Here is a 57,671-nt window from a genome sequence, read left to right as displayed (position 1 = left end):
AGCGGCCAGACGGTAGACTTCATGCTCAGGGCAAAGCGCGATGTGGCTGCAGCGAAGGCCTTTTTCAGCAAGGCAATCAAGCATCAGGGCCGACCACCGGAGACGGACACGCTTGATGGGTATGCCGCGTCGCATCGAGCCGTGCGTGAGATGAAAATTGATGGCCTGCTTCCCGAGGGCACGAAGGAGCGCTCTTCGAAGTACCTCAACAACCTGATCGAGCAGGACCATCGCCACATCAAGTCCAGAACGAACGTGATGCTCGGGTTCAAACGTTTCAGAACTGCCGCGACCACGATATCAGGCATCGAGTTGATGCATCGCATTCGCAAGGGGCAGTTCGACCTATCCGCTCTCGCGCTTGAGGACATCACTGCTTCCTCTGTCTGGAGCGCTGTCCTTTTCAATCGATAAGGTATCCATATTTGTAAGAGACATCGCGGACTCGCCATCTATTTGCACCAGATCCATCGATGCCAATGAGCGCGACTTGTGCGATCCCGCGCTGCAACAGGACGCTGCGGCGATCGTGGCCCTTTGCAATAGCCAGCGCGAGGCGCTGACGCAGTTGCGCCGGCATCTCGATCAGCGTGTGCGCCAGGGACGCGTCGTGGAGGGCCACGGAGACTTGCGCCCCGAGCACGTTTGTCTCATGAAGCCGGTGCAGATCATCGACTGCCTGACGCTCTCGAAGGTGCTGCGCACCGTCGATTGCGCAGACGAAATCGCATTTCTTGCGCTGGAATGCGAGCGACTCGGCGCGAAGCAGATCGGTCGAGTCCTTTTGCGCGAGTGGCGACCGGCCGGAAGCGGCGCTGCTGCACTTCTACCAAAACCTGCGCGCGGCCGTACGCGCTCGTCTCGCGGCGCTGCATCTGCGCGCGGCGGCGTATCGCGGCTCGCCGCGCTGGATCGAGCGTACACGGTGCGATCTGGGACTTGCCAGCGCGCATCTGCAACGCTGCAGGCGACTGCTGCACGCGCGTGCTGGACTGCTCGGCTGAGCCCGACTGGCTCTCGTGGATGGGCCAGATACATTGATGTGCGTCAACCCCGGCAGGCTCGCCGAACCTAACCTCATCGCACGAGGGGCGTAACGCTTTCCCGGCGCGCCACCCCGATCATCGGAACAGGAGCCGAATCATGCATATCGGAAGAATCAGCACCCAGCCCGTCGAATCCTGCACGACCGAATGTAGCGCGCTACAGTTGGCCGAACGTATGCGTCATTCGCACGTGGGCGATATCGTCGTGGTCGAATATCGCAATGGCGACGCCGTGCCGGTTGGACTGGTGACGGATCGGGATCTCGTGGTCGAAGTGATGGCGAGAGGCGAGGATCCGGGCGGGGTCACGGCCGCTCAGATCATGTCGCGCGGTCTGATTGTCGTGGCCGAGACCGACGAGATCGCCGGCGCGCTCGACGAGATGCGTCGCTCGGGCATTCGCCGGCTACCGGTGGTGGACGACGCGGGACGACTTACCGGTATCGTTACGCTCGACGACATTGTGGAATATCTCGCCTCGCTGCTCGGCGGAGTGTCCGAAGTCCCCAAACTTCAAGAAATTGAGGAACAACGCTTTCGCGCGTAGCCGATGCTGCGGCAGCGCCGGAACTGGCAAGGCGAAGGCAACCGGCAATGAAATTGATGGATGAAAGCGCAGGAGAGGACGCAGCGGCTCGCACAAGTGCCTTGAGCCTCTTCCTGTGCGGCGATGTCATGACGGGGCGCGGCATCGACCAGGTCCTGCCGCATCCGGCCAGGCCTCAGCTGTTCGAGCCTTTTGTCCGGTCTGCGAAGCAGTATGTGAAGCTCGCGGAGCGGGCCACGGGCAAGCTGCCATTACCGGTCGGCTACGCGTATCCGTGGGGTGACGCCCTCGCCGTGCTTGCGAGGCGCCAGCCGCACGCGCGCATCGTGAACCTCGAGACGTCGGTGACCGCAAGCGCTGAACACTGGCACGGCAAATCCATTCACTACCGCATGCACCCGGCCAATCTCGCGTGTCTGAGCGCGGCGGGCATCGACTGCTGTGTGCTCGCGAACAATCACGTGCTGGACTGGGGTGCGGCGGGTCTGAACGAAACGCTCAGTTCGCTGCACGACGCCGGAATTCTCACGGCCGGCGCCGGGCGCAATGCGGAAGAAGCCGCCGCGCCCGCCATCATCGATATTGCCGGACATGGCCGGGTGCTCGTCTATGCATACGGGAGCGAGTCAGCCGGCGTGCCCGGGGACTGGGCAGCCGCCGCACGGCGGGCCGGTGTCAACGTGCTTCCCGATCTTTCCGCAAAAAGCGCTGGAGAGATTGCATGCCGTGTTGCCAAGGCCCGCCGGCCGGGCGACGTCGTCGTGATATCGCTGCATTGGGGCAGCAATTGGGGCTTCGATGTCTCGCACGCCGAGCGTGCATTTGCGGAGCGCCTTATCGATGCTCGCGCGGCGGATGTGATCCACGGCCATTCGTCGCACCATATCAGGGGCATCGAAGTCTATCGTGGCAAGCCTGTGCTCTATGGCTGCGGCGACTTCCTGAACGACTACGAAGGCATTGTGGGCAACGAAAACTATCGGCCCGATCTCACGCTCATGTATTTTCCGGTCATGGATCCGGCAAAAGGAACCCTCGTGGAATTCACGGCAGAACCAATGCAGATACGGCATTTGCGCGTGGGGCACGCGCCGGACGAGGGGGCTGCATGGCTGCATGCAACGCTGCTGAGGGAGTGCGCGCGCTACGGCGTGGCGGTGGAGCGTGGCGCACCCACGAACACCTTCACGCTGCATTGGTGAAGGGGACGGAACCCGCAAGCAACGCGTCGACTTCGGGCTACGGCGTGCGCATGGCGCGCAGGCCGGTCTACTATTCGCACGCGCAAACTGCCTGGCCGAAATCGAATCTCGCGAACCCGGTTAGTCGGACGCCCGCACAGTGCTCGATCGAGCTGAATCAACGCTCTCCGAAGCGCTGCGTGCCCCTGCAGGCTTCCCCGGGCTCTGGTGCAAATAGGGGCGGCGAATGGGTTAGAGTTGTCGGAACAAAACGAACTGATGACCCGCAATGAGTAAGCTGAAGAATTTGGAGAATTTGTTCGGCGGACGCCATTTTGATCGGGAGATCATCATCCTGTGCGTTCGCTGGTACCTGCGCTACAAGCTCAGCCTGCGCGATCTGGTCGAGATGATGGCCGAGTGGGGATTGTCGCTGGCTCACACGACGATTCTGCGCTGGGTGAGGCGCTATACGCCTGAGTTCGTCAAACGCTGGAACTGCTTTGCTACACCTGCGGGTCGCTCATGGCGTGTCGACGAGACCTACCTGAAGATTCGCGGCAGGTGGGTCACTTGTACCGTGCAGTGGATCGGGCTGGCCAGACGGTGGACTTCATGCTCGGGGCGAGGCGCGACGTGGCCGCGGCCAAAGCCTTTTTCAGCAAGGCCATCAAGCATCAAGGCCAGTCGCCGGAGACCATTACGCTCGATGGCTACGCTGCCTCCCACCGCGCGGTGCGCGAGATGAAGGCCGATGGTCTGTTTCCAGAAGACACGAAGGTTCGGTTATCTAAATATCTGAACAACGTGATCGAGCAGGACCATCGCCACATCAAATCCAGAACGAACGTGATGCTTGGATTCTAGCGATTCAGGAGCGCCGCGGCCACGATTTCAGGCATCGAGTTGACGCATCGCATTCGCAAGGGGTAGTTCGATCTCGCGAAGCTCGGCCTTAATGATGTCGCTGCGCCTGCTATATGGAATGCAGTCCCGTTCAATTGATAAGGTATCCTACCTATATGAAATTTCTCAACCCATTCACATATTTGCACCAGAACCCCTGAAACTACCAAAATTTTCCCGTTAATCGAAGATTCGACTACCCATCCGCCACTGAAGCGATTGTCTTCTTCGAGTGTCTCAGAGGTGTGCTGAGTGGAAAATGTACCTGTTTTTTACGCATAAGTTTCAATCACATGAAATTAGGAATCGGATAAATAGTGGTCAATTCTCGGATACATTCTGGTCGAAATCTTGGTGGCGAATTGCCGCCTCTGTACCCTGTGATGCAACGATCACCCCATCAATCGCTGCCATGTTTGAAGCTTCAGTTTGCGCTCCCTCTAGGTTCTGTTCACATTCTCACGAGCGGTCCAAAGGCACAGGCAAGCGAAGCGAAGGCGAGATAGTTCCCTGCGAGCTTGTCGTAGCGAGTGGCGACACGACGAAAATGTTTGATGCGACTGAAAAAGCGTTCGACGATGTTCCGAGTCCGATACAGCACGCGGCTATAGCGACGCTTGGTCTTCCGGTTCGAACGCGGCGGGATTACGGCCTTCGCACGCGTAGTGCGGATACTTTCCACAAAGGCGTTCGAGTCGTAGCCCTTGTCAGCGATGACCGCACCGGTGCGCAAATGCTCAACCAGTTCATTCGCGCACGTAATATCGGAAACTTGTCCCTCGGTGGCAATCAACCGCAGGGGGCGTCCGGCGTCATCGACAGCCAGGTGCAACTTGGTGGTCAATCCACCTCGCGAGCGACCGAGCGCTTGCGGACCGTTTTTTTTCGAGCTCCGGACGAATGCTGGTGCGCGCGCACGATGGTCGAATCGATCAACACATGCTTGATCTCGGTTTCGTCGGCCACAGCGTGGATCACGGTTTCCCACACACCCTTGCGACGCCACCGGGAGAAACGCATGTACACCGTATGCCATCGGCCGAACGCCTTCGGCAAATCGCGCCACGGGCAGCCGGTCCGGCCGATCCAGAGGACAGCTTCGACAAACCAACGATTGTCGGTCGCCGTTCGCCCTGGATCGCCTTCCTTGCCCGGCAAGACGGATTCGATTCGTGCCCATACTTCATCGCTCAATAACGTTCGAATCATCTTGGCCTGCTCGCGCAAAAGACAAGATGTAAACACATTTCATCGAATGTAAACAGCCCCTAGGGAGGAGGGCTTCCTCATAATTTCGATCGTGGAGCGTCGCTAAATCGTAGCACTTGGAGCTTCGTATGCCTGCGACGCAGTCTGATGACCTGTTGACACATTTAATGTGCTCTACGACCGGCGCTTTCGAAAGCGAAACGCGTATGCCGACCAGCAACGCTGGCATGCAGCATTACTCTCAACAACGCACGCCTGCTAATGACGTGCCTCCGCTCGGTGAAAAGAAGGTCCGTGCAATGCAGCTTAGCAGGTTGCGGAAATACACCCGCGACGGAAGCGGCCTTCCTCGATTTACACGCCTGCCGCCGCTAAATTTTTCGCAATGTGCAATTTCAACGCGAATTCAACATTTTTTCGGTGGGTTGAGGCCCATTTCTGTCCTCGTTTCCACGCTTCGCGCTGCTATGGACGGATTTGTCCCAACGATCGCATGCGCACCAGGTTGTACGCCGCCATGTTCAACACGAACATCTGGTCCACCTTCTTCAAGCCGCGCACCATCACCTGGCGCATGCGCCCCACGGTCTTGGCGCAGCCGAAACCTTGTTCGATCAACTTGCGCTTTTGCTGCGAAATGGCGTAGCCCGCGCTCGAGGCAATCGGATCGGGCACTGCCGAACGCCGCCCCGAAGTGTTTTGCGCAACGTGCGGTATGACCTTCATCTGCTGGCACGCCTCGATGAATTCTTGGGCATCGTATCCCTTGTCTGCACCCAACGTAATCTCTACGTTCGGATCCTCTACCGCTTGCCGTGCGTCGTGGATCATGATCTTGGCCGCTTCACGCTCGGCATGCCCGTCGGCGCGTGTCACGCGCGCGTTGACCACCAGGCCGTGCCGGTTATCGGTCAGCGTATGACCCATGTACCGCAATTCGCTGGCCGTCTTGCCTTTGCGATAGAGCTGCGCATCCGGGTCGGTCCTCGACTGATGTGTCACGTTGCTGCGTTTCTCGCCCTTGAAGTCGCCCGCGCCGCCACCATCGTTGTCCTGATCGTCACCGTTCTTGCGTACAAAGCTCTTATGTCCGGCCCACGCCTGGATCAGCGTGCCGTCCACGCTGAAATGCTCACCCGAGAGCAGGCACTTCTTCTCGGCAATGGCCACCACTTCGTTGAAGAATTCGATGACCGCATCGTGCTTGATCAATCGCTCGCGGTTCTTCGTAAAGACCGTGGGAACCCACACCTCGTCATCCATTGCCAGGCCGATGAACCAGCGAAACAAGAGGTTGTACTGGACTTGCTCCATGGGTTGGCGCTCGGAGCGGATGCTGAAAAGCATCTGAATCAGCATGGCTCGCAGCAACTTCTCTGGCGCGATGCTCGGCCGCCCGCCCTTTATGTCCGCTTCATACATCTGGGCGAACAGTCGATCCATCTTCGCCAGCGCTTCGTTTACCATCACCCGTATCGAACGCAACGGATGCGACTTGGGGACGAAGTCGTCCAGCTTGCGCATGAAAAACAGACTCTCGGTGAATGTGTCGGCGCCGCGCATGATCTCCTGAGGGCAAGTGGTAGTCCATCTATCAACGCTTCACGAACTCTGCGCGATGACGTGTTTCAGGGATCTGGTGCAAATAGATGGCGAGTCCGCGATGTCTCTTACAAATATGGATACCTTATCGATTGAAAAGGACAGCGCTCCAGACAGAGGAAGCAGTGATGTCCTCAAGCGCGAGAGCGGATAGGTCGAACTGCCCCTTGCGAATGCGATGCATCAACTCGATGCCTGATATCGTGGTCGCGGCAGTTCTGAAACGTTTGAACCCGAGCATCACGTTCGTTCTGGACTTGATGTGGCGATGGTCCTGCTCGATCAGGTTGTTGAGGTACTTCGAAGAGCGCTCCTTCGTGCCCTCGGGAAGCAGGCCATCAATTTTCATCTCACGCACGGCTCGATGCGACGCGGCATACCCATCAAGCGTGTCCGTCTCCGGTGGTCGGCCCTGATGCTTGATTGCCTTGCTGAAAAAGGCCTTCGCTGCAGCCACATCGCGCTTTGCCCTGAGCATGAAGTCTACCGTCTGGCCGCTCCGATCCACCGCCCGATATAGATAAACCCATTTGCCCCGGATCTTGAGATACGTCTCGTCAACCCGCCAGGACCGCCCCGCAGACATGGCGAAGTGGTTCCAGCGCTTGACGAACTCAGGCGTATAGCGCCGCACCCAGCGCAGGATCGTCGTGTGGGCAAGCGACAACCCTCGCTCAGCCATCATCTCGACGAGATCGCGCAGGCTGAGTTTGTAGCGCAGATATCATCGCACACAAAGAATGATCACGTCGCGGTCAAAGTGACGGCCAGCGAACAGCCCGTCCAGATTCTTCAGTTTGCTCATACCGAGCCCTAAAATTGCTCAGCCCGCCACTCTAACCGATTCGTAGGTCGCTATTTGCACCACAACCCGCTTGCGCGCATCAAGGCGTATGCGGCGGGCGGCGTGGATCCGAAGGTGATGGGCATGGGCCCGGTGCCGGCATCGAAGCGAGCGCTGGAGCGCGCGGGCTGGTCGGCTAGCGACCTCGATCTCATGGAGATCAATGAGGCGTTCGCGGCGCAGGCGCTGGCCGTGAACAAGCAGATGGGCTGGGACACGTCGAAGATCAACGTGAACGGCGGAGCGCTTGCGATCGGTCACCCGATTGGTGCATCGGGCTGCCGCATTCTGGTGACGCTGCTGCACGAGATGCAGCGCTGCGATGCGAAGCGTGGCCTGGCGTCGCTGTGCACCGGCGGCGGCATGGGTGTGGCGCTCGCGCTTGAGCTCAACTAAGGGTTACCAAGCGCAAACCAGCGCAATCAAGCTGTTCGAAAGTAATACGGTTTGCCCGCAGGGCACGACACACTGTGCACAGGCCGCAAACCGGACAAGTTTCGCGCATCACTAGACGGACACTATAAGCCGCGCGATCTTGCCCGCGTGAACTTCGCCCGGTGTGCGAGGAGCGCGGACCAGACCAGAAGGGGTGCCCCTGACCAGGCACCACCTGATCTTTTTAACTCTTTTCTCGCGGATAGATAGCATGACTAATCGTATTGCATTGGTAACAGGCGGAATGGGCGGTCTCGGTGAGGCCATCAGCGTACGGTTGTACGACGCGGGCTACAAGGTCGTCGTCACGCACTCGCCGGACAACGCAGGCGCAAAGGACTAGCTGGCCAGAAAGCAGGAGACGGGCCGCGAATTCCATGCGTATTCCATCGATGTTGCCGACTACGACTCGTGCCAGCGCGGCGCACAGAAGATCAAGGATGAAGTCGGGCCCGTCGACATTCTGGTCAATAACGCTGGCATCACGCGCGACATGACCTTCAAGAAGATGGACAAGGTCAATTGGGATGCGGTCCTGCGCACGAACCTGGACTCGATCTTCAACATCTCAAAGCGACTGTGCGACGGCATGGTCGAGCGTGCGTGGGGCCGCATCATCAACATCTCGTCGGTGAACGGCTCCAAGGGCGCCGTGGGCCAGACGAACTATTCGGCGGCAAAGGCTGGCATGCACGGCTTCACGAAGGCGCTCGCGCTGGAAGTCGCCCGAAAGGGGGTGACGGTGAATACGATCTCGCCGGGCTACCTCGCGACGAAGATGGTCACCGCCATTCCACAGGAGATTCTCGATACGAAGATCATCCCGCAGATCCCGATGGGCCGCCTCGGCAATCCGGATGAAGTCGCCGCGCTCGTGCTGTTCCTGTGCTCGGACGACGCAAGCTTCGTCACCGGGGCGAATATCCCCATCAACGGTGGCCAGCACATGCAATGACCGGCGCACTTGAGCGACCGCAGAACCTGATCATGGAATCCACCCAGCAGCTGTATCCGTGCAGGCTCACGCAGCGCGTCGTTGTGGTGAACAGGATCTACGGGCCACAGCGTCTCACGGGCAATGGTGGCAAGCCGTACCGGGAGCTGGTCTTCGAGCAGTGCAGCCATACAACGGGCTGCCCGAAGTCGACGCAATGCCCGTTGTAGCAGGTTCGTGAGCACACTACCCGTGCGCATGACACTCGTGCATGTCGCGGGTGGGACTACCGTCCACGGCCCTTGCGGCACGTGTCCACTAAAGGTTGCGGTCAATGCTGCGCGACTTCCGTGCAGGATTGACCGTGGCATCCGTTTAACGGAGCCGCCACATTGATCCCGGTTCACGTGGTTCAAAATAAGCTCGTCGCCGGTTCCAAACCCATTCCGTCAGATGGCCTGCGGTCACCACCATGCGCGACAGCCTGCGTCACGTTCTCAGTGTCGACGACTTCCAGCGATCTGCGCCGTGACGGGGTGAGGCGGTCGCGGCAGATCGTGGGGGCTTTCGCGAAGGCAGAGATGAGATTCCGCTTTTTCGCAGGCGTTCCGCCACTGAACAACACGTCTGGCGGCTCTCCGTATCCACTACGCGAGCCGCGACTCAGTGTCAGCCGGCCTTCGATGGCGCGTCGCAGATGCCTGTCCGTACTGAAACTTGTCCCTTCAACGCGGTTGCTCGCAGACGGATTGCCGGAGCTACTCATGGAGCATGAGACATCCAAAGGATACGCGCTGTGGGGCCACGCCATTGAGCAGCAGCAGGATCTTCTCGCTCCGGACCGTTACGCTGCGAGCGGGACAGATACGCGCGCCCAGAAGCTTGTCGAGGCGTCCGGCATTCTGGAGTTGTTCGATACGAGCCAGATCTCATGCCAACAGCTGAACCGTAGCGCCATCGACCGGCCATTGCCTTTTACGCTTGGCAGAACGGACTGTAGCCGGGCGCGGGCGCGATGAACTTGAGGTCGGCTACCCGCCCGGGTGGCCGCTTTTTGCGCAGTATCGTTCAAGCGCGACCGGCAGGACGTTATCGCAAGTGGCGAGAAAACTAATATTTCTGCCTGTCAGCTGTGGCTGTCCACCCAGGCGCGCGCCCAGTCAAGGCCCATCTGCTGTGCGATCACTTCTTCGTCGACGATGCCGAGCACGTCGGAAGCGACGACCAGTTTGCCCGCCCGGGTTACGGTGCCGCTCGAGGCGAATCGCTCTGGCTCAAGGATGCCCCCCTGCTGCTCAATGGGGTGACCCCATAGGTCGTATCCGCGATATCGCTCGGTCAGCATCAGCGCTCCGTCGCCACAGGTGCACTGCGGCCAGTCACGCGGAGCACGTTGCCCTCAGGCGTTATCTGGCGGGGGATGCGGTCATAGCTGGGGTGCGCGTTCGCCGCCTCGGCGGGCGGCTGCATACTGGCCGGCGCGAGTGCGCGTGACATCAGACGGACCACCACCCGAGCGCTGACGCGCTATACCAATCAATCAACATGCGCTAGCCCCGGGTCTTGCGGCTAGTTCGTGAACCCAGATCGGACGCTCACTTTCGTTGGGCGTGTCTCAGTGGAAAACCTTTCCACCCATCGCCAATTGATCTTCTGATTTGAGTCAATCTGTCGGGGATTTCCGTCACTAGCCTGATGACGTAGTGGCCGCGGAGCGCGTCTGCGAGACCTGCGAACCCTGCGGCGCAATAGTCCTTCTGACCCATATATTCGCAATCCCAATCATCAGGAGATGGATGATGATTCCTCGTTCGGTTAAAGCACCGACAGTCCCAATTCCCTATCAAAAGTTACTTAAGATCGTCGCGATTGTTGGCAACAGCAATGTTCAGGCAAACGAGTTGATCGATCTCTTGCGCGCAGAAGGCTACACCGTCGAGGTGACGGAAACGTTCGAACGCGACGTCGACGAGGATGCGGACGTCGGCACCTACATCGCGATGATTGACGGCGCTCGCCGCGAATCGGCACGGCAAATGGCCCGCAAGGTGCGAGAGCGCGGATTCCAGATGCCGATGTGGGGGCTTGCCGATTCCCATCGCATTGGCGACCTTGCCACCATGCAGGAACTGGGCGAAGTCAGCGGCTACATCTACCTGGGTCAGCAAACGCCCGCCTACTACACGCGCCAGGTGATCGCGGCACTGATTCGTTACGGACAAACGCTGCTTCCGCCGTTCTTCGGCGGTCTGCTGGCTTATGATGCGGAAGCCAACATCGCGTTCGACTGCCCCGGACATCAGGGTGGCCAGTTCTATCGCAAGTCGCCCGCGGGCCAGTTGTTCTTCAGGCACTTCGGCGAAGGCATTTTCCGCAATGACCTGTGCAATGCCGATGTCGATCTCGGCGATCTGCTCATCCACGAAGGACCGGCGGCTGAAGCGGAGGCTCATGCAGCGAAGGTGTTTGGCGCGGACCGTACGTACTTCGTGCTGAACGGGACCAGCACTTCCAACAAGATAGTTGCGGGTGCCGTCCTGAGACGGGACGACCTTGTGTTGTTCGACAGGAACAATCACAAGTCCCTGCATCAGGGGGCGCTCGTTCAGGCCGGCGCGATTCCTGTCTTTCTGCCAACGGCACGAAACGCCTTCGGTATGATCGGCGCGGTCGACTGGGACGCCTGGGATGAGACCTGGCTTCGCGAACAGATCCGCAACCACCCGCTGGTAGAGGACCGCGACCGGTGGCGCGCAGAACGTCCGTTCAGACTCGCGTGCATCCAGCTCGCCACATACGACGGGACGATATACAACGTTCGCAAGGTCATGGAAAAAATCAGCCATCTTTGCGAGTACGTCCTCTGGGATGAGGCGTGGATCGGCTATAACGCCTTCCACCCCCTCTTCAAGGATCACAGTCCAATGCGTCTCGAGACGCTGACGGCTGACATGCCGGGTCTGTTCTCGACGCAGTCCGTCCACAAGCAGGGCGCAGGTTTTTCGCAGGCATCGCAGATTCACAAGCGCGACGAACACCTGCGCGGCCAGAAGCGCTATATCAATCACAAGCGCTTTAACGAGTCATTTCTGATCCATGCGTCGACCTCGCCCTTCTATCCCCTCTTCGCCTCGATCGAGGTGAACGCGAAGGTGCATGAGGGAAAAGCCGGCGAAGTCCTGTGGGATAGTTGCATCGATCTCGCGGTAGAAGCGCGCAAGAAATTCCGGCAGTTCTGCCGGCATTTCGAGTCGACTTCGAGCAACGCCGACGAGCAGTGGTTCTTCGACCCGTTTGTGCCAGATACCGTCACCGTGCGCAATTCGCCACATACCGGTGACCTTATTGATGTCCCGTGGGAAGACATACCTACGGATGTGATCAAACGCGAACAGCAATGCTGGACTTTCCATCCGGAAGCGAAGTGGCATGGCTATCAAGGTTACGCAGACGGATACGCCATGGTGGACCCTAACAAGCTCACACTGCTCACCCCCGGCATCGATCGCGCAACCGGCGAGTATCTCGACTTTGGCGTTCCAGCCACGGTAGTGGCGAATTATCTGCGCGAGGAAGGCATTGTCCCGGAGAAATGCGACCTCAACAGCATTCTCTTCCTGATGACCCCCGCTGAAGACGAAAGCAAGCTCAATACGCTGATCGCGAGGCTGGTGCGCTTCAAGCGCCTGTGGAACGAAGACGCGGCGCTCGAGGACGTGCTTCCCTCACTCTATTCGGCACATCACGAACGGTATGCCGGATACACGCTGCGCAAGATCTGCAACGAAATGCACGGCTTTTACCGCAATGCAAACGTGAAGGAACTCCAGCGGCTGTGCTTCCGTGCATCCAGCTTTCCCGAGCCGGCGATGTCCGCGGAGGATGCCTATGAAGCGCTGGTGGCAAACGACGTCGATTATGTGCCGCTCGAAAGAGTCCATAACCGCATCTCGGCAACCCTGGCGCTCATTTATCCGCCCGGTATCGGCGTCGTCTTGCCGGGAGAGCGTTGGGATGATCGGGCGAAACCCATGCTCGACTACTTTCTCGCATTTGAGGAATCGTTCAACCGGTTTCCAGGTTTCAACTATGAGGTTCAGGGCGTGTTTCAGGAAAAAGTGAATGGGCGCATCCAGTTCTACACGTATGTAGTCCATGAGTAGGTGACTAAACGCAATCTTCAGGTGAGAAGGTGACAGCCATGGCGGAGAAGCAGCAGAAAATTAACGTTGTCCAGCTGACGTTTATCGTCGCTGTGAACATGATGGGGTCCGGCATCATCATGCTGCCGACCAATATGGCCAAGGTCGGAGCGGTCTCGCTCCTGTCCTGGGTCGTCACGGCGATCGGTTCGATGGCAATCGCTTACGGTTTCGCCCAGGCTGGCATTCTCAACCAGCGCGAAGGGGGACTGGCAGCCTATGCGGAGGACGCGTATGGAAAATCAGGCTATTTTCAGGTGTTCTTTCTCTATTTTCTTTCTCTCAACTGGTTGCGCGTTTTCGTGTTTGAGAACAAGCGGGCGCACAACGGGAGTCTTGCGGCCACGCGGGTTCTCGGGGATATTCGGGGTCATGCCGCGATTGAAGATCGCCTTGCAGTTCGCCCGGCAATCGTAGACGCCATCCAGACTGACGGTTGAACCGTACGGGTCAGCGCCAATGGCGCGAGCCATTTCGGTGAGTCCGGGCAGCGCGTCGCGCAACAGTGGCGATTCATTGCGGTTGCCCGGCGCGCATACGAATGGCGCGATGATGTTGCAGTTGCGATCGCAGAACGCAACGACCTTGTCGCCCTTGAGATGTTTGTGTCCGCTGTAGCCGAGATTGTCGCCGCCTTTTTTTGCCGCAGTCGTGGTGCCGTCGCCGTGGATGACTGAAAGGTCGAGCAAACGGTCCTGATGAAGTTGATGTACCGAACCCGAAAAGATCCGCCCGATGCTGCCATCTGCATGCCAGCGCCGCATCGCACGGTAGATGCGCGTGTAGTGAATTTCGGCACGACCTTCTGCATTCCTCTCGATCGGCAGCATCTTCCATTGGCATCCCATGTACAGCGCTTGGAGGATGTAGTTGAAGAGCTTGTGCAAGGGCAGCGTGGGGGAAGGACCGCGACGGCCACGGCCCAGACGCGGCAAGACAAACTGCTCGAACTGCTCCTCGCTCAATTTCGTTGGAATCCCTTGCCAGCATGGGCTTGCGGTCATTCGCTGCATCCAGAAATCTGGACTCTACCCGATCAGGCGCCGTCGACCCGAAACCCGCTCTAGACCTGACTTGCAGACAAATTCAGCGACCTCGGAAAACTAGCAACCAGTTGCCAACCTCCGGCAGGTATCGGCGACAAACCGCTGTTCACATGCGTCGTCGGTGGGACGTTCCGCCGTCGGCTCCACTCTGTAACCGGTCACCCGATTGTCGAAGACGAACGTTCCTTCATCGGCCTGAGCGGACCTTCGATATCAAAGGCCACGTGGCCGCTGCAGGTCACTTTGCTGACGCTCGCAAGTCGCCGTCGGCCGGTGCTAGCGCTGAGTATCGGGAGTGTGTGTTACCGACCCATTTCAGCCGCTCGGCTTGTGCTGTTTCGACGGCCGCGTACGAGTGCATAACGGTTGTCCGCGCGGGGGAATCAATTCGATGCGCCCGATAGATCCTCCTCCACGTACCGCAAGATAGCCTCAAGCAGAGCCTCACGCGGGTAGGCATTCGCTGTCACAAAGAGCGCCCCGATCGTTGGATGCATCCGGGCAACCGGTACCGCCAACGCCCAGTGATCCGCATCGACGTAAGCAAGAAGCGAGCTTCCCGGTACGATCTCATCGTAGAAGATGACCTGGCTGTCGTTTCGTGCATCGACACGCGAGAGCTTCTTGATGCGTCAGAACCGTGTCCGGTGAATTGAGCCGTGGCTTGAAACAGTCATAGCCGATGCCCTGTACAACCGCGGCGATGAGGTGTCGCTGAGAGGTACCCAGGGCGACGGGCTTGCCAGTGCCGGGGGGCTCGATGCCGACGCGGGTCAGCGCGTCTTCTCAGGGGCGGTAATCGGGCAATCCGGGGCCGCGAGCTTTCAGGACCGGGCAATAGATCTCGCGGAAGCGCCCTCGTTGATCCTGCACTCCCGCCTGAGTTGCGGGCACGAGAGCCAGCGGCGGTGTATCGGTCGAATATGGGACAAGCGGCTACGTCGCGCACGCTCCCAGCAAGGTACGAGTGCAAAGGACTTCAAATCTTCAGTCGGGAAATCTTGGTGCCAGCCAGAGACACGTCTCCCATCAGACCTGCATTTGTGAGCACGATGGCTTCGACGGGGGCGGTGGCCGTTGTCGTATCAATCTCGCCATTCGCTCCAACCTTCAACAGCGCAACGGATCCTTCGCCACCGACTGACCAGCCTTTCGAATTGCGGAACCTGTTAAGCGCATCGTGCGTCATGAACAGGAAAATGACGGCCTTAGATTGAGCGCCTGCCTGCAGGCCGAATGAACCCGCCGCCGTGCTGTAGTAGCCGACCGTTTTTCCGCCTACCCGCAAAGCGCCTTTACCGTATTCCCCACCGGCGACGAACCCGGCCTTAATCACGGACGGAAATACGAGTACGCCGTTCGCCTTGGCGGCAAGCTCCTTTGAGCCTTTGACGGTCTTGAACAGCCGCGACAGTGTCTCGTTGACCTCAGCATCGATTGCGTGGCGTTTCGCTGCATCGGACTCTGCGGCAACGGCTTCAGTCATCATCGTCGGGACTGTGCTCAGCGCCAGTCCCACGACCGTCAGCGTAGCCACACCTGTGCTCAGAAAAGATCTCCTGCGCATGATCACCTCCATGAAGGGTTAAGGTCGAATTCACTACGTCTGGTAACTAGCCGACGTGACAGGCAATCGATGGGTAGGGTATGTTGGGAGCACGACATGGTGGATTCTGGTCGTTAGTTTCGTCGGAAAACCATGCAACGCGAAGCAGACGGATGGAGGAATTCGTGTGGCCGGTTATCGCAGGCGGTTCAACCGCCTGGAAGTAGGCGATTGGATTGCGAGGCGAGGATTGCAGCGCCGGTCACGCTGGTGAAATTCGAACCGGAGGCGGACGACGGCTCTTCGTCTGGCGACGCGGGAATTTCAATTAATCTGATGCAACCGGGCTCCTGGTCCCTCGTCATGCCAACAATATTTGGCATAGTCGAGCGTTGCGCAATAGGACTTAGGTCCAATATGACAATGGCAGTCGCCGGCGGAGATACACCGGATCAACTACTGCACGCTGCTGGGTCGCTACCTGGCTGGTTTCTTAATGATGTGTTTCAGACGTTTGAGTGTCCGTGCGACGGCGCGTTTGAATGATTGCAGTTGGCAGCCCGCGACCCTTCGCCGACGGCCACAGCCTCATCGCGCGAATGGCGGCTAGCGGACTACGACGGACGGGAGATATCGTCGGTGACTCTGACGCCCTCTGCGGTGTCACAGCAGATCGCACAACTGGAAGAGGAGGCCGGCGTCACGCTTACGGAGCGCTCCGGCCGCAGGGTCAGGCTTACTCCCGCCGGCCAGGCGCTGGTGGGGTACGGCGAGCGGATGATGGTTGTGCTGGACGAGGCTCGCCCGGAAATGGCAGAGCTTCGGCGTGAGATAGCCGGCGAGTTGCGCGTCGCCGCATTTCCGTCGATCGCATCGGTTGTACTCCCTGACACGGTAAAGGCGCTGCAGCTCGCGTTTCCGCGGCTGGAGATCGCAATTGAGGAATTGGAGGCGATTGACGGGGTGGCGGCACTGCGGTCATGGAGAACGGATGTCGCCTTGATTGACGATCTCTCAATCGTGGCGGGCGATAATCGGGAAAACGTCGCGGTTGTGCCGCTGGCCGAGGATGTGTGGTACGTGACCGTATCGACTGACCATCCGCTGAGCAAAAAGCCGTCGCTTAGTCTGGCCGATCTCAGGCACGAAACCTGGGCAATCGAATCGAGGGCGGGGCCCTTGGGAAGTTACGTCGCCGATTTATGCCGCCGCGCCGGATACGAGCCTCGGACCAACGCCAAATGCCGGGGATCCGAGATGATCGAAGCGATGGTGGCCTCCGGCTGCTCGGTGTCAATCGTCCCCGGACTCAGGATGTGACGATCGCCGCCGGCGTGGCATGGGTAAAGCTGAGGCCAGAGGGTTCGCCGCAAAATCTACGTCGCTTATCGCCGCGGCGAGCGCAACCACCCAATGGTCAAAGTGTTCGTCGCGGAAATCGTCCGGACGGCATCGAGACTTCTCGGTTAGCTGAATAGCGATGATCGCGTCTTCAAGCGTCCGTTAGTCGAATGGAGCCGACGTTCGAGTGGCGGGCTTAACGCTGGGCTCAATGACCGGCATTGGCCGCGTGCCGAGGAGATTCCGGATCCTCAGTGGCATCTGTTTCCGAATTCCTTAGTAATGCCATCTGGACAGCTTTGATCTGCATCAACTCACCCGGCGGCAATTAGCGGTGTCATAAAAAAAGCTTTGGAGGATGGTCAGGCTGCGAACCTATGCTCAGCGTGTCATGCAAGACGCCCGATTTTCCGATGAATGACTACCCGGGTGGCGCCGTTGGCGGCCCCCGCAGTCAGCGGCACTCGTGAGCCCGTCGGCCAATCCCGTCCGAGACTGCGTCCGCCAACCAGCGAAATCCTGCACGCGCCAAGTTCAATTGACGCCGGCGCTTTGCTGGGATTTTCCTTGATGGCAGCCTGGAGGAGAGATGCAGATCTACCGTGTGGATGAACCTCGTATCGGTGCATTGCGTGTACGCGAATGGCGGCACCGCGCCCGCCATGCGCTCGCCCTGCTTCTTCTACTGCTGCTGATAGTCACCACGGGGCTGACGCTGCTTGATAACTCGAATGTGCCGCTGGCGACGAAAATGTTTCATGCGCTGTGGGACGGCGTGAACCTTGTCACCACGCTCGGCGATTTTTCCGATTTTGACGAGCGCCAAAAGTTCTTCATGCTCGCAGCCATGCTGGCGACCATGCTGGTCGCAGCCCTCGCCATTTCTATGCTGACGGGGCTGCTTTCGGGTGACGACGTGATGATCTATCGGGAGAATAGAGCTATGGAACGGAAACTCGAGCAACTTTCCGATCATGTCGTCGTGGTCGGTTTCCGCTCGCTCGGCGAGACGATCGCAGAGCGCTTGCGGGCGGCGGGTGAACCCGTTCTCGTTCTCGCCGCGGATCAGGCGGTCGCCCACCGGGCGGCGGACCGCGGCCACCTCGTCCTGCTCGGCGCGCGACACGCCCTCGACGACATGCTGCGACACGCGAAGCTCGAACGGGCAAAAGCCATGATCGTGACGTCGCCCGACGCGAACGACAACCTCGCGATCACGCTGATGGCGCGCACGATGAACCGGTCGCTGACGATTATCGTGCCCGGCGAGAACGAATTGAGAAAGACGCTGCTGAAGACCGCCGGCGCCTCCGAGGTTGTGATCGCAAACGACCTGGTGGCAAGCGCCATCGTCGACAAACTCACGCTGCACGCGAAGGTGACGCCATGAAGCCGGCTGTTTCGGCCGATGCGGCCGTTCCCCGCCTGCCCTTCCTGCATGGGCTGCTGCCGTTCAACCGCTCACAGTTGCCGCACGACATCGTCGCGGGCATCACACTCGCAGCCCTGGGCATTCCCGAAGTGATGGGCTACACGAAGATCGCCGGCACGCCGACCGTCACAGGCCTTTACACGATCCTGCTGCCGCTTGTCGCATTTGCGCTGCTCGGCGCGTCGCGGCACCTCGTCGTCGGGGGGGACTCGGCGACCGCCGCGATCCTTGCCGGCACGCTGACAACCGTGGCCGCACTCGGCAGCAAGGACTACGTCGCACTGACCAGCACCGTCGCACTCGTCGTGGCGATCATGCTCGCGCTCGCGCGCGTCTTCCGCCTCGGCTTTCTCGCCGACTTCCTGTCGCGCAGCGCGCTGATCGGCTTCTTGACCGGCGTGGGGGTGCAGGTCGCCATCGGAGAGCTCGCCGGGCTCATCGGACTCGAGAAGCACGGACACGGACCGCTGATGCAACTCGTATCCGTATTCCAGCGTGCAGGCGGGTTGAGCTACGGCACGACGGCGCTTTCGGTGACGGTGCTCGCCGTGATCGTCGGATGCGAGCGTTTTGTGCCGCGCGCCCCGGGGGCGCTGATCGCCGTCGTCGGCACGATAGCGGCCAGCGCGGCGTTCGGCTTCGCTCGGCACGGCATCACCGTGATCGGCGAGGTGCCGGGGGGATTGCCGTCGCTCACCCTGCCGCCGCTGCGGCTCGCGGACATGGATCAGGTGCTGGCTACGGCCGCCTCGTGCTTCATCGTCATCATCGCGCAGAGCGCGGCCACCGCGCGCGCCTACGCGAACCGCTACAACGAACGCGGCGACGACAACCTCGACATCGTCGGCCTCGCGGCGGCGAACGCCGCGGCGGCGCTGACGAGCACGTTTGTCGTGAACGGCAGTCCGACCAAGACGGAGATGGTCGACGAAGCAGGCGGACGCACCCAGGTCGCCCACCTGACCACCGCCGTGATCGTGCTGCTCGTGCTGCTTTTTCTGACTCGGCCGCTCAGCTTCCTGCCGGCCGCTGTGCTTTCGGCGATTGTCTTCCTGATCGGCATGAAGCTGATCGACGTGAAGGGCATGACCGAACTGTTCCACATGCAGCGCGACGAATTCCTGGTCGCGTTGCTCACGGCGGGCATCGTCGTATTCGTCGACGTCATGCACGGCATCATCGCTGCGGTCATCCTGTCGATGATTGCACACACGCGGTACAGCTACCGGCTGCGTACGCGTGTGCTGACGCGAGCAAAGAGCGGACATTGGGTGCCCCATGACGTCGTGCCCAACGTCCTTGCGGCGCCGGGGATCGTGGTCTATCGATTCGAGGCCGACCTCTTTTACGCGAATGCGGGGCGGTTCATGGAAGAGGTCCTGAGAATCGTCGAGCAGACCGATCCGCCCATGAGCTGGTTGGTGATCGACGCGACTCAGATCAACAACGTCGACTACACGGCCGTCAAGATGCTGTTGCAGCTGCGCGAGGAGCTCGAACGGCGCGGAGTGGGGTTCGCGTCGATCGCGATTCCCGAAGGCGTCCGCGCCGAATTTAGCCGCTATCGTGCACTTGGCGCCACCCCGTCGCGCCACCGGAGCTTTTCCACGGTGGACGAGGCGGTCGAGGCATTGCGCGTCGCGCAGCCGCCGGCTGCGATTGAGCACGATACGAAGGCATGAAGCTGAGATGACATCACCACGATCGCAAAAGGTGGCCTTTATGCCGAAGACAGCTGATGAAGCCGCTGTGTGAGGTATATGGTCGCGCAAGGCGTGACGGCGTCGGGAGACATGTCGAAGCTGTTTGAAGGACGAGGGGCGCGCGAGTCGCGTGTTGAGGTTAGGAAAGCCGCTCGTCAAAGGGTGCCGCGCGAGCAACTCGCGAGATGCACATTGGTCGAGCGCGATCCGATTGCGCTGCTCGAGAAGTCGAACGAAGGCCGGCTGCCGAACCTGATACCGATCCGGTACGGGCGGATGCTGGCGAGTCCGTTTGCGTTCTATCGCGGTGCAGCTTCGCTGATGGCCTTCGACCTCGCGAAGCTGCCGCGTACCGAGATCACGGTGCAACTGAGCGGCGATGCGCACCTTGCCAACTTCGGGCTCTTCGCGAGCCCCGAGCGGCACGTTCTGTTCGGACCAAATGATTTCGACGAGACGCTGCCCGGACCGTTCGACTGGGACGTCCGCCGACTTGCGACGTCATTCGTGATTTCGGCACGCGAACGCGGATTCAAGCAAAGCGACCAGCGCGACATTGCGCGCACGCTCTGTGCGACGTTCCGCGAGCAGATCGCCGAGTTCAGCACGATGGATACGCTCGACATCTGGTACTACCAGTTCGCGGCCGCGAACATGCTTGCGATCGCGGACACGGCGCTTGAGAGAAAGAAGGAAAAGGCGGTAATCAGCAAGGCCCGCACGCAGTCGTCGCGTCGGTGCTGGCAAACGCATGGGGAGCCCGTAAGTTAACGAGCTTATAGGCATACGTCCAGATCATGCCAATCAGGACGGAACACCGAACACGGAAATAACGAGGAGCACCAAAAGCACGGCGATTCTGGCTTTGCGGAGCCGTGTGAGACAGTCTGCCAGTTGTTGCACTGCACGTGCGACATTGCTTCTCCCGTCAGACGTGATCGCGTTTCCTTCTTCTGATCCGTATTTGCCACGTCGCGCCGCTGGACCCTTATGCAACGATACAACGGGGACAATCTGATGCGGGTTTCAACGTCGAATCGGACCGTCGTAGCGCGGCGTCTGGAGTGGCTGTCGCTCGTTGAAGAAAACATTCATTGTGCGGGAATGGTAATCAGCGGCAGGGGCTCCTTGCTCGCGGTGTTGGCCAATGAAAAAAGGAGCATCAAAGCACCCAATGCACGCTTGGTTCGCAAGTCGCCCTGATCCACCCGGAACCAATACCCGCGGTAGTGCACGAACGCGTATGCGTCTATCGGCCTATCCCTGCCGCTGTGAACGAACATTGCCACGCCCTGGCATCTGCTGCTTCCATGAATCGGCAATCGCCGTACTATAGTCAAACCGGTCGGCAACAATCGTTGTCGGCCCAAGCGACGTGCAGCCCCCGAGGAACACGATGGCCATGATCCACGCGTACAAGTTCCGTGCTACGCAGCAAATGGCGTCTCTGGTCCTTCGCAAACAGTCGTGGCTGAATCTGTCTCCCATATCGTACCTTGCTCAACGTCCCCGTCATCATCGCGCGCCTTATTCCGCCTCTTCGACGGTAGCTTCGAGCCTGCCGCCGCGAATCGCGCGTACGAGCGCGGCATGATCAGCTTCGTTCTGGTCGGCGTAAGCGGCCGAAAACGCGGCGATGGTCTTGTCGAACGCATCGCTCTTGCCCAGGTAGCCGCTGATCACGGCCGGATCTCCCGAGCGAGCGTGAGAGAGCGCAAGCGACTGGCCACACCAGCCCGCGAAGATCGCCATTTCGACCTTGCCGAAGTTCTCGACCGCAGGCTTGACCTTCACGTCCCGTAACTGGCGCACGTAGAAGTGATGTCCGCCGGGGCCCGCGGTCCAGCCGAGGAAGATGTCGCTCGCGGGCTGCATGAGCCAATGCCCGTTCACGACGCGCTGCCCATGATTGCCGTAGACGCTACGGCCCGCGTATGCCTCCAGGACCGAAGCGCGTGCCTCCTTGACCTGAAGGAATAGCGGCGTGCCTGTGCCTTCCATCAGCAGCACTACCCAACAGATGGTGCCGACACTGCCGACACCAACCACCTTGATCGCAGCGTCAAGGATGTCGAAGCGACCAAGCAGCATGCGGTGAGCCGGCGTCAGGCTTTCCCGGTACGTTGCCATTGCCTCGTTGGCAAGAGCGTCGATTTTCCCCGGGGGCAGCTCCGGCGGATGAAACAGCGTCGGCGGCTGCTCACGGATGGCCGCTTCCTGACCGGTGCCGGCTGCGAGCTTCGGAAAGAGATCTTCCGCCAGGCTGCTTTCGCGTGCCTTTTCGATAGCCCGGACTGTACGCCGGCGCATCGCCGGGTCTGGCAGCGAGGCAATCAGCGCTTCGGTCTCGATCGCGTGATACCAGAGGTCGAGCGAGTTCATCTCGCTGTACTCGTTCATGTGCTCGCGGTATGAGCGGACACAGGCGAGTGCAGCGTCCTCTGCGGCGCCGTTGGAGAGACCGTTGTCGCGCGAGGCAATGATGACGCTCGCGGCAAGGCGCTTCAGGTCCCACTCCCAGGGCCCGGGCAATGTTTCGTCCAGGTCGTTAATGGAGAAGATGATATTGCGTTCCGCCGTCGCAAAGCCGCCAAAGTTGACAAGGTGGGCGTCGCCGGAGCATTGGACGCGTACACCGGTAGCGGGGAGCGCTGCCAGGTCGTGCGCCATGTTCAGCGCAGCGCCCCGATAGTACGTGAACGGCGACAGAGCCATGCGCCCATGGCGCAACGCTAATAACTGCGGTAGACGTCTCTTGTCCGACACCTCCACAAGATGAACCGGGTCGGGACGATCAGCGGCCGGCTTCCACACACCATGCAAATCACGCGGGCACTGCTCGCGCAGCTTCTTGCCCAGCGCACGGCGCTCGGCTCGTGGTCTCTGATGAGTGGCGGGTAGCGACCTGGATTCTGTGCGGTCATCTTTACTGGCTTCCTTCAGCGTTTGGCCTGGCATATCCGCCTCCACGATCTGCTCAACTCGTTGCCTACCGTACGGCGGCTTGAATTTCACGGCGAACGTCTTTGCCTGTTTATCGTATGTTCTTGTTGTTATCGTGGAGGGCGTTGACACAAATCAAGTAAAAAACCATGAAAGACACGACGACGCGACACCGGCGCTGCGACTAAGCCCGATTTGTGCGTGCAGCGCGTCCGCCAGGTACCGGAGTAATGCAGTCGTTCCAAAGGCACAATTGCCTGCTCGCCGAACGGCAGGTTGTGGCCCAGACTGTGTCAAAACGCGTGGCTGCTGGAAAGACGAGACCTTCTCCTGGAACAGGTTTCGACGGTGAACTGCGGGAAAACAAACATCAAGCTACTTGAAACAGATACGTGAAACTACTGCCGCGATTCGACCACCCCCGCCAGGTTCACGCTCGCATTACCTTTACCACCATTTCTGCGCCGAGCAGCTTGATCACCCGCTTCATGTTGTACGCGAGCACGTGCAAGCTCATTTCGGTACTTACCCGCTCAATCGTTCTTGTCAGGAAGTGGGTTGCACCCATCCACGCCTTGAGCGTGCCGAAGGGGTGTTCGACAGTCTCTCTTCGGATCCGCATCATGTCTGGGTTATGGTCAAGTCGATTCTGCATCTCTTCGAGCACCCCTTCGTGCTCCCAGCGTGCCACGCGGCGTTGAGGGCCGGCGTGCAGTGCTCCTTTAGCGGGCATTGCTGGCAATTCGAACTCCAATACTTACTGATCTTCAGGCCGCGCTCAACGGTCGAGAATCGCCAGATGAGCCGCTCGCCTGCCGGGCACCGATATTCGTTCATCTTTGCGTTGTAGATGAAATCGTCCTTGCCGAAGCGACCATCTGCCGTTGCGCTCGACGTCACTGTCTTCGGAACGAACACGGTTATTCCAGCCTCATGGCATGCGAGTATCTCCTCGCTCTTGTAGTAGCCGCGATCCGCAACCGCGGTGAGCTTGTCGATGCCCATCTCTGTACGGGCGAGTTTCGCCATCGACGTCAACTGATCACGATCAATGCCGTTATTGGTAACGACGTGCGCGACGATCAGATGGTGCTTCGTGTCAACCGCCGTCTGGACGTTGTAGCCAACGACTCCGGTTCCTCGGGTCTTCATCGAACGGGCATCCGGATCTGTGAGCGATATCTGTCCGTCCGGTGCTTCCTTCAGCCTGACCTCGATCTCCTTGAGGCTTCGCATCTGTTCCTTCAAGGCTGCAATCTTGTCTTGCAATCGCTCTGTTCTGGCCTTCGCGATGGCAGGCTCCTGACGATCCGCCGTGTCCATCGCCTCGAGATAGCGGGCGATACTTGACTCGATGTCGCGCATGCGTCGTTCGAGTTTGGCGCTCGTGAAGTTGCGGTCGCGATGGTTCACCGCCTTGAACTTGCTCCCGTCGATTGCCACGAACGCTTCGGTGAAGAGGTCCAGACGTTGGCATAGCACGACGAACTGGCGACAGACGCTGCGGATCGCTTTGCCGTTGTCTTTACGGAACCGCGCAATGGTCTTGAAGTCCGGCGCCAGGCGACTCGTGAGCCACATCAGTTCGACGTTGCGCTGAGCCTCGCGTTCAAGGCGACGGCTGGATTGAATACGGTTCAGATAACCGTAGATGTAGATTTTGAGCATCACCCCCGGATGATACGAAGGCCGACCCGTTAGCGCTGGCTCAACGCCTTCAAACCCGAGCTTGTGAAGATCCAGCTCATCCACAAAAACATCCACCACGCGTACCGGATTGGTGTCTGTCACGTAGTCATCAAGCGCTTCGGGAAGGAGGAAACTTTGCGTACGATCTTCGCCTTGAACGAATCGCTTCATCTCGCCTCTCCCCGTACACGACGAATAATTTTAGCAGTACAAAGTTATGTTTTGACACAGTCTGGGCCGCGAGCCGACGCGCAACTCGCGTTGCGCGAGGCTATGCGGGAGCGGGGGCGGCGACCGGCGCCCTCCTTTCGGATGCAACCGTCTGGGCAGCGACTTCCAATGACAGTTCCCGCTACACCCGCGCCTCGCGTCCTGTCTCGGCTTGGCACGGGGCGACCCTGATATCCGGGATGTAATGTCAAATATCACCGTAAGCAATGGAAGTTGCGGCGCTGGAGCGCACGAGGAAAGGGTGCGCAGGATTACATCACATTCTTGTCCGACGAGCATCACATACTCGCGGTCAAGGACGGCCGTGATATGGAGAGCCTATCGCGCTACCTGACGAAGCCTGGGAAGCTAGAGCTTGGCCCGATCGCAACGTTGACGATTGATATGAACCCCGCCTGGCCGCGGCGATGATTCACGAACGCGTCCATTAACATCACGCTGTGTGAGGCAGCCAGACGCCGGAAATCGGTTGAAACAGTCCGGCCGGCGTCGTGACATAAGCCCGAAGATTTCAGTGCAGGGTGTGGACGCTGCTGATGGACTGATCATCGTCATCATTGGACGAGGCCTGATCAAGGATCGCGCATCGGAAGTCCAATTTCACGCGGAGGATGGCTGATTCGATGCGTGCATCACCGCGGTGGCCGCTCAGGCGCGTATTGATCGCCTCCTCGACGGCGAGGATCGCCTGCTCGATGCTCTCCGGATCGTCGCTATCGAACCCGACCTCAAGCTCAATGCTCTCCAGCAGATCCAACGCTGTTGCAATGTCCTCGGAAGCGACGAATAGCGTCTCGGCGTTTTCGCTCATCTACCCCTCCCCGTTGGGTTGTCTAGAGTCTGCAGACAGGTGCGACTTGCACGGCTATCCTTGCACATTCAGAGCAAACCTGCCCGGCGAGGAAGGCGGCTGTTGGGTTCGAAACAACCGAAGGGTTGCGGTACGTAGTGAAGCGAATAGAATTGAATGTTCAAGCTTGATCAGTGGTCGTTGCGTTAAAGAAAAAATCCCGCGGGCCTGACAATGTCGTGGAGCGCTCAGCGACACACACGTCCCTGCCGACCTTCCGCCTGAGGGACGCCTTTTCGGCCTTTGCGGACGTTCAGGTGTCGCCCCTTTGTGAGGCAGCTTAAGGTTGTACTCCCGTCAATCGAACCTCAACGACCGCGAATGTCGGGTCTGACGATGCGTACTTGCGACCCCAACCAGCCATCCGAGAGTTGCTCAGGCACGTGCATTGGCCGCTTTGTGCATCTCTATTTCGTCTGCAACCGCTTGCCGTAGAAATGGCAATCCAAATGCAAGCGGTATGCAAGCACTGTTGTTATCCGATGAAATGCAGTGTTTGAAATGCGTGAGCCGAGCACGTTGATCTCCGGTTGCAACCCATCCTAGCCACGGGCACACTGAGGGTCAGCCAGCAGTCGTCCGGGCGAGTACGGGGCGTGGCGCATTTCACCCGGCTGTGTCCCAATGGCACCTATAAGCTCTTCGAAAACCATTTCGATCAGAAGCCCATTGGTTTCACACCGCTTGATGGCTTGGGAGGACGGACATGATCAATTCCACCGGAAGTTCTTTGGGCGTCGCTGTCATTACCGGCGCATCCTCCGGGATCGGCAAAGCTTTTGCCGAGCGCCTGGCCAGCGACGGGTATGCCGTCGTGCTCGTCGCCCGGCGACGCGACCGGCTCGAAGCTGTTGCCCGCGAGATCGAGGCCGGCGGTGCCTCTGCGGAAATCATCGTCGCAGATCTGGCGCGGTCGGAAGGCCTTGACACAGTAGAGCGACGGATCCGGGCCGGGGATGTATCGCTGATGGTCAACAATGCCGGTTTCCAGACCTACATGCCGTTCGTCGACCTCTCGATCGACCGTGCCGGGGAGGAGGTCGCCGTGCAGGTGACTGCGGTCATGCGTCTGTCGCATGCAGCACTTCCTGCGATGATTGCGCGCGGAGAAGGCGCCATCATCAATGTCTCTTCCATGCTCAGCTTCAGCGGAAGCCTGAACCACCCGTTTATGCCGAAGCGCTCGGTGTATGCTGCCACGAAAGCCTTCGTCACGACCTTCAGCGAGCTTCTCGCGGCTGAACTCCTGGGCACGGGTGTTCACGTACAGGCACTTTGTCCCGCAGTCGTCAGGACAGAATTCCATGACATCGACGGCAAGCCAATCCTCAGGCCCAATGTGCCGGTGATGGAGCCGGCCGATGTCGTCAAGGCATCCTTGGCCGGCCTCCGGCAAGGCGACACGATCTGCATCCCAGCATTGGAGGAAAGGGACAGGCTCTCCGCGGTTGCGAACGCAAATCGCTGCCTGTTCGATGCCGGTCGCGGGGCCGAACTCGCGTCTCGGTATCGCTGACGGCCGCACACGCGTTGGGCGACGTGCCAGCCCTTTCTCATGCTCATCTGTATGTTGGGCTAAAACCGACTGCCGACAGACGTGGGTGGCAGAACCCGACCCACAACCGTCCTTTGCGCCAATGCAAAGGGCTATGGCCGGTTGCAAGGTGGAACGGCCATTCGCTCGGTTCCCCACTGGCAAGTTGTCGGCCATAGACGACGTTCGTGAGTCGAAGCTGCTGTATCTGCTTGCCGCTGCACAGCCGTCGTACGCCGGGGCAACCGCGACCGGTTTCTACCAACGTCGACGAATGCGGACTACGAAGTACAACGGTCGTTCGTCAATTCGCTCATGAAGACTGATGCTCAAGAGGATCGGGGCGGAAGATGAGCAAGTTGATCATCGAGCACGATCGACGTTGTGCGACCTCATGACTCGAGCGCCATGAGATCGGCGAGCGATTGAAACATGTTCGGTCACGTGCGCTGTGCAGGCTTTGATTCGGGAGGTCGAGTCTCAGACCGGATTCAAGGCGGGTCGCCCATCCAGCACGGCGGCGACGTTATCCAGCGCGGTGAAACCCATCTGATCGCGAGTCTCGATCGTGGCGCTGGCCATGTGGGGTGTCAGAAACACATTGTCGAGTGCCGCGAAACGCTTGTCGACGTTGGGCTCGTTCCGATAGACGTCGAGACCCGCGCTGGACAGATGTCCCGAAGTCAGAGCTTCATATAGCGCATCTTCGTCCACCAGGCCGCCCCGCGCCGCGTTGACAAACACCGCGCCCCTGGGCATCAGTCCGAACTCATGTTTCGTCATTAGCGGGACGCCGCCGCCCGGCACGTGCAGCGTGAGCACCTGGCAGTGCGGAAGCATGTCGTCGAGGCTGTTGTAGTAAGTCGCGCCATTTTCCAACGACTCAGCCGCACGGTTGATGTCCGTATAGATCACACGCATCCCAAATCCCTGCGCACGCTTCGCGAGCGCCCGTCCGATACGCCCAAATCCGACGATGCCGAGCGTCTTGCCGTTGACCCTCGTCCCGAGCATATCGACCATGCCAAACGACTTGCCCCAACCGTTACGCATGATTCGCTCATACTCGGACGCGCGCCGTGAGGCCGCCAGCACGAGCAGCATGGAGAAATCGGCCGTGCATTCGGTCAACGCATCTGGCGCGTTCGTGACTACGATTCCCTTTTCACGGGCCGCAAGAACGTCCATGTGATCGAAGCCCGCGCTCGCATTCGCAATGATCCTGACTGTCGAAGGTAGCGCGGCAATGTGCTCCGCTTGCAACCCGGACTTCTTGCCGATCAGTACAGCGGGCACGTCGTGCTTCTTGCAGAAGTCGACGACCGACCATGAGTCCATATCGGACTCGGTCACGAAGGCATGGAATTCGGCCTCGGCGCGCTTCGCTACGGCAGTGGGGACTTTTCGCGCGATCAACAGCCTGGTACGGTTATCTTTCGACATGGTTTTTCCTTGGTGGACAGACGTCGAGAGACTACGAAACCGCAAGTTGGGCCGTCAATGTTGATTGGATGAATCAACTCCTCGGGAATGATGGGTCCCTTAGTCGTCCGTGTGCACGCCGCACGCGGCCCCCCCCTTTCCTTCCACACTCCTCGTCAGGCCCGCCGCCGCCAACGCGCGCATCAGGAAAACCCTGGTGCGCTCCCTATCGGCAAGGCACTCAGATGTTGATTGAATCAATCAAGCTTGCTTGAGGCAGGGCGCGGATGCAACTCTGATTCCCATCTTCAATTGACTTGTCGAGAGGAAGTGAAATGTCTGCATCGAAGGGATTTGCGGCCGTTACCGGCGCCGGCTCTGGCATCGGTCGCGCCACCGCCATGGCGCTCGCCAAAGCCGGATTCGCCGTCGCGCTGATCGGGCGCAGGGCGGAACCGCTACTCGAGACGAAGGAGGCAATCGGCATCGCTTTCGGAGAAGCGCATGTGTTCCAGGCTGACGTCGCCGACGCAGCGTCAGTCGAGCACGCGTTTTCGCAGATCACCGAGACATTCGGCCGGCTCGACGTGCTCTTTAACAACGCGGGTTGTAACGCAGGGGCTGTCCCGCTGGAAGACTACGAGGTCGATTTCTGGAACGATGTCGTAGCCACCAATCTGACCGGCGTGTTCCTGTGCGCCCGCGCCGCCTATCGCTTGATGAAAGCGCAGTCCCCTCAAGGCGGACGAATCATCAACAACGGATCGATCTCGGCCCACTCGCCGCGGCCGCATACCATCGCCTATTCGGCGACCAAGCACGCAGTCACCGGCATAACCAAATCGATTGCGCTGGATGGCCGCGCATACAACATCGCCTGCGGCCAGATCGATATCGGCAACGCGGCGACATCGCTCACGGAACGCATGAACCGGGGCGTACTGCAAGCGGATGGACGCCTCGCGCCTGAAGCAAGAATGGACGTGACGCATGTTGCGAATGCAGTCGTGCATATGGCCAGTCTTCCGCTCGAAGCCAATGTGCTCAACATGACCATCATGGCGAGCGGCATGCCGTTCGTCGGTCGCGGATAAATCGCCCTTTCCCCAATAAAAAACGACAGGCTATCGTCAAGGAGACACCGATGAAAGTTGTAGAGGAACAAACCGTGCCGCCGCGAAACCCGGCCTACGCGGATACCGCGAAGCGCTCCAGGATCCGGTATGTCGTGCTCTCGATGTTGCTCGTGGCCACCATCCTCAATTACGTGGACCGCTCGGCGCTAGGCATCGTTGCACCGGGTCTCTCGAAAGGGCTGGCGCTCGACAGAATGCAGATGGGCGAACTGTTTGCGGCATTCGGCCTTGCCTATTCCATTGCTCTGCTGCCCGGCGGCGTGCTGACCGACGTTCTGGGCTCGCGCGTTGCCTATGCACTGTCTCTCGTCGGCTGGTCGTTCGCCACGCTGACGCAGGGTCTCGCGACTGGCTATCACATGCTGCTCGGATCGCGGCTCGCAATCGGCGCACTCGAGGCACCCGCCTTCCCTTCGAATGCGCGCGCGGTAACGTTGTGGTTTCCCGCCAGAGAGCGCGGCTTCGCAACCAGTGTCTACGTCATGGGGCAATACATCGGCACCCCCTTGTTTACCGGCTTGTTGTTGTGGATTTCCGCCGCGTACGGCTGGCGCACGGTGTTCTTCGTGACGGGCGGCTTCGGCATCCTGTTCAGTCTTATCTGGTACCGGGTGTACCGCGATCCGCATCAGCACGCAGGTGTCAATGCCGCCGAGCTGCAGTACATCAATGACGGCGCTACCACGGCGCGCAAGCCACGCGAGAAATTCGACTGGCGCATGGCGCTCAAGCTGCTCAGCTACCGGCAAATTCTTGCGATCTGTCTTGGCAAGTTCTGCAATAACACCTTGCTGGTCTTCTTCACCACGTGGTTCATGACTTATCTGATCGAAGCACGTCACATGTCGATAATCAAGGTCGGGGTCTTCCAGGCGCTGCCTTTTATTGGCGCGACGCTCGGCATCCTCCTTGCGGGCTCCCTTTCGGATTTTTTCGTCCGGCGCGGGGTGTCAATTTCCGCGGCACGCAAGTCGCCACTCATCATCGGCACGCTTCTCGGCGCATCGATCGTGCTTGTCAATTTTGTCGAGTCGAACGAGGCGGTGATCGCGATCCTGACGATCGCGTTCTTCGCACAAGGCGTCGGGTCGATGTCGTGGGCCGCAGTCTCCGAGATCGCGCCCCGGCAGTACGTGGGACTGACAAGCAGCATCACCAGCCTCGCGGCCAATATTGCGGGAGTCACCACGCCGCTGATGATCGGCTATATCACCCACCATACCGGCCACTTCTACTGGGCTCTCAATCTGATGGGTGCGATATGCCTGCTCGGCGCGTTCTCTTACTCCGTGCTGCTGGGGAAGCTCTCCCGCATCGAACTGTGACGCATTCGCCTAGCCAGAGAAATCGAATGATTGAATTCAAGTGGGATCATCTGCAACTGTGCTCGGCGGATGCCGAAGCGACCGCCGCCTGGTTTGCGCGCTGCCTGAACGCCGAAATCGTGCGGCGGCCGGGGCGAGTGGATTTGCGCATCGGCAACATCAATCTTTTCATCACGCAGTCGGCGAACGCGCAACCTGGCCGGCTTCCTCATGGCGATCGAAGGCAAGGCATCGATCATTTTGGCGTCGTCGTGGACGATCTCGACGCTGCGTTTGAGCACCTGTTGCGCTGCGACGCGGAAATCGTGGCGCCGGTCAAGCAGGTACGCGCCGGAGTCAGAGCCTGCTTTGTGCGATCGCCGGGCGACATCCTCGTCGAGATCCTGGAGCGGCGGCCCTCAGAGATGACTTTTTCATGAAAAAACGTCACTATTGGCGCTAGATCGGTCGCGCTCACATGCGACGCGCGATCCGCACCATAACTCCTCTGCTGCCGCGTTGTGCAGCATTACAATGCCCCCCACCCCATGCGAAACTGGATCACTCTGACCGAAGCTGCTCGACAACTCGGAGTGCAAGCGCAGACTGTCTACGCGTACGTAAGTCGGGGGACCATCGCGGTCATGACGGATCCGCGTGACCCACGCAAAAGCCTCTATCGTGCGGAGGACGTCGCCGGTCTGTGTCGCAAAAAGCAGGTGGGACGCAAGCGCGAGGCGCTCGCCGCCGGGATGATATTCGGCGCTGAGCCCTGCATTTACAGCGGCATCACCACGTTCTCAAAAGGCCGGCCGTATTACCGGGGACGGGATAGCATCCGGCTTTCGAATACGGCGACGCTTGAGGAGGTGGCTGCCATTCTTTGGAATGCGCGCGCGCCCGTTTCCTTCGAAGCCAGTGACTTGCCGCTACAGGGCGAGGAGCGTGGCAGGCAATGCGCGTTCACCTCGCTGGCGGCGCTCGCGGCTTGCGGGCACTCGATTCTCGGGCGCGCGGACAGCGCACTGCATGTCGAAGCTGGCCGGCTCGTCGCGCTCATCGCGCAAGCGTTTGGCGCGCAGTGTGACGCACATGCATCATGGACACATGAACGATTCGCGCTCGGTTGGGGCCAGGACCGCGACGCCGCCGAACTCATCCGCCGTGCCATGGTCCTCGTGGCCGACCATGAGATAACGAGTTCGGCCTTCGCCGCCAGGATCACTGCCTCCACCGGTGCATCGCTGCCGGGATGCCTACTCACGGGGCTCGCGACCTTATCGGGCCCGCTCCATGGCGATGCGTCGGGCCGCGTGCGGGCCGTGTTCGACGATGTTGGACGACTCGGTGCGGAATACGTGGTTGCCCATCACTTGCAGTCGGCCATTCCCATCCCGGGGTTCGGACATCATCTCTATCCGGACGGCGATCCGCGGGCGGCCGCATTGCTCGAAGTCCTGAATCCACCTCGGGAGATCGTCTCGTTCATCATCAGGGTGGTGGAGCTGACCGGGCTCCAGCCGAATATCGACGTTGCGCTTGCGGCCCTGTCGGCACAGCTGGCGTTGCCACGCGATACGTCGTTCGCGTTGTTCGCAACCGCCAGAAGCGTGGGCTTGCTCGCGCATTGCATCGAGCAGCTCCGGGTGGGCAAGGTCATACGGCCACGAAGCCGCTATACCGGGCGCGCGCTGGAGGACGCGAGCTCCCCGTCGCTCGCGGAAGGCGCGGAGAAGATGCTCGATCCGGTCACGCTCGACAAGAATCGTCTGTTCAAGAAGATTGATCCCTGAGAAGGCGTGTAGCTCGATCTCCGGTGAAACAAAAAAACTCGATGCGAATCGGCTCTCGGCGCGCAGTCTGTTTGTGTGGCCGGAGTGATCAGTAGTTTCTCTTTCCTCGATGTTGGGTCAGACGCTCGCTCCGACTGAACGACCTTCAGTCAGGTCACAGTTTTCCCGCTTTTGCAGCGCAACGGGTGCGGAGGGCCAGCGTGGTCGTTGAACTTGTCGCCAGCGAACCGACGCGCGTGACTAGAACGACGTACTCGGTACTGGCTTTCGACGACGAAGGTCGACTCGACCCGAACCGCTTCGAAAAGCAGCAATTTGCCCTCGTTGAATCCGTTGTGGCTCGCGGCCTTGCTTCACCCCACGACGACAGCAACCAGGCCGTCGTCGACGCGACTGCTCGATTCATCGCGCAAGGGGGACAGTGGACTCCGTCGCCCGCCATGGCGCGTGCGATTGATGAGGCCGCGCTGGAGCAATGACGGTGCGCACGCGTGTAGCACATGCGCGGCAGCGGTTCTACGCCGGTGGCACCGCGACTCGACGCGCTTCGCGCGGGGCGGCGATATCAACCCGAAACAGCCCTCCTTTCGTGCTCGCCAACGTTCGCCCCGGATCGTTCCACCAGAGCTCCTGCCGTCGTGCCACCACGAATGGCAAGTGTCCATCCCGCGACGCGTCCCATTCGATGCGCCCGCGTACGGTGCTATCGATCGTCTGGCATTCACGAAAATCAATGCGCCTGATTGATCATGCGAGGCGACGAGGCGCCCAAGCAGAACGAGCCCATCATCAAGCGCTACGACACTTCGGCGTGCGGGGTCCCGGAGGGCGTTCCACGCGGGTTGTGGCGCGAGCGCAAATATCCGATTATTCTGTCGCGGCTGAAGTCCCTCGATGCCATTCAGGACACAGCGCCGCCGCATGCCAAAGCGCTCGGTGTGTTGAAAACACGCGCAACGGCACTTTTGATGAACGTCCCAAAGGGCAAGTATCTGCGGGTGCCGCCTCCATCGAAAACTCTGGCGGGATGGCCATGCGTGCGGTGGCGTACTCCGGCATAACGCCAGTCTGAAAGCAAAAGGCCCGCTCAAGGCGGGCGTCTTGTCAACGTCGCAACGGGCTTCAGGCCGCGGCGGCGTCCTTCAGCTTCTTCAGCGCGCGAATCTTCAGCTTCACCGTTGCCGGCTTTGCATCGAACCAGCGCTCCTGACCCGTGAACGGGTCCTTGCCGAAGCGCTTTTTCTTCGCTGGGACAGCCTGGACGCCAATTTTCACCAGGCCCGACAGCGTGAATTCACCAGCACCCTTCTTATGCACCGAGCCCAGAATCGTGTCTTCGAGCGCAGCCAGAACCGCTTTGGCCGCTTTCGGCTCGACACCGGCTTGCTCGGCAACGTACGTGGCCAATGAGGCCTTCGTGAACGTTTCCTTCTGCGGCTTGAGTACGCCATTGGCTGGAGCCTTCTTCGCCGGGGCAGCAGCCTTGGGCGCGGCCTTTTTGGCTGCCGGTTTTGCTGCCTTTGGTGCTGCCTTTGGTGCTGCCTTCGTTGCGGCCGGCTTTGCAACCTTCGGTGCTTTCGTTGCGGTCTTCGTTGCCATGAATAATCCTCTATCAGGTTGAGAACCGCTTAAGACGGTGCACGACGCCTTGCGTTACTGCACCGTCTTAAGCTGGCGCCTAGCGTATCAACGGTGTCCGCGATTCGCAACAGGAAAACGCCTTCAGACAAGGCTTGTCGTCATCGCCAACGCAAGAAGCCCAGGATGTGCGCCCGTTTTCGCGGCGGGCGGGCCTCGGAACCGCGTCTGAATAGGGAGAAACGCGCAACCCCTCGCGTCGGCGCATTGAGAGCGGTCACCTCCTCTCCTGCCGCTCTCGGCGCGACACAATTCCGCCGCCTGCGCGCGCGTCCCCGGCTGCGGCCCTGAGTTCGATGCGCTCGATCTCGAACGTCCCGACGCCGGCTTTTTCACGGGTGTGCGGCCATGACGCTGTCCCTCGCTGGCGCGACTCCATGAGACCTCCATGACCGACGAACTCGCGCTTCCCTCGCCGCCCCCGCCGCAGGCGAATCGCAATCGCGCGATCTCGCCGATCCTCGCCGAGGGCGCGACCGACGTCGACGTCGTTGCCCCTCCGTTCGGTAACCTAAACTGCGCCAGCTACGGTGTGCCTCGGGGAAGGCAAACAGATCGGTGGTGCCGTTGCGCATATATGCACAGTCGTAGCGCAAGGGTTTGCCGGCCCGACCGGGATCGGTTGTCGTCTCGCCGATGTACGGGGTCAACCTTTCCGCGCTCGAAATCCGGCACGAACGCGAGCCCGCGCCGCACGATGTCCGACATTATCGGGACTACATATTAAAATGCGATCAATTAAATTATGTAAAATTTAATGAGGGCCGGAAATGTGTGCATTGCCCTCGCGCATTCAGTACCGAGGGGCGCGATGCTTCGACGGCGCTGGATCACTTCGCGAGTGGCACGCCCCGAGAGGACGCATGGCCGTCGCAGCATGTTCCGTGCATCTGCCGAACGCTACTCGATACCTCGGTAGAAAATCCAGCTTCAACATGAGAACAGTACCGCAGGCGCGCGAGTTGTTCCGCGGCATGCGTCAACAATCCGGAAGCTCCCCGGACAGCGTCCTCGAGCGTCATCGGGCCATGTGCCGGTGACACGCAGCCTGAGAAATGCACGGAGAGCTCAGGCAGCGCATCGAGATCAATCGAGCCAGATAGCAGCGTCGTGGGCACACCGAATCGTTGGGCATACTTGCAACATACAAATGGGGCCTTGCCGCTCAGTGTTTGCCTGTCGGAACGCCCTTCACCGGTGATCAGCCAATCAGCGCCGTCAAGCGGCTTCACCAATCCTGTCTCACGCGCGACGGCTTCCGCGCCCGATTCGAGTCGGGCGCCAATCATCAGCAGGGCGAAGCCCAAGCCTCCTGCAGCGCCAGCACCCCACTCATTTCGTTTCGAGTAACCAAACGCCGCCTCAATCGCATCGGCGAAGCAGGTCAGCGTGCGATCGTGTTCTGCCACGCGGGAATCCACACTCTTTTGTGGTCCGAATTCCGATGTTGCGCCGTACTCGCCGGTAAGTGGATATTCTACATCGGACAGTCCTATGATCGTCGTATCCCGAAGCCGTTCGTCGAGCCCAGAAATATCGACATGTGCCGTCTTCGACAACGCACCCAACACCGGCGTGAGCTCGTGTCCTTGAGCGTCTACAATACGCGCTCCCAAGGCCGCGAGCATGCCTGCGCCGCCATCGTTCGTGCTCGTGCCGCCTAAAGCCACGAAGATTCGCCGAACGCCGAGATCAAGGCAGGCGCGGATCAATTGTCCGACACCATACGTATTGCGATCTTCTACGGCCAATGACATCGTCACCGGATCAGTGATCCCCACGATGTGTGCCGTCTCGATGATCGCGTCGCCACTTACCATGATCCCGATATCGACTGGCTTGTCTCGCCCATTGGCGCCGCGCACAAACACGTTCTTGCGCGCTCCCACAGCCCTCGGCATCGCATCCAGCGTGCCCTCGCCTCCATCAGCCATAGGGCAGACACGGACCGCGGCTTGTGGTAACGCTCGAAAGATTCCCGTCGCGACCGCCTCCGCCACCGAGGTGGCATACAGAGATCCCTTGAAGGAATCGGGTGCTATAACGATGATCGGGGTTTGTAACGCTTCTGACATCGATACAATTTCTTCGTTGTTACTGTAAAACCACGAGTGCTGTACGACGCTCATCCATTCGTCAATTACGTATGCGGGACTTCTCCCCCAGTTCTGTCGTTTAGATCGAAGAATTCGCGGAGAACGCATCAAAGGTCAGGTCACCCTTTGACGGACGGATAAAACTCATGAGTGCCCACGCAACGAGATATGCCGAGCCGCACACGATAAACAGGATGTTGTAACCCGCATTGATGTTTCCGAGCGCCTTAAAGTGGTCGAGAAGCACACCAATGAAGAGTGGAAAAAGCGTACCACCGATGGCGCCAGCCATTCCGCCAATGCCGACTACCGATCCCACGAACTTCTTCGGAAACATGTCGGAGGCTGTTGTAAACAGATTCGCAGACCAGCCCTGATGCGCAGCGGCGGCAAGGCTGAGTAGTCCGACCATTGCCCACATGCTGCTAATCCATGGGGACATGGTGATCGGCACAACCAGGAAAGCCAGCACGAGCATTGTCCTCTGTCGTGCATGACCAACATCCCAGCCTCGGGCTATCAGCCACGATGACAACCAGCCTCCCGAAATACTCCCGATCGATGTTGCTATGTAAACGATCACGAGCGGCAGCCCGAGATTCTTGAGATCAAGATGGTAGCGTGATGAAAAGTACGACGGGAGCCAGAACAGCATGAACCACCAGATGGGATCGGTCAGCAGCTTACCCACGACAAATGCGTACGTGGCCCGGAATCGCAGAAGCGAAAGCCAGCTCATCGACACATTACCTTCCTCGACGTCTGCGCGGGCTTCCATGATGTACCTTAATTCCGCTACGGATGCGCGATTGTTCTTGTGCGGCGCGTAGTACATCAAACACCAAAAGCCCAGCCACACCAGGCCGGTCATGCCCGTGACCCAAAAAGCCGCCTGCCAGCCGTATGACGCCGCGAGCAAGGGAACGACGGCGGGCGCAGCTACCGCTCCAATACTCGTGCCTGAGGTAAGGATGCCAACTGCCAATGCCTGCTCTTTTCTCGGAAACCACTCCGATACCGCCTTGACTGCCGACGGGAAGTTACCGGACTCCGCAACGCCAAGAAGACCCCGCATGAAAACAAATCCCAGCGTGTTGCGCACGAGGGAGTGTCCGCACGCAGCAACGCTCCAGACGAGTACGCAGATGCCGTAGCCGAGCTTGACCCCATACTTGTCTACCAGTTTTCCGGAGAGAACCAGTCCCAACGCATAGCATGCGGTGAATACGGCCACCATGTAGCTATAGTCGGTTTCCGTCCAGTTGAATTGCGCCGCGAGGTCCGGCTTCAGCAAGCCGAGAACCTGTCTGTCGAGATAGTTGATTGTCGTTGCGAAAAAAAGCAGAGCGCAAATGCGCCATCTGTAACTTGATCGATCCACCAGCCGCCCCTGTATATATTTCACCCTGCCCGCTGCCGCCGCGACGGCGGTTCTCGTGAACGGCTTTGGATACACTCGCCGCCCCATCGAGTGCACCTCACAGCCGTTCTGTCACGGTTCCTCAGACGTGTACGGCCTTCAGTCCCGTATCACATCCACCGACGACGGTTCGTCTCTCCGCGAAACGAACGCCCCGAGCGCCGTGAGCGATCAGAATGCGGGCGTGACCTGATTGACGTTGTCCTTCGTGACGCGCACTGTCGGCAACACTACCTTTGGAGGTACCTTCTCCCCCTTCAGGACCTTGAGCGCGATTGCCATGCCTTCCGTACCAGCGGGGGGATACAACCAGGTCGCCAATTCGTCGCCAGCCCGAATGGCATCGAACTCTTCCTTCTGGCCATCGATCCCCAGCACCTTGATCTCCTTCGTGCGACCGCTTTCCTTGATTGCCTGGATAGCCCCCAGCGCCATCTCGCCGTTCGCCGCGAACACCAGATCTACCGTACCCGGTGGATGTGCCTGCAGGATGTTCTGCATCACTGCATACGCCTTCGGACGTCGATAATCGCCGGGCTGTCGCGCCACTACCTTGATGCCCGAGTACCTGTCGGTCACCGAGGTCAGCCCGCCGATCCGGTTCACTGAGGTCTCGTCACCCGGAATACCTTCCAGGATCACGATGTTGCCGGACGGTTTGCCATTCTTCTGCATCAGCGTGTCGACAATGAAACGCCCTGCGTCCGCACCAAGCGCACGGTTATCTCCGGACACCATCGTGATCGCCCCGGCGTTGTCGATCGGCTTGCCCACGAACATGTAGGGAATCCGCTGTTCCTTCAGCGAGGCAAGCTCCTGACGCAACCCTTCCGCCTTGCCCGCCTGTACCATCAGAAGCTTGATCCCTTTGGATTCGAGATCCTCAATCCCTGCGATCTGCGTCGCCACATTGCCCTGGCCATCGGTTGCCAGCACCCGTATGCCAGCCTTGCTCGCCGCGTCCTCAATCTGCTTGCGCTGCGTGGCGAGCCACGGATGATCGAGACTTTCCTGCGAGAGGCCAATCGTCTCGACTGCGAATGCGCTCGCGGCGCTGCCGAGCATGAGCGCCACCGCGGCGGCGTGCACGAGTTTCAACCTGAACATAAACGTCTCCTTGATTTTTGTCCGCGTCAGCGGCCTTTTGAACGACTGAGTTGCGCATGAATCAGCACCGCGCCCACGATGATTGCGCCCTTGACGATCAGTTGCGTGTACGCCGGGATGTTCAGCAGGTTCAGCAGATTGTTCAGCACTCCAATCAGAAGGACGCCGACAATCGTTCCGCCTATGCCCCCGACCCCGCCCGAAAGACTGGTGCCACCGACCACTACCGCGGCAATCGCATCCAGTTCGAGCCCCTTGCCAAGATTCGCTTCCCCGATATTGAGCTGCGTGGACATCACGAGACCACCCAGGCCGGCGAAGAGACCCGACAGGCAATAGGCGATCACGCAGACCCTGTCGACCGGCACGCCGGAGAGACGCGCCGCTTCGGCGTTACCGCCTACCGCATAGACATGCCGGCCATAACGCGTCATCCGCAGGATCACCGCCGACGCAACCGCCATGACGATGAAAAGCAGCGCCTGCACCGGCACGCCAGCGAGGCGGCCGCGCCCTATCCATGCAAGCGCCCGCGGCACGCCAATAACCGGTTCTCCGCCGGAATAGGCGAGGCCCACGCCAACCAGCGCGGTCATCATCCCAAGCGTGACAATGAACGGCTGGACACGCCCCCGTGTGGTAATGATCCCGTTCAGCCATCCACACACGAGCGCGACCGTCATTCCGCCTGCCAGCGACACGAATGGACCGTATGGCTTGAGGCCCGCGACTGCAAGCGTCGTCAGCGCGAGAATGGAGCCTACCGACAGATCAATGCCTGCCGTCAGGATTACGAACGTCATGCCCAGCGATGTCAGGCCGACGACGGACACCTGGCGCACGACATTCAACAGGTTTTCCGCAGTGAGAAAATATGGAGACGAGACGGCTGCAATCACACACAGGATCAGGAAGATGGTGAAAATGCCGAAGCGCTGGATGAGTTCAATGCGCCGCCACGCACCACCTGAAAAGCGACCGTCTGTCTGCGCACCTGAAAGGGATTTTGCGATTGCCATGAATTATCTCGCTATCATCTGAAGGACCGATTCTTCCGTCGCGTCGTGCGCGGAAATTTCTCCGGTGACCACCCCGTCACGCAGCGCGACGATACGGTCGACCATGCCAAGGAGTTCCGGCAGTTCCGAAGAAATCAGCAGTACCGCCTTGCCTGCGCGGGCAATCTCGTCAATCAGCCGGTAGAACTCGACCTTCGCGCCAACGTCGACGCCACGGGTCGGTTCGTCGAGGATCAGCAGCGTGTAGTCGTGCGCCATCCACTTGCCGAACACAACCTTTTGCTGATTGCCGCCGGACAACGTGCCAACGGGCACCTCAGCGCTCGATGCCGAAACGGCCAGTTGCTGGCACACGGACGCCACCCGGTCCCGTTCCTGACGGCGGTCGACGAAGCCGAAACGGCAAATTCCGGCGAGCGTGGGCAGTATTGCGTTCTCGCGGATGCTGAGGCCGAGCACGAGTCCCTGCGTCTTGCGGTCTTCCGGTACGAGCGCGATACCCGCCTCGATTGCCTGTGCTGGTGTGGCGGGCCGATGCGTGCGTCCGGCAAGGGATATCTCGCCCGCCACGATGGGATCCAGTCCGAAGATCGCGCGGGCCACCTCCGTACGCCCCGCGCCGACAAGCCCTGCAAGGCCCACAATCTCGCCCGCGCGAACATTGAACGAGACGTCCTGTACACGCTGATCGAGCCGCAGCCCCTTCACGTCAAGCACGATGCCGGTTTTCCCGCCAACGTCGCGCCGGTCGGGGAAGCGCGTATCGACCTCACGACCGACCATCAACCGGATCATGGACGCACGATCGAGCTCGGCCACCTTGCGCGTGCATACCGATCGCCCGTCTTTCATGATCGTGCAGGTATCGCAAAGATCGAAGATTTCATCCATGCGGTGCGACACGTAGAGAATCGTGACGCCATCGCGCGAAAGCGTGCGAACGACGTTGTAGAGCAGCGTCAGCTCGTGATCCGACAGCGTGGCGGACGGCTCGTCCATGATCAGCACCCGCGCCGAAACGGCCAGTGCCTTTGCGATCTCGACGAGCTGCTGCTCCGCAACCGACAGCGTACCGACACGCCGGCGCACGTCGATCGGCGCACCGATGCGCGCGAGCAGTGCCTGTGCCTCCCTGCGCATCGACACACCATCGAGCAGCCCGCGGGTGATCCGCTCGCGACCCAGAAAAATGTTTTCTGTGACGCTCAAGGCCGGGATCAGGTTGAACTCCTGATATATCGTCGAAACTCCGGCCGTCACCGCCTCGCTTGGCGAGCCCGGCGAGTACGGGTCGCCATCGAGCAACAGTTCGCCTTCGTCAGGCGCGGTAGCGCCGCTCAGGATCTTGATCAAGGTGGATTTGCCCGCCCCGTTCTCACCAACCAGTGCATGGACCGATCCGCGGCTGCATGAGAACTCGATACGATCCAGGGCCCGCACGCCCGGGTAGGTCTTGCTGATTCCCTTCACTTCCAGAGCATTCATGGAGTGCCTCTGTTACGCGATACGCCGTTCGGCTGATGCTGGCCGTTTCGGGCTACACAGATCCGCTGCAGCCGCTCACGCGACCTGCAGCTGAATCTTCAGGACGCTCCTGTCCTCCGCCAGGCGTTTGAACGCCGCCTGCACGTCGTCGAGCCGATAGATCGTTGTGAGAAAAGGTGCAACGTCCACGCGCCGGTAGCCAAGCAGGGTGGCCGCCTCGTGCATGTCGTCACCCATTCCCGCGACGGTTCCTTGCACCCCCTGCTCGCGCAGCACGAAATCGAGCGCAGCAATCCTGAACGTATGACCTGGTTTGGCAAGCCCAAACGCAATCACGCGGCCGCCGGGCCGGATCAGTGTGAAGGCCTGCTCGTAAAGGTCGGGCAGCCCGACGCTTTCGATGGCGACGTCGACGCCACGGCCATCGGTTGCGGCACGCACGGCGGCCTCAACCTGCGCCGGGTCGGACACAACGATGTCCGCACCCAGCTCTTTCGCCAGCCGGGCGCGCTCGGCATTTGGCTCCGCGACGATGACCGGCGCGGCGCCTGCGCGCAGAGCCAGTTGCATGTGCATCTGCCCGATCGGCCCGGCGCCAATGACCAGCACGCTCTCGCCGAGGCGCAGGTGGCTCTTGCGAAATGCCCGCACGATGCATGACAGCGGCTCAACCATCGCCCCTTCCTCCACGGGCATTGCGGCCGGCAGGGGCACGACCGTATGAGCCGGCACCCGCACGTATTCGGCCATGCCGCCGTTCACGTGAATGCCGAGCTGTACCATCTGCGTGCAATTGAGAATTTCGTTCTTACGGCAATAAAAGCAACTGCGGCAGCCGAGATTGATGTCGGCGGTAACAGGCTGACCGATACTCAACCCTTTTACCGCAGCACCCATTTCGGCAATCGTCCCGGAGAACTCGTGGCCCGGAATCAACGGCAGCCGGTCAAGCGAATAATTGCCGTGATAGATATGCAGGTCAGTGCCGCAGATGCCACACCGCTCGACCTTGATCAGGACGTCGGATACACCACATTCGGGAACCGGCACGTCACGCAGTTCGAACTGCATCGGCGCGACGAGTACAGCAGCCTTCATGACTTTCTCCATGACAAGAACGCAGGGACGACCTCAACCATCCGCCCTGGCGATCCAGGGCGGACATGCGGGCAAGGTACCTGCCGTAGAGTGAAATGCGGGCCGGCATACCGCCGGCGGTATGCAGCTATCGGGGCGTCGGCGCGTCCTGCCGGATCAACCGCTGACGCTTCAGTTCGTCCCAGAACGCTGCCGGAATGTCTGTCCGGAAAGTCTGCAGGTTCTCTTCGAGCTGCGCCACGGAACGCACGCCGGGAATGTTGGTCGGAATGGCGGGATGGCCGAGAACGAACTGCAGCGCCGCCGCCTTGAGCGGGACCGAGTATTCGCGACACACCTGCTCGATCCTGCGAACGCGCTCGAGAACGTCTTCCGGCGCGGGCGCATAGTTGTATTTCGCACCGGGCACGGCGCCAGTTGCGAGAATGCCGCTGTTGTAGCCACCGCCGAGAATCACCGACACCTGACGCTCTTCACACAGCGGCAGGAAACCGTCGAGTGCATCCTGTTCGAGCAGCGTGTAGCGGCCGGCCAGCAGCAGGCAGTCGAAGTCGTTGCGCCGGATGGCCTCGTGTGCGACCTGCCACTCGTTGACGCCCACGCCCACGGCCCTGACGACCCCTTCGTCGCGCAGCTTCAGCAATGCCCTTGCCGCGCCCGACATTGCCGCGTCGAACATCTCCGGCTGTCGGCCGGCATGCGTATAGGCGTCGATGTCGTGGATCAGCGCGATATCGATATGCTCGAGTGCCATCCGCTGCAGACTGTCCTCGATCGAACGCATTGCGCCATCGTAGCTGTAGTCGAACCGCATCTCGAACGGCAGGCCATCAACCCATGGCGTGAAGTCGATTTCCGCACGCTTGCGAGGCTTCAGAAGCCGCCCTACTTTCGTCGACAGCACGTACTGGTCGCGCGGATACCAGCGCAACGCCTGCCCGCAGCGTGCCTCGCTCAGCCCATGCCCGTACATGGGCGCGGTGTCGAAATAGCGCACACCGGCGTCCCACGCGGCCTTGATCAGCGCCGCTGAGTCTTCTTCTGTGATCGGTCTGAAAATATTGCCGATCGGTGCCGCGCCGAAGCCCATCAGCGTCGTATCGAGCCCCGAACGCGGCCATTTACGCTTTGCTACCGGATCCATCCTTGTCTCCTGCCGTGAGTTGGATTATTCGCCGCGCCCCATTAAGTAACGCACCAGATAGTTACTTGATGGCGATATTAGACCGCTGCCGACTGCGTATCAAGAGGGTTTTCCCGGGGGAATGACTGTCTTATTCAGACGCATCGTACTCATCGTTCGCGACAGCCTGAAGTGACGGCATCGGGGGCATGAGGCCCAGAAACACGGCCATCGCCTCGATCGAATTTTCGAGCAGATGACGTCCCGGATGCGTAGCCAGGCCGCGCTCCTTTGCGAGTGCCAGGAGGCCTGTTTCTGCGGGTTTCATGATCAGGTCCGCGATGACAGCCCGCGCGCCGGCGTCAGACAGGTCGACCGGCAGTGGATCGCCTGCCCGCATCCCGCAAGGCGTCGCATTGACTACAAGATCGTGCATCGCCTTGGCGCGCGGCGCGCTTTCGCGGATCACCGTCCTGCTGTTACGTGCGCGCAACGCCCGGATGAGGCGCTGAAGGGAAGCGGCATTGTTGTCGAAAAGATCCAGTGACGCGACGCCCGCGTCGACGAGGGCATGGGCAACCGCCACGCCGGCACCACCGGCGCCAACGATCAACGCCGTCCTGCCCTGCGTCGCGTGTTTGCGATCATGCAGTCCCTTGACGAATCCGACGCCATCAAACATCGCGCCAGTCCATGAGCCATCCGCCTCCCGGCGCAGGCAGTTGACGGCCCCGGTCTGTCGCGCCTCATCCGACAAATGCGCTGCAAAGGCAGCCGCCTGGACTTTATGCGGCACCGTAACAACTACGCCGGCCAGGTTGGCCACGGCGCGTAGCCCTTCGAAGAGAGTGTCCAGGTTTGATGCCGGCACATGAAACGGCACGAGCACCGCGTTGATCCGACGTCGCTGGAACAATGCATTGAAGAGTTCTGGCGATTTTGCCTGCGCGATGGGATCACCCAGTATCGCGACCACCCGTGTTTCACCGTCGACGTGCGTCATCAGTCGCCTCCGTGCAAGTCGTCATGCGTTCGATCAGACGCTGCACACGCAGCGCGTCGTCCCCAGTCACCAGTGGCGTGCGATCCTCGCGGATGGCTGCAAAAAAGTCCTTCAGCAGATCGCGATGTGCGGTATGGGAAAAATCCATCGGTTTTGCACCAAAGCCGGAGGAAGATGGATCCCGAAATTCCTCGGTACGCCCATCCTGGAAGTACACGCGCAGATGGCCGCCTTCGAGTACCGCCGTACCATACCTGCCAACGACTTCGGTACGCTCAGGAAAGCCCGGAAAAGCCGCTGTCGTCGCGAGCACGTGACCGGCAGCGCCGCTTTCGAAGGTCAGCGCGGCACTTGCGAAGTCCTCCGACTCCATTGAATGCAATGCGGTCGTCGTGGTTGCGGCGGTCACCGATGAAACATCTCCGGCCAGCCAGATCAGGATGTCGAGAGCGTGAATCGCCTGCGTCATCAGCACCCCGCCGCCGTCCCTGGCATAAGTGCCGCGGCCGGGTTCATCGTAGTAGGACTGGGGGCGCCACCACCGCATATCCACGCTGGCATAGGCCAGCCGCCCGAGCGCACCGGACTTCACCAGCGTAGCGAGCCGCTGTACAGCGGGACGAAAGCGGTTCTGGAACACCACGCCAAGTTGCACCCGGGCGGTCCGGCAAGCCTCGACCACCTGTTTTGCGCGCGGGATCGATATGTCGAGGGGTTTCTCGAGCAGCATGTGCTTGCCCAGAGCAGCCGCCTGCTCAACGAGCTCAAGATGCGTATGCGGGGGTGTCAGCACCAGGACGGCATCGATCCGTGGATCCTTCAGCACTGCGGCGAAGGACTCGCCAACCGGCAAGCCGTGGGCGCCGGCGAACCGCTCCAGCCGCTCGCGCGAACGACCGACGACACCAACAACCTCCACCTCGTCACGCAGTTCGTTCAGGGCAAGTGCGTGAGGCGTAGCGGCCAGACCGGCTCCGACAATCGCAATCCGGGTTTTATGCATTGGGCTGTTCCAGGGAAGACTTGTTCAGATCAACTCAGTGAGTTCCGGAACAGCCTGGAAGAGATCCTGGGTCAGGCTGTAATCGGCCACGCTGAAGATCGGCGCTTCTTCGTCCTTGTTGATCGCCACGATCACCTTCGAGTCCTTCATGCCTGCCAGGTGCTGGATCGCGCCCGAGATGCCCACCGCGACGTACAGTTGCGGCGCAACGATCTTGCCGGTCTGGCCGACCTGATAATCGTTGGGCACATAGCCTGCGTCCACTGCTGCGCGCGAGGCGCCGAGTGCGGCGTTGAGCTTGTCCGCGAGCGGTTCCAGAACCTTCGTGTAGTTCTCGCCGCTGCCGAGACCCCGGCCACCCGAGACAATGATCTTCGCGCTCGTGAGTTCCGGACGGTCGAGCTTCGTGACTTCACGGCCGACGAATTGCGAGAGACCGCTGTCCGCTGCCGCTTCGAGCTTCTCCACCGCTGCGCTGCCGCCTTCGTCCGCAACCGCATCAAACGCAGTCGTACGGACCGTGATCACCTTGACCGGGTCAGCCGACTGCACCGTTGCAATGGCGTTGCCGGCGTAGATCGGGCGCTCGAACGTGTCCGGCGAGTCCACTGCCGTGATGTCCGAGATCTGCGCGACGTCCAGCTTCGCGGCGATGCGCGGCGTGACATTTTTGCCCGCTGCCGTTGCCGGCGCGAGGATGTGCGTGTAGTTCTTCGCGATGCTCAGGACCGTCGCTTCGACGTTCTCAGCAAGACCCACTTCGAGTTGCGGCGCGTCGGCCAGCAGCACCTTCGCCACGCCGGCGATCTTCGCGGCTGCGTCAGCAGCAGCTTGCGCGTTGTGACCCGCAACCAGCACGTGCACGTCGCCGCCGATCTTCTGCGCGGCAGCCACGGTGTTCAGCGTCGCAGCCTTGATGGTTGCGTTGTCGTGTTCGGCAATAACCAGATTCGTCATTTCTCTTTCGCTCCTCACAGCACCTTGGCTTCGGTCTTCAGCTTCTCGACCAGCGTCTTCACGTCGGCGACCTTCACGCCTGCGCTGCGCCTGGGCGGCTCGGCAACCTTCAGGGTCTTCAGACGCGGCGCTACATCGACACCGAGGTCTTCGGGCTTGACCGTTTCCAGCGGCTTCTTCTTCGCCTTCATGATGTTCGGCAGCGTGACGTAGCGCGGCTCGTTCAGGCGCAGATCCGTCGTAACCACGGCGGGCAGCTTCAGCGACAGCGTTTCCGCGCCACCATCGACTTCACGCGCAACGGTGGCCTTGCCATCAGCGACGGTAATCTTCGAAGCGAAGGTCGCTTGCGGCACGTTCGCCAGCGCGGCGAGCATCTGGCCGGTCTGGTTCGAATCGTCGTCGATGGCCTGCTTGCCGAGGATCACCAGTTGCGGCTGTTCCTTGTCGACGAGCGCTTTCAAAAGCTTCGCGACAGCCAGCGGCTGGAGGTCTTCATTCGACTCGACGAGGATCGCGCGGTCCGCGCCGATCGCGAGCGCCGTGCGCAGCGTTTCCTGCGCCTGCGCGACACCGGCGGACACGGCGATGACTTCCGTCGCCACACCGGCTTCCTTCAGACGAACTGCCTCTTCAACAGCGATCTCGTCGAACGGGTTCATCGACATTTTCACGTTAGCGATGTCGACACCCGTGCCATCCGACTTCACACGAACCTTGACGTTGTAATCGACTACGCGCTTGACTGGCACCACGACTTTCATGTGCAAACCACTCCCTCAATAAAACCTGCTCAACACCAGCAGACCAGAACTCACTTGACGACCAGCACCTTCGAGCGGTCAAAGGCCACGGTCACCGCGACGATCAGGATCAGCCCAAACACGATCTGCTGCGCAAACACGCTGATACCGACAAAGGTCATGCCGACCCGTGCGACCGACACCAGCAACGCGCCGACCAGCGTCCGGGCGATGCCGCCCGAACCACCCGTGAGCGCCGTCCCGCCGACGATCACCGCGGCTATTGCCGGGAGCAGGAACTGATCGGCGAGCGTGGGCGAACCACTCCCCAACCGCCCGGCCATCACCACCCCAGCCAGACCGGCAAAGAACGACGATGTCGCGAACACGAGACATTTGGTCACCGACACGCGAAGGCCCGACGCGATTGCAGCGGGTTCCCCAGCGCCGATCGCATCGGTATGCCGCCCGAAGACCGTCGAGCGATGCAGGAACACGCAGAATGCGAACACTGCAATGCCGAGCAGGATCTCGTGCGGAATACCGAATGAAGACCCTGTGGTCCAGCCGAGTGAGGCGTTGCGCATCTCGTCGCTGATCCCGATCGAGCGCGTGCCCGAGAGCGCCAGCGCAGCGGCCGATGCGATCCCGCCCACCGCGAGCGTCGCGATGAATGAAGGAATCCGAAGCATGGTCTGGAGTACGCCGCTCAGCAGGCCGACGCTAAACGATGCCGCAAGCGCGACAACCGCGGCCAGCGCGCCATAACGCGGCAACAGCATCGCGACGATCACGCTCGAGAGCGACGCCACCGCCTGCAATGACAGGTCGATGCTGCCGAGCAGCACGACGAAGGTCGTGCCGGCCGCCATGATGAATAATGTGGAGCTGTCGGCCAGCAAGCCAAGCTGCGTCGATGGCGCAAGAAAACCATGCTGCGCGATCTCGATCAGCAGATAAAGCGCAATGAGGGCGATAAAGGGGGCGTTTTCGCCGAGTCTCGCCTTGAGGGGAGCGTTCAGGAATGACATGTTGACCTCAGACCATGTGTTCGACAATTTCAACCTGCGAGGGCTTGTGTCCGACCTCGCACGGCAGGATCGTTTGCGCCCGACCGTCGCGCATCACCATCACGCGATGACTGAGGCCAAGGATCTCTTCGAGCGTGTCGCCGGTCAGCACAACGGCGACACCCTCCGCCGTCAGTTCGCGAATGAGCTGATAGACCTCCTCCTTCGCTCCCACGTCGAGCCCTCGCGTCGGATGATCGAGCACGAGGATCTGGCTGCCCGCGAAACGCCATTTCGCGAGCACGACCTTTTGCTGATTGCCACCTGAGAGGTTGCGGCAGGATGCGTCGGGGCCAGGCGTCTTGATATGCAGACGCTGGATCCATTCGTTGGCAAGCGCGCGTTCGCTTGCCTTCTTCACCACGCCAGCACGGCTGACGGCACCCAGACGCGGCAACGTCAGGTTTTGCGCCACGCTCATCTGGGTCACGAGGCCTTCGACCTTTCGCTCACGCGGAACGTATCCGACACCCAGGGCGACGGCATGATTCGCCTGCGGCCTGAGACGGGTCGTGCCCACTCTCACTTCGCCGGCGTCGAGCTTTTCGAGCCCCGCGATCACCCGGCACAGTTCCTCGCGCCCTGATCCGACCACGCCCGCCACGCCGAACACCTCGCCGCGGAACACCTCGAACGACACGTCGTTCAGAGAATGTCCCAGCGAGGCGTGGCTCACCGACAAGGCCACCTCGTCGCGACAGGGCTTTTGCAGGTTCTCGCGGTAGTACTCACCGTGCAGTGAACGGCCCACCATCAATTCGTGGAGTTTCGTCACCGAAGCGGTACCGGCCGGCATTTCGGCGACCACCTTGCCATCCTTCATCACATATACCCGGTCGCTGAGCGTCAGCAGTTCGTCGAGCCGGTGCGACACGAACACGAACGACGCGCGCGACTTGAGTTCGCTCACGAGCCGGAACAGGATTTCGATCTCCGCGGCCTCGAGCACCGAGGTGGGCTCGTCGAGCAGAATGACCGGCGTGCCACCGGTCCGGCTCGCGAGAGAAAGGGCTCTCGCGAGCTCCACCATCTGGCGCTGGCCGAACGACAGGTCCTCGCACAAAGCCAGGGGGTCGACGTCCAGATGCACCGTGGCAAGCTCCTTGAGCGCCGCGCGCTTGAGCTTTGCCCAGTTCAGCCGTCCGAACGTGACGAACTCCTCTTCGCGCCCCAGGAACAGGTTCTCCGCCACGGTCAGGTTCGGCAGGATCGACTGCTCCTGATAGACCATCGCGATACCCTTCGAGGTCGCGTCGCGCGGATTGCGGATGACCAGCGGTTTGCCGTTGAGCGTGATCTCGCCACTGTCGTGGCGGAACGCGCCCGTGAGCAGCTTCATGAGTGTGGACTTGCCCGCGCCGTTCTCGCCGATCAGGCCGACGATTTCATTCGGCCTGATTTCGATGGTGACGTCGTTCAGGGCGAGCACGCCCGGAAAGCGCTTGGTAACGTTCTTGAGTGTCAGCATGTCTATTCTCCCGCCGCTTACTTGACGATGTGCCGACGCGAGCGATTGAGTGCCAGCGTCACCGCAACGATGATCAGTAGCCCCTGCATGCCCTGTTGCACATAGGGCGGCACGCCAAGCAACACCATGCCATTGGCGAGAACGACGGCGATGAGGGTACCGACGAGCGTATTCAGCGGACTGCCGTTGCCGCCGGCGAGCGAGGTTCCACCCACGACGATCGCGGTAATGGCGACAAACAATTGCCCGCTGGCGATGAGTGCATGGCCCTGGCCATATTGCGCAACGGCGAGAATGCCCGCCACGCCATAGAAGGCGCCGGCCAGCGCGAACACGGCAATGCGCACCTGCCTGACCTTCACGCCGCTCAGGCGGGCAAGGTCCTCTCCGCCACCGATGGCCAGAGTGTGACGGCCAAGCAGCGTATGGCGGTAGATAAACCATGCGACGGCAAGCGCCAGTACCGCGATCCACACAGACAGCGGGAGGCCGAGATAGCGCGTAATCGCGATCGAGCGCAGGGCCGTGTCGCTGACCCGGATCGTGTTGCCCGACAGCCATGCCGTGCCGATCCCCGACGCGACAAAGCCCACCGCCAGCGTGGTGATGAACGACGGAATGCGCAGGAACACATGCAGCACGCCATTGGCGAGGCCCAGCACGACACCGGCAGCGACAGCCACCCCCAGCACCCACAGCCCGAAATGGTTGTCGTTGTACGAGTTCTCGACGAGCATCGACACCGTAATCGCGGCAACCGCAACGATACCCTCCGCCGACAGGTCGATGCTGCCGAGCTGAATGACGAAGGTGCCGCCCAGTGCGATGGTGAGCGGAATCGCTGCGGCAATCGCGACGCGCGCCAGGTTCATCGGGTCGAAGAAGTCGTGATTGAGCGTGCCGATGCAAACGCCGAGCGCCACGAGAACCAGCAGCGGCGAGAACTGCCGCACCAGCGTGTGCATCGAAACGGACGAGGTGCCCGGGGTTGTTGTATGGATGGCCTGCCGGGTGGGCGCTGCAGTGAGCTTGTTCATCGATACACCACGGATCCCGCCACGCGGGCATAGAGGTTGTTCCAGTCGGCGCTCGGATCCTTCTCGCGAGCCATGACGCTCTGCACGTTGGACTTCGTTACGAGCGTCGCCTTGCAGAACGACTCACGCCGGTCCTTCGGCAGGGCTGCGACATTGACCTTCTTCTCTTTCGTCTGCAGCCCCATCGACAGGCCAATGCCGCCGAGCCAGTACGGATCCCAGTCCACAGTCGTGACGAGTTCGCCCACTTTGACGGCCGCAAGCCCGGGCGTGGTGCCATCCATTCCGGAAACCGGCAACTGGCCGGCGAGTCCCTCTGCGCGAAGCGCTTCGATCGCGCCGAGCGCCATGTCGTCGTTCGCCGCCCATACGCCCTTGACCTTCGAGTTGAAACGCGTAAGCCACGCCTGCATGATCGGGAAGGCCTTTTGCGAATCCCAGTCGGCGACCTGGAAGTCCAGCAACTGGATGCCCGGGAACTTCTTGAGCGCGGCCATCAGACCGGCCTTGCGTTCAATCGCCGGCACATTGCTGAAAATGCCGCCAAGCGCCACAACACCGCCCTTGCCACCCATGGCCTTGAACAGTTCAGTCGCCGTGGCCTCGCCGTAGGCCACACCGTCGAACGACAGGTGCGCCACGTAGTTCGGGTTGACGTCCCACGGATGAAGATCCTTCGGCTTGTTCCAGATCGTGGTCACGAACGCGCCAGCCTTGGCACACGTCTCGACGATGACGCGTGCGTCCGCCGAATCGTTCGGGTCGACGTTGAGGACAAGGTTGCCCCCGGTCTTCTGCAGCAGCGCGCGAATGTCCGCGATGCCCTTTTCCGAACTGCCTTCGGTGGTCAGCGGCACATACGGCAGTCCGACGCTCTTCGCAAAGTCCTGCGCGCCCCTGTTGAAGGCGGTGTAGTACGGATTGGTCAACGAACGGAACGAGCAGGCCAGCGTGGTCTGTCCCGCGCCGAACGACAGGCCTGACATGCCACTGCCTGCCAGGGCGAATGCTGCCCCTGCACCCAGCTTGATGAAATCGCGGCGTGACACGCCTGCGCGCTGATCTTCTGTGGACATGATGTCTCCTCCGAGCAAAGCACCCTGCAATCAGGGTCGTTAATAAATAACTGGATATTTACAGAATGCCTGGAAGATGTCTTGCGACACCCTCCCTTGCCAGCCTCGCGACCCGGGGTCAGGCTGCGGCAGCCTCATGGGTTGCCGCGCTGCCCGACATGGCTGCGAGACATCCGGACACGCGCACCGGCTGCGCCGCGAGGCCGCGAATCAGGTCCGCGGCCTTTTCGGCAATCATCAGCGTGGGCGCGTTCGTGTTCGAACTGACGATACGCGGCATCACCGACGAATCCGCGACACGCAGGCCCTCGATGCCGTACACGCGCAATTGCGGATCCACGACAGACTGGTCATCGACGCCCATCTTGCAGGTACCGACCGGGTGATACCCCGTGCGTCCATACTGCTGCGCGTAGGCCTCATACTCGGCCTGCGAACGGACCTGACCACCCGGGAAGTGCTCGCACTTGATGTACTTGCGCAAGGCGTTCTGGCTCATGATTTCGCGGCTCTGGCGCACCCCCTCGACCGCCACCTTCAGGTCGTACGGATCACGGATGTAGGCCGGATCGATGATCGGCGCATCGGCCGGGTCTGCGCTGTGCAGCGCAACGCTGCCGCGGCTGCGCGGGCGCAGGAAATAGGAATTGAGCGTGCAGCCCGAACCCGACGGCACAGGGGGCACACCGGCCTCGACACCCGCACCCGGCAGAAAATGGAACTGGAGGTCGGGAGTCGGCACGCTGCTATCGGAATACCAGAACGCGCCACCTTCGGCGATGTTTGACGTCACCGGCCCCTTGTTGAACAGTTTGTACTCGAGTCCCGCGAGCAGCATCATGTGCTTCTTCGCATACTTGTCGAGGCTGTAAGGGCCGTTGAGCTCGTAGACGATATCGATATCGAAGTGATCCTGCAGATTCTGGCCGACTCCGTTCAGTGCATGCACGGGCTTCACGCCCGCGCGCTCCAGATCGTCGGGACGGCCAATGCCGGAAAGCATCAGCAGCTTCGGCGAACCGATGGCGCCAGCAGTCACGATCACTTCACGTTCGGCGCGCGCGATCGTCACGTTGGCGCGCTGGCCACGCGGCGCGAATTCGACACCCGTTGCGCGCCCGTTTTCGATCACGATGCGCGAAACCAGGCAGTCCGTGCGGATTGTGAGATTGGGCCGCGTGCGTGCATCGCGCAGATAACCCACTGCCGCACTGCAGCGCCTGCCGTTGCGCTGGGTCACCTGATAGACGCCGACGCCTTCCTGCCGTGGGCCATTGAAGTCGCTGTTGTAGGGCAGGCCGGCTTCCTGACCGGCGATCACGAAGGCCTTGGTGAGCTCGTTGACGCTGATGAGATCGGAGACCCCGAGCGGGCCACCCACACCGTGATACTCGTTGCACAGGCGCTCGTTGTCTTCCATGCGCCGCAGGTACGGCAGGACTCCGTCGCGAAACCCCCAGCCCGTGCAACCGTCGCGCTCCCAGCCGTCATAGTCGGCGGGCTGGCCGCGCGTATAGACCATCGCATTGATCGAGCCGCCGCCGCCGAGCACGCGGCCCTGCGCGAAAGGAATCTGCCGCCGCTGTGTTTCCGTCGCCGCCACGGTACGATAACCCCAGGTCAACGGACCGCCCGTCATTTTGAAGAACCCTACCGGCATATGGATGTAGGGGTCGGTGTCGGCGGGGCCTGCCTCGAGCAGCAGCACCCGGCTGCTGGCGTCCTCGCTCAGACGCGCCGCCAGTGCGCAACCCGCCGCGCCACCACCCACGATCACATAGTCATACATTGCTGTCTCCGATACTCTGTTCTGCTGTCATACGCTGCGTATGGCATCAACGTCCGGCGCGGCGCGTTTTGACCACGCGTTTTGACCACGCGTCCTGACCGCGCTTTTGTCGCGCACCATGCGCGTCAGGCCATCCAGCGCGGCCGGTTGCCCATCTGGATATGCACCGATTTGAGCTCCGTGTATTCCTCTACGCCGTAACGTCCCGTTTCGCGTCCGATGCCCGACTGCTTGACCCCGCCGATCGGCATTTCTGGGCCGCCCGTGATCGTGCAGTTCACCCAGATCCGGCCAGCCTGCACTTCGCGGAAACTCTGGATTGCGCCTTGCAGGTCGCGCGTCCAGATGCTGGCCGCGAGGCCATAGGGCACACCGTTCGCGAGCTGGATCGCCTCCTCGAAGGTGTCAAACGATGTGACTGACAGCACAGGGCCGAAGATTTCCTCCTGTGCGAGCGCGCTGTGCGGCTGCACGTTGCGGAACACGGTCGGCTCGATGAAGAACCGCTCGCCCTCGCTGCTGGCCGTGCCGCCCCAGACAAGCTGCGCGCCATCGCGCCCGCCGGCGTCGATGAAACTGCGGATCTTGTCGAACTGGCGTGCTTCCACAATGGCGCCGACATGATTGGACGCATCGAGCGGATCGCCCACCCGCACCTTCTCCAGCACGGCCTTCACGCGCTCGACCAGTGCCTGTTCGACCGAGCGATGCACGACGAGGCGGCTGCCCGACACGCAGCACTGGCCCGCGTTGAACGAGATGCCGAAGGCAATGGCGTCGGCCGCGTCGTCAAGATCGGCATCCGCGAACACGATCTGCGGATTTTTGCCGCCCAGTTCGAGACCGACCTTTTTCATGTTGCCGCCAGCCGCGGCGAGCACCGAACGCCCCACCGGCGTCGAGCCGGTGAACGAAATCATGTCGACATCCATGTGTTCCGCGAGCGCCTGGCCGACCACCGACCCGAGGCCGGTCACCACGTTCACGACACCGTCGGGCAGGCCCGCCTCGGTGAGCAGCGCGGCGAGCTTGAGCGTTGTGCTCGATGTGAGCTCGGCCGGCTTGACGACGGCTGTGCAACCCGCCGCCAGCACGAACGGCAGACGCTCGGAAAGGATGAAGAACGGGAAATTCCACGGCGTGACAATGCCAACCACACCGATTGGCTGGCGCACGACGACACCAAACAGATCGCGGCCGAGCGTGTCATGCGTATCGCCGTGCACGACGCGTGCGAGGCCCGCTGCGTATTCCCAGATGCCTGCCGCCGCGCTGATTTCGCCGCGGGACTGTCCAATCGGCTTGCCGCTTTCGAGCGTCTCCAGATACGCGAGCGTCTCCACATTCTCACGGATGAGCCGCGCAGCATTCAGCAGCACCGTCGCACGTTGCTCGCCGGAGAGCCGCGACCAGCGGCCGTCGTCGAATGCACGGCGCGCCGACGCGACAGCCACATTCAGGTCCTCAACGGTGGCTCGTGCGGTCGACGTCACCGGCACACCGTGGCCTGGGCTCTTGCGCGTCACGAATTCGCCCGACTTCCCTGCGCAGTCCTTGCCATCAATATACATCGGACTGCGAATTGGTTCAGCCGGAAGACCCAGTGTTGCTGCAAGTTCATTCAGATTGTTCATACCTGCCTCCAGAATTTGCTCGTCACGCGTGCATCGAAAGCGCACCGCGCGTGCGGGACACGGCTCTGACAAGGGAACGTCCCACGCATTTTTTTGCGCCCATTTTGCACCATCCGGTTACTTCCTCGCAATGTCTTTTTGGTCTATAGTCGCTGGCATGATGCGAGCGCAAACAGCGCCGCTCCCGACTACCTTTTTCCAGCGACCACCCAACATGACTCTTGTGACCACGCCCCCGGGCAAGGCATCCAAAACCGCCAAGGCAGCCACGGCAAAGCCGCCCAAACAGCGAGACCCCGAGGTGACTCGGGCGCGCATTCTCGAAGCCGCGAAAATGGAGTTCGCCAAACTCGGTCTGGCCGGTGCCCGCGTGGAGGCCATCGCGACGCGCTCGAAAGCCAACAAGCGGATGATCTATCACTACTTCGGGAGCAAGGAGGGGCTGTTCGTGGCCGTGCTCGAAGATGCCTACGCCGACATCCGCATGGCTGAACTGAAGCTCGACCTCGATCATCTCTCCCCTGAAGAAGCCATCGTCGCGCTCACCACGCATACGTGGAACTACTACTTGAAGAACCCGGAGTTTATGACGCTCGTGAGCAGCGAGAACCTTTACAAGGCACGCCACCTGAAGAAGTCTGCACGGTTCACTGAACTGCATCATGATTTCATCTCGATGTTGCAACGCATACTCGATCGCGGCGTCGAAGCGCGTGTGTTCCGCAGCGGCGTCGACGCCCGGCAACTGCACATTACGATGGCCGCAATCGGGTACTACTACCTGACCAATCGCCACACGAGCGGCCTGATTTTCGACATCGACTTCATGAGCAAGGACGCGCTGAAAGCAAGGCTCGACTTCAACATCGAGACGGTGCTCCGACTGCTGCGCCCCTGACCCCGCGTATTGGGCGAAAGCGCGGCATGCCGGCGCTTGCGCCTTCTCCTGCAGCTCCTGCACGCGCTCAGGCCGCCTTTTCCTGCTTTCCCTGCTTCGCCTGCATCAACAGCGCCTCGTCCACCAGCGGACAAAATGCCATTCGCGCAAGCACGTCCCGCTCGACGTCAATCCCCGGCGCGACCTCGATCAGCCGCACACCGTCCGGCTCGAGGCGAAACACGGCACGCTCGGTCACATAGAGCACTTCCTGACCGGCGATACGCGCCTGCTCGCCGCTGAATGTGATGTGCTGGACGCGCTCGACGAGCTTGGGCACGCTGCCCGGGCTCACGATGTTCACGCGCGCCCCCACCTGTTCGACCTGCAACCCCTTCGCTTCGAAGGTGCCGCAAAACACGATTTTTCGCGCACCCTGCGTGATGTCGATGAAGCCCCCGGGACCGACCACGGTCGCGCCGAGCTTCGATACATTGATGTTGCCGTTGCCGTCCATCTCGCCCATGCCGAGGAAAGTGACATCCACGCCGCCGCCGCTGTAAAAGTCGAACTGGTCGACACTCGACAGGATTGCATCGGCGTTGCGCGCCGTGCCGAACATCGGGCCGTCGAGCATGGCGCCGTTGTGGATGCCCTGCTCCACCGACCCCCAGAAGGTGCCAAGCCGGCCCTGCGCCGCGAGAATGGCGGGAATGCCCCCCGGAATGCCGAAGCCAAAGTTCGCCGACAGCCCTTCGTGCAACTCCTGCGCCGCTCGCGCCGCGACGATGTGGCGAATGCCCGTGGGAATCTCGTAGAATCCCTCGCCGATCAGGCTCACTGCTTCGCCGCTAAGCGCCGGGTCGTAGTCCGCAACGACGCATTGCACCTGCTCAGGCGTCTCGACCAGCGTATTGACCAGGATGCCGGGAATGCGCACGAGCCGGGCCGGCACATAACCGCCGGGCGCGCGCTCCTGCACCTGCACGATGACCCGGCCGCCACTGTTGTGCGCCGCGAGCGCCGCCGCGTAGACATCGAGATCCGCAGGCTCATGGCGCAGCGTGACATTGCCACTTGCGTCGGCCGATGAGCCGCGCACGATCGCGAAATCCACCTTGAACGGCTTGTAGCGCAGATACTCGCGCCCAT

Annotated in this window: 46 protein-coding genes and 9 pseudogenes (2 of these 55 running past the window's edge); 23 read left to right on the top strand and 32 right to left on the bottom strand. The window is 60.7% G+C overall.

Going from position 1 to position 57,671, the window contains the following annotated elements; genetic code table 11:
• Nucleotides 1-414: pseudogene (locus P5W99_RS37380) on the top strand (IS6 family transposase) (it extends 306 nt beyond the left edge of the window).
• Here P5W99_RS37380 and P5W99_RS37375 read toward each other — a convergent pair.
• Nucleotides 404-643, bottom strand: a complete 240-nt coding sequence (locus tag P5W99_RS37375; protein WP_434666687.1) for a hypothetical protein — start codon at nt 641-643, stop codon at nt 404-406. The pseudogene P5W99_RS37380 and the gene P5W99_RS37375 sit on opposite strands and share 11 nt — an antisense overlap.
• Nucleotides 644-734: 91 nt before the next feature.
• Between P5W99_RS37375 and P5W99_RS37370 the strand changes: the two genes are divergently transcribed.
• The 4 genes and pseudogenes from P5W99_RS37370 (at nt 735) to P5W99_RS37355 (ending at nt 3,779) form a co-directional block, all read left to right on the top strand.
• Nucleotides 735-1,004: a hypothetical protein gene (locus P5W99_RS37370; protein WP_434666684.1), complete on the top strand. Its 270-nt coding sequence runs from the start codon at nt 735-737 to the stop codon at nt 1,002-1,004.
• A gap of 139 nt (nt 1,005-1,143) precedes the next feature.
• Nucleotides 1,144-1,593 (top strand): CBS domain-containing protein, encoded by a 450-nt coding sequence (locus P5W99_RS37365; protein WP_434666681.1) that lies wholly within the window; start codon nt 1,144-1,146, stop codon nt 1,591-1,593.
• A gap of 56 nt (nt 1,594-1,649) precedes the next feature.
• Entirely contained in the window at nt 1,650-2,795 is a 1,146-nt protein-coding gene (locus P5W99_RS37360) for a CapA family protein (protein ID WP_434668373.1), read from the top strand.
• A 268-nt stretch (nt 2,796-3,063) separates the two neighbouring features.
• Nucleotides 3,064-3,779: pseudogene (locus P5W99_RS37355) on the top strand (IS6 family transposase).
• A gap of 352 nt (nt 3,780-4,131) precedes the next feature.
• Here P5W99_RS37355 and P5W99_RS37350 read toward each other — a convergent pair.
• The 3 genes and pseudogenes from P5W99_RS37350 to P5W99_RS37340 all read right to left on the bottom strand — a co-directional run bounded on the left by P5W99_RS37350 (nt 4,132) and on the right by P5W99_RS37340 (nt 7,296).
• A pseudogene (locus P5W99_RS37350) lies at nt 4,132-4,889 on the bottom strand (IS5 family transposase).
• Between the two features lie 465 nt (nt 4,890-5,354).
• Nucleotides 5,355-6,452 carry an IS5 family transposase gene (locus P5W99_RS37345; protein WP_434666679.1) on the bottom strand — a complete coding sequence of 366 codons (1,098 nt, stop codon included), beginning with the start codon at nt 6,450-6,452 and terminating at the stop codon, nt 5,355-5,357.
• Between the two features lie 124 nt (nt 6,453-6,576).
• Nucleotides 6,577-7,296: pseudogene (locus P5W99_RS37340) on the bottom strand (IS6 family transposase).
• Between the two features lie 66 nt (nt 7,297-7,362).
• Here P5W99_RS37340 and P5W99_RS37335 point away from each other — a divergent pair.
• The 4 genes and pseudogenes from P5W99_RS37335 to P5W99_RS37320 all read left to right on the top strand — a co-directional run.
• Nucleotides 7,363-7,731, top strand: a pseudogene (locus P5W99_RS37335) (acetyl-CoA C-acetyltransferase); the annotation flags it as partial.
• A 250-nt stretch (nt 7,732-7,981) separates the two neighbouring features.
• Nucleotides 7,982-8,725 (top strand): annotated as a pseudogene (phbB, locus tag P5W99_RS37330) (acetoacetyl-CoA reductase).
• A 32-nt stretch (nt 8,726-8,757) separates the two neighbouring features.
• Nucleotides 8,758-8,934, top strand: coding sequence for a hypothetical protein (locus P5W99_RS37325; protein WP_434666677.1), 177 nt, complete (start codon nt 8,758-8,760; stop codon nt 8,932-8,934).
• A gap of 534 nt (nt 8,935-9,468) precedes the next feature.
• Entirely contained in the window at nt 9,469-9,723 is a 255-nt protein-coding gene (locus P5W99_RS37320) for a hypothetical protein (protein ID WP_434666675.1), read from the top strand.
• A 107-nt stretch (nt 9,724-9,830) separates the two neighbouring features.
• Here the strand turns inward: P5W99_RS37320 and P5W99_RS37315 are convergent, their stop codons facing one another.
• The gene (locus P5W99_RS37315; protein ID WP_434666673.1) at nt 9,831-10,049 is read right to left on the bottom strand and encodes a hypothetical protein; all 219 of its coding nucleotides are present in this window, start codon (nt 10,047-10,049) and stop codon (nt 9,831-9,833) included.
• Nucleotides 10,050-10,500: 451 nt separating this feature from the next.
• Here P5W99_RS37315 and speC point away from each other — a divergent pair, with 451 nt between their 5' ends.
• Nucleotides 10,501-12,867 carry an ornithine decarboxylase gene (gene speC, locus P5W99_RS37310; protein WP_434666671.1) on the top strand — a complete coding sequence of 789 codons (2,367 nt, stop codon included), beginning with the start codon at nt 10,501-10,503 and terminating at the stop codon, nt 12,865-12,867.
• A gap of 38 nt (nt 12,868-12,905) precedes the next feature.
• Nucleotides 12,906-13,127, top strand: a pseudogene (gene potE / locus P5W99_RS37305) (putrescine-ornithine antiporter); the annotation flags it as partial.
• Between the two features lie 21 nt (nt 13,128-13,148).
• Here the strand turns inward: potE and P5W99_RS37300 are convergent.
• The 3 genes and pseudogenes from P5W99_RS37300 to P5W99_RS37290 form a co-directional block, all read right to left on the bottom strand.
• Nucleotides 13,149-13,910, bottom strand: coding sequence for a transposase (locus P5W99_RS37300; RefSeq protein WP_434666668.1), 762 nt, complete (start codon nt 13,908-13,910; stop codon nt 13,149-13,151).
• A 425-nt stretch (nt 13,911-14,335) separates the two neighbouring features.
• Nucleotides 14,336-14,855 (bottom strand): annotated as a pseudogene (locus P5W99_RS37295) (hypothetical protein).
• 76 nt (nt 14,856-14,931) lie between these two features.
• Nucleotides 14,932-15,519 carry a BPSL1445 family SYLF domain-containing lipoprotein gene (locus tag P5W99_RS37290; RefSeq protein ID WP_434666665.1) on the bottom strand — a complete coding sequence of 196 codons (588 nt, stop codon included), beginning with the start codon at nt 15,517-15,519 and terminating at the stop codon, nt 14,932-14,934.
• 618 nt (nt 15,520-16,137) lie between these two features.
• Here P5W99_RS37290 and P5W99_RS37285 point away from each other — a divergent pair.
• From P5W99_RS37285 to P5W99_RS37270, 4 genes are all read left to right on the top strand, one after another.
• Nucleotides 16,138-16,818 (top strand): LysR substrate-binding domain-containing protein, encoded by a 681-nt coding sequence (locus tag P5W99_RS37285; protein ID WP_434666662.1) that lies wholly within the window; start codon nt 16,138-16,140, stop codon nt 16,816-16,818.
• 610 nt (nt 16,819-17,428) lie between these two features.
• Nucleotides 17,429-18,229 (top strand): potassium channel family protein, encoded by an 801-nt coding sequence (locus tag P5W99_RS37280; protein WP_434666659.1) that lies wholly within the window; start codon nt 17,429-17,431, stop codon nt 18,227-18,229.
• Nucleotides 18,226-19,953, top strand: coding sequence for a SulP family inorganic anion transporter (locus P5W99_RS37275; protein ID WP_434666656.1), 1,728 nt, complete (start codon nt 18,226-18,228; stop codon nt 19,951-19,953). The genes P5W99_RS37280 and P5W99_RS37275 overlap by 4 nt, the downstream gene beginning before the upstream one ends.
• A 213-nt stretch (nt 19,954-20,166) precedes the next feature.
• Nucleotides 20,167-20,745, top strand: a complete 579-nt coding sequence (locus P5W99_RS37270; RefSeq protein WP_434666653.1) for a DUF2252 family protein — start codon at nt 20,167-20,169, stop codon at nt 20,743-20,745.
• A gap of 756 nt (nt 20,746-21,501) precedes the next feature.
• On the opposite strand, the gene P5W99_RS37265 is transcribed toward P5W99_RS37270, so the two are convergent.
• The 3 genes and pseudogenes from P5W99_RS37265 to P5W99_RS37255 all read right to left on the bottom strand — a co-directional run bounded on the left by P5W99_RS37265 (nt 21,502) and on the right by P5W99_RS37255 (nt 25,648).
• Nucleotides 21,502-22,989, bottom strand: a complete 1,488-nt coding sequence (locus P5W99_RS37265; protein ID WP_434668340.1) for a DUF2252 domain-containing protein — start codon at nt 22,987-22,989, stop codon at nt 21,502-21,504.
• A gap of 358 nt (nt 22,990-23,347) precedes the next feature.
• Nucleotides 23,348-24,777: pseudogene (locus P5W99_RS37260) on the bottom strand (IS1182 family transposase).
• A gap of 571 nt (nt 24,778-25,348) precedes the next feature.
• On the bottom strand, nt 25,349-25,648 hold the full coding sequence (locus P5W99_RS37255; RefSeq protein WP_434668338.1) for a hypothetical protein: 300 nt from the start codon (nt 25,646-25,648) through the stop codon (nt 25,349-25,351).
• A gap of 745 nt (nt 25,649-26,393) precedes the next feature.
• On the opposite strand from P5W99_RS37255, the gene P5W99_RS37250 reads away from it, so the two are divergent.
• Nucleotides 26,394-27,203, top strand: a complete 810-nt coding sequence (locus P5W99_RS37250; RefSeq protein ID WP_434668335.1) for an SDR family NAD(P)-dependent oxidoreductase — start codon at nt 26,394-26,396, stop codon at nt 27,201-27,203.
• Nucleotides 27,204-27,701: 498 nt separating this feature from the next.
• On the opposite strand, the gene P5W99_RS37245 is transcribed toward P5W99_RS37250, so the two are convergent.
• Nucleotides 27,702-28,664 (bottom strand): 2-hydroxyacid dehydrogenase, encoded by a 963-nt coding sequence (locus P5W99_RS37245; RefSeq protein WP_434668334.1) that lies wholly within the window; start codon nt 28,662-28,664, stop codon nt 27,702-27,704.
• Between the two features lie 314 nt (nt 28,665-28,978).
• Here P5W99_RS37245 and P5W99_RS37240 point away from each other — a divergent pair, with 314 nt between their 5' ends.
• The 5 genes from P5W99_RS37240 to P5W99_RS37220 all read left to right on the top strand — a co-directional run bounded on the left by P5W99_RS37240 (nt 28,979) and on the right by P5W99_RS37220 (nt 33,355).
• Complete coding sequence (locus tag P5W99_RS37240) at nt 28,979-29,737, top strand: SDR family oxidoreductase (RefSeq protein ID WP_434668331.1); 759 nt, start codon at nt 28,979-28,981, stop codon at nt 29,735-29,737.
• Between the two features lie 50 nt (nt 29,738-29,787).
• Nucleotides 29,788-31,104 (top strand): MFS transporter, encoded by a 1,317-nt coding sequence (locus P5W99_RS37235; RefSeq protein WP_434668328.1) that lies wholly within the window; start codon nt 29,788-29,790, stop codon nt 31,102-31,104.
• A 26-nt stretch (nt 31,105-31,130) separates the two neighbouring features.
• A complete protein-coding gene (locus P5W99_RS37230; RefSeq protein WP_434668325.1) occupies nt 31,131-31,523 on the top strand; it encodes a VOC family protein in 393 nt (130 codons plus the stop codon).
• A 108-nt stretch (nt 31,524-31,631) separates the two neighbouring features.
• A complete protein-coding gene (locus P5W99_RS37225; RefSeq protein ID WP_434668322.1) occupies nt 31,632-32,876 on the top strand; it encodes a citrate/2-methylcitrate synthase in 1,245 nt (414 codons plus the stop codon).
• 200 nt (nt 32,877-33,076) lie between these two features.
• Nucleotides 33,077-33,355 (top strand): hypothetical protein, encoded by a 279-nt coding sequence (locus P5W99_RS37220; protein WP_434668319.1) that lies wholly within the window; start codon nt 33,077-33,079, stop codon nt 33,353-33,355.
• A 37-nt stretch (nt 33,356-33,392) separates the two neighbouring features.
• On the opposite strand, the gene P5W99_RS37215 is transcribed toward P5W99_RS37220, so the two are convergent.
• Nucleotides 33,393-33,563, bottom strand: coding sequence for a hypothetical protein (locus tag P5W99_RS37215; protein WP_434668371.1), 171 nt, complete (start codon nt 33,561-33,563; stop codon nt 33,393-33,395).
• 62 nt (nt 33,564-33,625) lie between these two features.
• Here P5W99_RS37215 and P5W99_RS37210 point away from each other — a divergent pair, with 62 nt between their 5' ends.
• Nucleotides 33,626-33,937 carry a hypothetical protein gene (locus P5W99_RS37210; RefSeq protein ID WP_434668316.1) on the top strand — a complete coding sequence of 104 codons (312 nt, stop codon included), beginning with the start codon at nt 33,626-33,628 and terminating at the stop codon, nt 33,935-33,937.
• A 61-nt stretch (nt 33,938-33,998) separates the two neighbouring features.
• On the opposite strand, the gene P5W99_RS37205 is transcribed toward P5W99_RS37210, so the two are convergent.
• The 18 genes from P5W99_RS37205 to P5W99_RS37120 form a co-directional block, all read right to left on the bottom strand.
• Nucleotides 33,999-34,475, bottom strand: a complete 477-nt coding sequence (locus P5W99_RS37205; RefSeq protein ID WP_434668313.1) for an HU family DNA-binding protein — start codon at nt 34,473-34,475, stop codon at nt 33,999-34,001.
• An 869-nt stretch (nt 34,476-35,344) separates the two neighbouring features.
• Nucleotides 35,345-36,589, bottom strand: a complete 1,245-nt coding sequence (locus P5W99_RS37200; protein ID WP_434668368.1) for a glycerate kinase — start codon at nt 36,587-36,589, stop codon at nt 35,345-35,347.
• A 100-nt stretch (nt 36,590-36,689) separates the two neighbouring features.
• Nucleotides 36,690-38,066, bottom strand: coding sequence for an MFS transporter (locus P5W99_RS37195; RefSeq protein WP_434668311.1), 1,377 nt, complete (start codon nt 38,064-38,066; stop codon nt 36,690-36,692).
• Between the two features lie 135 nt (nt 38,067-38,201).
• Entirely contained in the window at nt 38,202-39,119 is a 918-nt protein-coding gene (locus P5W99_RS37190; RefSeq protein WP_434668304.1) for a substrate-binding domain-containing protein, read from the bottom strand.
• A 44-nt stretch (nt 39,120-39,163) separates the two neighbouring features.
• A complete protein-coding gene (locus P5W99_RS37185; RefSeq protein ID WP_434668301.1) occupies nt 39,164-40,156 on the bottom strand; it encodes an ABC transporter permease in 993 nt (330 codons plus the stop codon).
• A 3-nt stretch (nt 40,157-40,159) separates the two neighbouring features.
• On the bottom strand, nt 40,160-41,641 hold the full coding sequence (locus P5W99_RS37180) for a sugar ABC transporter ATP-binding protein (RefSeq protein ID WP_434668299.1): 1,482 nt from the start codon (nt 41,639-41,641) through the stop codon (nt 40,160-40,162).
• 75 nt (nt 41,642-41,716) lie between these two features.
• The gene (locus P5W99_RS37175) at nt 41,717-42,739 is read right to left on the bottom strand and encodes a zinc-dependent alcohol dehydrogenase (RefSeq protein WP_434668296.1); all 1,023 of its coding nucleotides are present in this window, start codon (nt 42,737-42,739) and stop codon (nt 41,717-41,719) included.
• Nucleotides 42,740-42,866: 127 nt separating this feature from the next.
• Nucleotides 42,867-43,883, bottom strand: a complete 1,017-nt coding sequence (locus P5W99_RS37170; protein ID WP_434668294.1) for an aldo/keto reductase — start codon at nt 43,881-43,883, stop codon at nt 42,867-42,869.
• 130 nt (nt 43,884-44,013) lie between these two features.
• Nucleotides 44,014-44,865 carry a shikimate dehydrogenase family protein gene (locus P5W99_RS37165; RefSeq protein WP_434668292.1) on the bottom strand — a complete coding sequence of 284 codons (852 nt, stop codon included), beginning with the start codon at nt 44,863-44,865 and terminating at the stop codon, nt 44,014-44,016.
• Nucleotides 44,846-45,868 (bottom strand): Gfo/Idh/MocA family protein, encoded by a 1,023-nt coding sequence (locus tag P5W99_RS37160; protein ID WP_434668289.1) that lies wholly within the window; start codon nt 45,866-45,868, stop codon nt 44,846-44,848. Before P5W99_RS37160 ends, P5W99_RS37165 begins: the two co-directional genes overlap by 20 nt.
• Before the next feature lie 24 nt (nt 45,869-45,892).
• Nucleotides 45,893-46,825, bottom strand: a complete 933-nt coding sequence (locus P5W99_RS37155; protein ID WP_434668287.1) for an electron transfer flavoprotein subunit alpha/FixB family protein — start codon at nt 46,823-46,825, stop codon at nt 45,893-45,895.
• A 14-nt stretch (nt 46,826-46,839) separates the two neighbouring features.
• On the bottom strand, nt 46,840-47,589 hold the full coding sequence (locus P5W99_RS37150) for an electron transfer flavoprotein subunit beta/FixA family protein (protein ID WP_434668284.1): 750 nt from the start codon (nt 47,587-47,589) through the stop codon (nt 46,840-46,842).
• Nucleotides 47,590-47,639: 50 nt separating this feature from the next.
• Nucleotides 47,640-48,599 (bottom strand): ABC transporter permease, encoded by a 960-nt coding sequence (locus tag P5W99_RS37145; protein WP_434668281.1) that lies wholly within the window; start codon nt 48,597-48,599, stop codon nt 47,640-47,642.
• A 7-nt stretch (nt 48,600-48,606) separates the two neighbouring features.
• Entirely contained in the window at nt 48,607-50,106 is a 1,500-nt protein-coding gene (locus P5W99_RS37140; RefSeq protein WP_434668278.1) for a sugar ABC transporter ATP-binding protein, read from the bottom strand.
• A 17-nt stretch (nt 50,107-50,123) separates the two neighbouring features.
• Complete coding sequence (locus P5W99_RS37135) at nt 50,124-51,143, bottom strand: ABC transporter permease (RefSeq protein WP_434668275.1); 1,020 nt, start codon at nt 51,141-51,143, stop codon at nt 50,124-50,126.
• A complete protein-coding gene (locus tag P5W99_RS37130) occupies nt 51,140-52,219 on the bottom strand; it encodes a sugar ABC transporter substrate-binding protein (RefSeq protein WP_434668272.1) in 1,080 nt (359 codons plus the stop codon). Before P5W99_RS37130 ends, P5W99_RS37135 begins: the two co-directional genes overlap by 4 nt.
• Nucleotides 52,220-52,337: 118 nt before the next feature.
• Nucleotides 52,338-54,008 carry a GMC family oxidoreductase gene (locus P5W99_RS37125; protein ID WP_434668270.1) on the bottom strand — a complete coding sequence of 557 codons (1,671 nt, stop codon included), beginning with the start codon at nt 54,006-54,008 and terminating at the stop codon, nt 52,338-52,340.
• Nucleotides 54,009-54,133: 125 nt separating this feature from the next.
• Entirely contained in the window at nt 54,134-55,642 is a 1,509-nt protein-coding gene (locus P5W99_RS37120; RefSeq protein ID WP_434668267.1) for an aldehyde dehydrogenase family protein, read from the bottom strand.
• A gap of 214 nt (nt 55,643-55,856) precedes the next feature.
• Between P5W99_RS37120 and P5W99_RS37115 the strand changes: the two genes are divergently transcribed.
• Nucleotides 55,857-56,540: a TetR/AcrR family transcriptional regulator gene (locus P5W99_RS37115; protein WP_434668264.1), complete on the top strand. Its 684-nt coding sequence runs from the start codon at nt 55,857-55,859 to the stop codon at nt 56,538-56,540.
• Between the two features lie 67 nt (nt 56,541-56,607).
• Here P5W99_RS37115 and P5W99_RS37110 read toward each other — a convergent pair whose 3' ends face one another.
• Nucleotides 56,608-57,671, bottom strand: the 3' portion of a protein-coding gene (locus P5W99_RS37110; protein ID WP_434668261.1) for an acyl CoA:acetate/3-ketoacid CoA transferase. Its footprint extends 484 nt past the window's final position; the window shows 1,064 of its 1,548 coding nt (coding positions 485-1,548); its start codon lies off the right edge, out of view — the gene reads right to left on this strand; its stop codon occupies nt 56,608-56,610.

It is taken from the genome of Paraburkholderia sp. A3BS-1L (assembly GCF_051125215.1).
In the GTDB taxonomy this organism is placed as follows: Bacteria; Pseudomonadota; Gammaproteobacteria; order Burkholderiales; family Burkholderiaceae; genus Paraburkholderia.
Note: the sequence above shows the minus strand (reverse complement) of the source record. Positions and strands in the feature narration are given on the sequence as shown.

Bases quoted from the DNA above. Each gene is read 5' to 3' on its own strand.
- P5W99_RS37275 (WP_434666656.1), top strand. From the start codon at position 18,226: ATGAAGCCGGCTGTTTCGGCCGATGCGGCCGTTCCCCGCCTGCCCTTC.
- P5W99_RS37235 (WP_434668328.1), top strand. From the start codon at position 29,788: ATGAAAGTTGTAGAGGAACAAACCGTGCCGCCGCGAAACCCGGCCTAC.
- P5W99_RS37230 (WP_434668325.1), top strand. From the start codon at position 31,131: ATGATTGAATTCAAGTGGGATCATCTGCAACTGTGCTCGGCGGATGCC.
- P5W99_RS37315 (WP_434666673.1), bottom strand. From the start codon at position 10,049: ATGCTGACCGAGCGATATCGCGGATACGACCTATGGGGTCACCCCATT.
- P5W99_RS37210 (WP_434668316.1), top strand. From the start codon at position 33,626: ATGCGAGGCGACGAGGCGCCCAAGCAGAACGAGCCCATCATCAAGCGC.
- P5W99_RS37140 (WP_434668278.1), bottom strand. From the start codon at position 50,106: ATGCTGACACTCAAGAACGTTACCAAGCGCTTTCCGGGCGTGCTCGCC.
- P5W99_RS37180 (WP_434668299.1), bottom strand. From the start codon at position 41,641: ATGAATGCTCTGGAAGTGAAGGGAATCAGCAAGACCTACCCGGGCGTG.
- P5W99_RS37160 (WP_434668289.1), bottom strand. From the start codon at position 45,868: ATGCATAAAACCCGGATTGCGATTGTCGGAGCCGGTCTGGCCGCTACG.
- P5W99_RS37200 (WP_434668368.1), bottom strand. From the start codon at position 36,589: ATGTCAGAAGCGTTACAAACCCCGATCATCGTTATAGCACCCGATTCC.
- P5W99_RS37115 (WP_434668264.1), top strand. From the start codon at position 55,857: ATGACTCTTGTGACCACGCCCCCGGGCAAGGCATCCAAAACCGCCAAG.
- P5W99_RS37135 (WP_434668275.1), bottom strand. From the start codon at position 51,143: ATGAACAAGCTCACTGCAGCGCCCACCCGGCAGGCCATCCATACAACA.
- P5W99_RS37155 (WP_434668287.1), bottom strand. From the start codon at position 46,825: ATGACGAATCTGGTTATTGCCGAACACGACAACGCAACCATCAAGGCT.
- P5W99_RS37325 (WP_434666677.1), top strand. From the start codon at position 8,758: ATGGAATCCACCCAGCAGCTGTATCCGTGCAGGCTCACGCAGCGCGTC.
- P5W99_RS37150 (WP_434668284.1), bottom strand. From the start codon at position 47,589: ATGAAAGTCGTGGTGCCAGTCAAGCGCGTAGTCGATTACAACGTCAAG.
- P5W99_RS37165 (WP_434668292.1), bottom strand. From the start codon at position 44,865: ATGACGCACGTCGACGGTGAAACACGGGTGGTCGCGATACTGGGTGAT.
- P5W99_RS37300 (WP_434666668.1), bottom strand. From the start codon at position 13,910: ATGACCGCAAGCCCATGCTGGCAAGGGATTCCAACGAAATTGAGCGAG.
- P5W99_RS37145 (WP_434668281.1), bottom strand. From the start codon at position 48,599: ATGTCATTCCTGAACGCTCCCCTCAAGGCGAGACTCGGCGAAAACGCC.
- P5W99_RS37245 (WP_434668334.1), bottom strand. From the start codon at position 28,664: ATGTCGAAAGATAACCGTACCAGGCTGTTGATCGCGCGAAAAGTCCCC.
- speC (WP_434666671.1), top strand. From the start codon at position 10,501: ATGATGATTCCTCGTTCGGTTAAAGCACCGACAGTCCCAATTCCCTAT.
- P5W99_RS37225 (WP_434668322.1), top strand. From the start codon at position 31,632: ATGCGAAACTGGATCACTCTGACCGAAGCTGCTCGACAACTCGGAGTG.
- P5W99_RS37365 (WP_434666681.1), top strand. From the start codon at position 1,144: ATGCATATCGGAAGAATCAGCACCCAGCCCGTCGAATCCTGCACGACC.
- P5W99_RS37280 (WP_434666659.1), top strand. From the start codon at position 17,429: ATGCAGATCTACCGTGTGGATGAACCTCGTATCGGTGCATTGCGTGTA.
- P5W99_RS37185 (WP_434668301.1), bottom strand. From the start codon at position 40,156: ATGGCAATCGCAAAATCCCTTTCAGGTGCGCAGACAGACGGTCGCTTT.
- P5W99_RS37205 (WP_434668313.1), bottom strand. From the start codon at position 34,475: ATGGCAACGAAGACCGCAACGAAAGCACCGAAGGTTGCAAAGCCGGCC.
- P5W99_RS37170 (WP_434668294.1), bottom strand. From the start codon at position 43,883: ATGGATCCGGTAGCAAAGCGTAAATGGCCGCGTTCGGGGCTCGATACG.
- P5W99_RS37125 (WP_434668270.1), bottom strand. From the start codon at position 54,008: ATGTATGACTATGTGATCGTGGGTGGTGGCGCGGCGGGTTGCGCACTG.
- P5W99_RS37175 (WP_434668296.1), bottom strand. From the start codon at position 42,739: ATGAAGGCTGCTGTACTCGTCGCGCCGATGCAGTTCGAACTGCGTGAC.
- P5W99_RS37320 (WP_434666675.1), top strand. From the start codon at position 9,469: ATGGAGCATGAGACATCCAAAGGATACGCGCTGTGGGGCCACGCCATT.
- P5W99_RS37130 (WP_434668272.1), bottom strand. From the start codon at position 52,219: ATGTCCACAGAAGATCAGCGCGCAGGCGTGTCACGCCGCGATTTCATC.
- P5W99_RS37250 (WP_434668335.1), top strand. From the start codon at position 26,394: ATGATCAATTCCACCGGAAGTTCTTTGGGCGTCGCTGTCATTACCGGC.
- P5W99_RS37290 (WP_434666665.1), bottom strand. From the start codon at position 15,519: ATGCGCAGGAGATCTTTTCTGAGCACAGGTGTGGCTACGCTGACGGTC.
- P5W99_RS37120 (WP_434668267.1), bottom strand. From the start codon at position 55,642: ATGAACAATCTGAATGAACTTGCAGCAACACTGGGTCTTCCGGCTGAA.
- P5W99_RS37360 (WP_434668373.1), top strand. From the start codon at position 1,650: ATGGATGAAAGCGCAGGAGAGGACGCAGCGGCTCGCACAAGTGCCTTG.
- P5W99_RS37345 (WP_434666679.1), bottom strand. From the start codon at position 6,452: ATGCGCGGCGCCGACACATTCACCGAGAGTCTGTTTTTCATGCGCAAG.
- P5W99_RS37255 (WP_434668338.1), bottom strand. From the start codon at position 25,648: ATGAGCGAAAACGCCGAGACGCTATTCGTCGCTTCCGAGGACATTGCA.
- P5W99_RS37240 (WP_434668331.1), top strand. From the start codon at position 28,979: ATGTCTGCATCGAAGGGATTTGCGGCCGTTACCGGCGCCGGCTCTGGC.